General features: G+C 51.3%; 59 protein-coding genes and 1 tRNA gene (2 of these 60 only partly in view). 20 read left to right on the forward strand and 40 right to left on the reverse strand.

The annotated features are described in order from the left end of the window. Positions 1 to 757 carry the end of an L-aspartate oxidase gene (nadB, locus tag CWE23_RS01165; protein WP_105306181.1) on the forward strand. The gene continues 842 nt to the left of window position 1, outside the view, so only the last 757 of its 1,599 coding nucleotides appear in the window; its start codon lies beyond the left edge, outside the window; its stop codon occupies positions 755 to 757. Here nadB and CWE23_RS01170 read toward each other — a convergent pair. Both CWE23_RS01170 and CWE23_RS01175 read right to left on the reverse strand, forming a co-directional pair. Further along, positions 754 to 1,005: a hypothetical protein gene (locus CWE23_RS01170; RefSeq protein WP_126819172.1), complete on the reverse strand. Its 252-nt coding sequence runs from the start codon at positions 1,003 to 1,005 to the stop codon at positions 754 to 756. The genes nadB and CWE23_RS01170 overlap by 4 nt on opposite strands. A 2-nt stretch (positions 1,006 to 1,007) precedes the next feature. After that, positions 1,008 to 1,280 carry an FAD assembly factor SdhE gene (locus CWE23_RS01175; RefSeq protein WP_105306179.1) on the reverse strand — a complete coding sequence of 91 codons (273 nt, stop codon included), beginning with the start codon at positions 1,278 to 1,280 and terminating at the stop codon, positions 1,008 to 1,010. 76 nt (positions 1,281 to 1,356) lie between these two features. Here CWE23_RS01175 and ygfZ point away from each other — a divergent pair, with 76 nt between their 5' ends. Beyond that, the gene (ygfZ, locus tag CWE23_RS01180; RefSeq protein WP_126819173.1) at positions 1,357 to 2,247 is read left to right on the forward strand and encodes a CAF17-like 4Fe-4S cluster assembly/insertion protein YgfZ; all 891 of its coding nucleotides are present in this window, start codon (positions 1,357 to 1,359) and stop codon (positions 2,245 to 2,247) included. Between the two features lie 6 nt (positions 2,248 to 2,253). After that, positions 2,254 to 2,736: an FKBP-type peptidyl-prolyl cis-trans isomerase gene (locus CWE23_RS01185; protein ID WP_105306177.1), complete on the forward strand. Its 483-nt coding sequence runs from the start codon at positions 2,254 to 2,256 to the stop codon at positions 2,734 to 2,736. A 50-nt stretch (positions 2,737 to 2,786) separates the two neighbouring features. Here the strand turns inward: CWE23_RS01185 and CWE23_RS01190 are convergent, their stop codons facing one another. Beyond that, positions 2,787 to 3,266 carry a methylated-DNA--[protein]-cysteine S-methyltransferase gene (locus tag CWE23_RS01190; protein WP_105306176.1) on the reverse strand — a complete coding sequence of 160 codons (480 nt, stop codon included), beginning with the start codon at positions 3,264 to 3,266 and terminating at the stop codon, positions 2,787 to 2,789. 175 nt (positions 3,267 to 3,441) lie between these two features. Between CWE23_RS01190 and CWE23_RS01195 the strand changes: the two genes are divergently transcribed. Then, positions 3,442 to 4,608 (forward strand): APC family permease, encoded by a 1,167-nt coding sequence (locus CWE23_RS01195; RefSeq protein ID WP_126819174.1) that lies wholly within the window; start codon positions 3,442 to 3,444, stop codon positions 4,606 to 4,608. Between the two features lie 84 nt (positions 4,609 to 4,692). On the opposite strand, the gene lysS is transcribed toward CWE23_RS01195, so the two are convergent. The 6 genes from lysS to CWE23_RS01225 form a co-directional block, all read right to left on the reverse strand. Further along, a complete protein-coding gene (gene lysS / locus CWE23_RS01200; protein ID WP_105306174.1) occupies positions 4,693 to 6,204 on the reverse strand; it encodes a lysine--tRNA ligase in 1,512 nt (503 codons plus the stop codon). 24 nt (positions 6,205 to 6,228) lie between these two features. After that, positions 6,229 to 7,327, reverse strand: a protein-coding gene (gene prfB, locus CWE23_RS01205) for a peptide chain release factor 2 (protein ID WP_105306173.1) whose coding sequence is annotated in 2 segments (ribosomal slippage) — positions 6,229 to 7,251 and positions 7,253 to 7,327 — 1,098 coding nt in all. Because the reading frame shifts where the segments join, the coding sequence is not laid out codon by codon here. A 42-nt stretch (positions 7,328 to 7,369) separates the two neighbouring features. Beyond that, positions 7,370 to 9,079, reverse strand: a complete 1,710-nt coding sequence (recJ, locus tag CWE23_RS01210; RefSeq protein WP_126819175.1) for a single-stranded-DNA-specific exonuclease RecJ — start codon at positions 9,077 to 9,079, stop codon at positions 7,370 to 7,372. A gap of 6 nt (positions 9,080 to 9,085) precedes the next feature. Next, positions 9,086 to 9,787, reverse strand: coding sequence for a bifunctional protein-disulfide isomerase/oxidoreductase DsbC (dsbC, locus tag CWE23_RS01215; RefSeq protein WP_105306171.1), 702 nt, complete (start codon positions 9,785 to 9,787; stop codon positions 9,086 to 9,088). A gap of 12 nt (positions 9,788 to 9,799) precedes the next feature. Continuing rightward, the gene (gene xerD, locus CWE23_RS01220) at positions 9,800 to 10,702 is read right to left on the reverse strand and encodes a site-specific tyrosine recombinase XerD (RefSeq protein ID WP_105306170.1); all 903 of its coding nucleotides are present in this window, start codon (positions 10,700 to 10,702) and stop codon (positions 9,800 to 9,802) included. A gap of 46 nt (positions 10,703 to 10,748) precedes the next feature. Then, positions 10,749 to 11,228: a VC2046/SO_2500 family protein gene (locus CWE23_RS01225; RefSeq protein ID WP_126819176.1), complete on the reverse strand. Its 480-nt coding sequence runs from the start codon at positions 11,226 to 11,228 to the stop codon at positions 10,749 to 10,751. Between the two features lie 117 nt (positions 11,229 to 11,345). Between CWE23_RS01225 and CWE23_RS01230 the strand changes: the two genes are divergently transcribed. Beyond that, positions 11,346 to 11,430: transfer RNA gene (locus CWE23_RS01230), tRNA-Tyr, on the forward strand. A gap of 11 nt (positions 11,431 to 11,441) precedes the next feature. Here the strand turns inward: CWE23_RS01230 and CWE23_RS01235 are convergent. Then, positions 11,442 to 12,419, reverse strand: a complete 978-nt coding sequence (locus tag CWE23_RS01235) for an NAD(P)H-quinone oxidoreductase (protein WP_126819177.1) — start codon at positions 12,417 to 12,419, stop codon at positions 11,442 to 11,444. 116 nt (positions 12,420 to 12,535) lie between these two features. Here CWE23_RS01235 and CWE23_RS01240 point away from each other — a divergent pair, with 116 nt between their 5' ends. Beyond that, positions 12,536 to 14,179, forward strand: coding sequence for a tetratricopeptide repeat-containing response regulator (locus CWE23_RS01240; RefSeq protein WP_126819178.1), 1,644 nt, complete (start codon positions 12,536 to 12,538; stop codon positions 14,177 to 14,179). Here CWE23_RS01240 and CWE23_RS01245 read toward each other — a convergent pair. The 16 genes from CWE23_RS01245 to rpsB all read right to left on the reverse strand — a co-directional run bounded on the left by CWE23_RS01245 (position 14,171) and on the right by rpsB (position 29,876). After that, positions 14,171 to 15,013 (reverse strand): pirin family protein, encoded by an 843-nt coding sequence (locus tag CWE23_RS01245; protein ID WP_198678791.1) that lies wholly within the window; start codon positions 15,011 to 15,013, stop codon positions 14,171 to 14,173. The genes CWE23_RS01240 and CWE23_RS01245 overlap by 9 nt on opposite strands. 7 nt (positions 15,014 to 15,020) lie before the next feature. After that, positions 15,021 to 15,956: a glutathione S-transferase family protein gene (locus CWE23_RS01250; RefSeq protein WP_126819179.1), complete on the reverse strand. Its 936-nt coding sequence runs from the start codon at positions 15,954 to 15,956 to the stop codon at positions 15,021 to 15,023. A 79-nt stretch (positions 15,957 to 16,035) separates the two neighbouring features. Continuing rightward, positions 16,036 to 17,190 (reverse strand): lipid-A-disaccharide synthase, encoded by a 1,155-nt coding sequence (gene lpxB / locus CWE23_RS01255; protein WP_105306164.1) that lies wholly within the window; start codon positions 17,188 to 17,190, stop codon positions 16,036 to 16,038. Between the two features lie 6 nt (positions 17,191 to 17,196). After that, a complete protein-coding gene (gene lpxA, locus CWE23_RS01260) occupies positions 17,197 to 17,964 on the reverse strand; it encodes an acyl-ACP--UDP-N-acetylglucosamine O-acyltransferase (RefSeq protein ID WP_126819180.1) in 768 nt (255 codons plus the stop codon). After that, on the reverse strand, positions 17,964 to 18,419 hold the full coding sequence (fabZ, locus tag CWE23_RS01265; RefSeq protein ID WP_105306162.1) for a 3-hydroxyacyl-ACP dehydratase FabZ: 456 nt from the start codon (positions 18,417 to 18,419) through the stop codon (positions 17,964 to 17,966). Before fabZ ends, lpxA begins: the two co-directional genes overlap by 1 nt. A 12-nt stretch (positions 18,420 to 18,431) precedes the next feature. Next, positions 18,432 to 19,463 carry a UDP-3-O-(3-hydroxymyristoyl)glucosamine N-acyltransferase gene (gene lpxD, locus CWE23_RS01270; protein ID WP_105306161.1) on the reverse strand — a complete coding sequence of 344 codons (1,032 nt, stop codon included), beginning with the start codon at positions 19,461 to 19,463 and terminating at the stop codon, positions 18,432 to 18,434. 3 nt (positions 19,464 to 19,466) lie between these two features. Continuing rightward, positions 19,467 to 19,982: an OmpH/Skp family outer membrane protein gene (locus CWE23_RS01275; RefSeq protein WP_105306160.1), complete on the reverse strand. Its 516-nt coding sequence runs from the start codon at positions 19,980 to 19,982 to the stop codon at positions 19,467 to 19,469. 52 nt (positions 19,983 to 20,034) lie between these two features. Continuing rightward, positions 20,035 to 22,518: an outer membrane protein assembly factor BamA gene (gene bamA / locus CWE23_RS01280; RefSeq protein ID WP_126819181.1), complete on the reverse strand. Its 2,484-nt coding sequence runs from the start codon at positions 22,516 to 22,518 to the stop codon at positions 20,035 to 20,037. A gap of 30 nt (positions 22,519 to 22,548) precedes the next feature. Further along, positions 22,549 to 23,904: a sigma E protease regulator RseP gene (rseP, locus tag CWE23_RS01285; protein WP_126819182.1), complete on the reverse strand. Its 1,356-nt coding sequence runs from the start codon at positions 23,902 to 23,904 to the stop codon at positions 22,549 to 22,551. Next, positions 23,897 to 25,090, reverse strand: coding sequence for a 1-deoxy-D-xylulose-5-phosphate reductoisomerase (gene ispC / locus CWE23_RS01290; RefSeq protein WP_126819183.1), 1,194 nt, complete (start codon positions 25,088 to 25,090; stop codon positions 23,897 to 23,899). The genes rseP and ispC overlap by 8 nt, the downstream gene beginning before the upstream one ends. A gap of 3 nt (positions 25,091 to 25,093) precedes the next feature. Continuing rightward, on the reverse strand, positions 25,094 to 25,957 hold the full coding sequence (locus tag CWE23_RS01295) for a phosphatidate cytidylyltransferase (RefSeq protein ID WP_105306156.1): 864 nt from the start codon (positions 25,955 to 25,957) through the stop codon (positions 25,094 to 25,096). Positions 25,958 to 25,960: 3 nt separating this feature from the next. Beyond that, complete coding sequence (uppS, locus tag CWE23_RS01300; RefSeq protein WP_105306155.1) at positions 25,961 to 26,734, reverse strand: polyprenyl diphosphate synthase; 774 nt, start codon at positions 26,732 to 26,734, stop codon at positions 25,961 to 25,963. Positions 26,735 to 26,813: 79 nt separating this feature from the next. Next, positions 26,814 to 27,371 carry a ribosome recycling factor gene (frr, locus tag CWE23_RS01305; RefSeq protein WP_105306154.1) on the reverse strand — a complete coding sequence of 186 codons (558 nt, stop codon included), beginning with the start codon at positions 27,369 to 27,371 and terminating at the stop codon, positions 26,814 to 26,816. Positions 27,372 to 27,382: 11 nt separating this feature from the next. Beyond that, positions 27,383 to 28,135, reverse strand: a complete 753-nt coding sequence (pyrH, locus tag CWE23_RS01310; protein WP_105306153.1) for a UMP kinase — start codon at positions 28,133 to 28,135, stop codon at positions 27,383 to 27,385. Between the two features lie 116 nt (positions 28,136 to 28,251). After that, positions 28,252 to 29,130 carry a translation elongation factor Ts gene (tsf, locus tag CWE23_RS01315; RefSeq protein ID WP_105306152.1) on the reverse strand — a complete coding sequence of 293 codons (879 nt, stop codon included), beginning with the start codon at positions 29,128 to 29,130 and terminating at the stop codon, positions 28,252 to 28,254. 14 nt (positions 29,131 to 29,144) lie between these two features. Then, positions 29,145 to 29,876, reverse strand: a complete 732-nt coding sequence (rpsB, locus tag CWE23_RS01320) for a 30S ribosomal protein S2 (protein WP_105306151.1) — start codon at positions 29,874 to 29,876, stop codon at positions 29,145 to 29,147. A gap of 274 nt (positions 29,877 to 30,150) precedes the next feature. On the opposite strand from rpsB, the gene map reads away from it, so the two are divergent. From map to CWE23_RS01340, 4 genes are all read left to right on the forward strand, one after another. Then, a complete protein-coding gene (map, locus tag CWE23_RS01325) occupies positions 30,151 to 30,945 on the forward strand; it encodes a type I methionyl aminopeptidase (protein ID WP_105306150.1) in 795 nt (264 codons plus the stop codon). A 21-nt stretch (positions 30,946 to 30,966) separates the two neighbouring features. Continuing rightward, on the forward strand, positions 30,967 to 33,609 hold the full coding sequence (gene glnD / locus CWE23_RS01330) for a [protein-PII] uridylyltransferase (protein WP_105306149.1): 2,643 nt from the start codon (positions 30,967 to 30,969) through the stop codon (positions 33,607 to 33,609). Between the two features lie 8 nt (positions 33,610 to 33,617). Next, positions 33,618 to 34,448, forward strand: a complete 831-nt coding sequence (gene dapD / locus CWE23_RS01335) for a 2,3,4,5-tetrahydropyridine-2,6-dicarboxylate N-succinyltransferase (protein ID WP_105306148.1) — start codon at positions 33,618 to 33,620, stop codon at positions 34,446 to 34,448. 146 nt (positions 34,449 to 34,594) lie between these two features. After that, complete coding sequence (locus tag CWE23_RS01340) at positions 34,595 to 35,938, forward strand: serine hydrolase domain-containing protein (protein ID WP_126819184.1); 1,344 nt, start codon at positions 34,595 to 34,597, stop codon at positions 35,936 to 35,938. Here CWE23_RS01340 and CWE23_RS01345 read toward each other — a convergent pair. Further along, positions 35,919 to 36,419 (reverse strand): cytochrome b, encoded by a 501-nt coding sequence (locus CWE23_RS01345; RefSeq protein ID WP_126819185.1) that lies wholly within the window; start codon positions 36,417 to 36,419, stop codon positions 35,919 to 35,921. The genes CWE23_RS01340 and CWE23_RS01345 overlap by 20 nt on opposite strands. Further along, the gene (locus CWE23_RS01350) at positions 36,412 to 37,401 is read right to left on the reverse strand and encodes a catalase family peroxidase (protein ID WP_126819186.1); all 990 of its coding nucleotides are present in this window, start codon (positions 37,399 to 37,401) and stop codon (positions 36,412 to 36,414) included. The genes CWE23_RS01345 and CWE23_RS01350 overlap by 8 nt, the downstream gene beginning before the upstream one ends. Positions 37,402 to 37,493: 92 nt before the next feature. Between CWE23_RS01350 and CWE23_RS01355 the strand changes: the two genes are divergently transcribed. Continuing rightward, positions 37,494 to 38,009 carry a MarR family winged helix-turn-helix transcriptional regulator gene (locus CWE23_RS01355; RefSeq protein WP_105306144.1) on the forward strand — a complete coding sequence of 172 codons (516 nt, stop codon included), beginning with the start codon at positions 37,494 to 37,496 and terminating at the stop codon, positions 38,007 to 38,009. Here the strand turns inward: CWE23_RS01355 and CWE23_RS01360 are convergent. Beyond that, on the reverse strand, positions 37,984 to 38,682 hold the full coding sequence (locus CWE23_RS01360; RefSeq protein WP_105306143.1) for a GOLPH3/VPS74 family protein: 699 nt from the start codon (positions 38,680 to 38,682) through the stop codon (positions 37,984 to 37,986). The two genes, CWE23_RS01355 and CWE23_RS01360, sit on opposite strands and share 26 nt — an antisense overlap. Positions 38,683 to 38,816: 134 nt before the next feature. Between CWE23_RS01360 and CWE23_RS01365 the strand changes: the two genes are divergently transcribed. After that, positions 38,817 to 38,990 carry a DUF6435 family protein gene (locus CWE23_RS01365; protein WP_105306142.1) on the forward strand — a complete coding sequence of 58 codons (174 nt, stop codon included), beginning with the start codon at positions 38,817 to 38,819 and terminating at the stop codon, positions 38,988 to 38,990. A gap of 41 nt (positions 38,991 to 39,031) precedes the next feature. On the opposite strand, the gene CWE23_RS01370 is transcribed toward CWE23_RS01365, so the two are convergent. The 3 genes from CWE23_RS01370 to CWE23_RS01380 all read right to left on the reverse strand — a co-directional run bounded on the left by CWE23_RS01370 (position 39,032) and on the right by CWE23_RS01380 (position 41,473). Continuing rightward, positions 39,032 to 40,264 (reverse strand): hypothetical protein, encoded by a 1,233-nt coding sequence (locus CWE23_RS01370; protein WP_126819187.1) that lies wholly within the window; start codon positions 40,262 to 40,264, stop codon positions 39,032 to 39,034. 151 nt (positions 40,265 to 40,415) lie between these two features. Next, positions 40,416 to 41,129 carry a tRNA pseudouridine(65) synthase TruC gene (truC, locus tag CWE23_RS01375; RefSeq protein WP_126819188.1) on the reverse strand — a complete coding sequence of 238 codons (714 nt, stop codon included), beginning with the start codon at positions 41,127 to 41,129 and terminating at the stop codon, positions 40,416 to 40,418. Continuing rightward, entirely contained in the window at positions 41,129 to 41,473 is a 345-nt protein-coding gene (locus tag CWE23_RS01380) for a YqcC family protein (RefSeq protein WP_105306137.1), read from the reverse strand. Before CWE23_RS01380 ends, truC begins: the two co-directional genes overlap by 1 nt. Positions 41,474 to 41,565: 92 nt before the next feature. Here CWE23_RS01380 and CWE23_RS01385 point away from each other — a divergent pair, with 92 nt between their 5' ends. Next, positions 41,566 to 42,600, forward strand: a complete 1,035-nt coding sequence (locus CWE23_RS01385) for a DUF3549 family protein (protein ID WP_126819189.1) — start codon at positions 41,566 to 41,568, stop codon at positions 42,598 to 42,600. A 3-nt stretch (positions 42,601 to 42,603) separates the two neighbouring features. After that, positions 42,604 to 42,927 carry a DUF3301 domain-containing protein gene (locus tag CWE23_RS01390; protein WP_105306135.1) on the forward strand — a complete coding sequence of 108 codons (324 nt, stop codon included), beginning with the start codon at positions 42,604 to 42,606 and terminating at the stop codon, positions 42,925 to 42,927. Between the two features lie 18 nt (positions 42,928 to 42,945). Here the strand turns inward: CWE23_RS01390 and CWE23_RS01395 are convergent, their stop codons facing one another. The 3 genes from CWE23_RS01395 to syd form a co-directional block, all read right to left on the reverse strand. Next, entirely contained in the window at positions 42,946 to 43,614 is a 669-nt protein-coding gene (locus CWE23_RS01395; RefSeq protein ID WP_105306134.1) for a GNAT family N-acetyltransferase, read from the reverse strand. A gap of 34 nt (positions 43,615 to 43,648) precedes the next feature. Continuing rightward, the gene (locus CWE23_RS01400) at positions 43,649 to 44,029 is read right to left on the reverse strand and encodes a DUF3192 domain-containing protein (protein ID WP_126819190.1); all 381 of its coding nucleotides are present in this window, start codon (positions 44,027 to 44,029) and stop codon (positions 43,649 to 43,651) included. A 182-nt stretch (positions 44,030 to 44,211) separates the two neighbouring features. Then, a complete protein-coding gene (gene syd / locus CWE23_RS01405; RefSeq protein ID WP_126819191.1) occupies positions 44,212 to 44,748 on the reverse strand; it encodes a SecY-interacting protein in 537 nt (178 codons plus the stop codon). 58 nt (positions 44,749 to 44,806) lie between these two features. Here syd and queF point away from each other — a divergent pair, with 58 nt between their 5' ends. Beyond that, the gene (gene queF / locus CWE23_RS01410; RefSeq protein WP_105306131.1) at positions 44,807 to 45,637 is read left to right on the forward strand and encodes an NADPH-dependent 7-cyano-7-deazaguanine reductase QueF; all 831 of its coding nucleotides are present in this window, start codon (positions 44,807 to 44,809) and stop codon (positions 45,635 to 45,637) included. Between the two features lie 2 nt (positions 45,638 to 45,639). Here the strand turns inward: queF and CWE23_RS01415 are convergent, their stop codons facing one another. Beyond that, positions 45,640 to 47,445: a M61 family metallopeptidase gene (locus CWE23_RS01415; protein ID WP_126819192.1), complete on the reverse strand. Its 1,806-nt coding sequence runs from the start codon at positions 47,443 to 47,445 to the stop codon at positions 45,640 to 45,642. 253 nt (positions 47,446 to 47,698) lie between these two features. Here CWE23_RS01415 and CWE23_RS01420 point away from each other — a divergent pair, with 253 nt between their 5' ends. From CWE23_RS01420 to CWE23_RS01440, 5 genes are all read left to right on the forward strand, one after another. After that, entirely contained in the window at positions 47,699 to 49,249 is a 1,551-nt protein-coding gene (locus CWE23_RS01420; protein WP_105306129.1) for a sensor domain-containing diguanylate cyclase, read from the forward strand. Positions 49,250 to 49,301: 52 nt separating this feature from the next. Continuing rightward, complete coding sequence (ppnN, locus tag CWE23_RS01425; RefSeq protein WP_105306128.1) at positions 49,302 to 50,657, forward strand: nucleotide 5'-monophosphate nucleosidase PpnN; 1,356 nt, start codon at positions 49,302 to 49,304, stop codon at positions 50,655 to 50,657. A 20-nt stretch (positions 50,658 to 50,677) separates the two neighbouring features. Continuing rightward, positions 50,678 to 51,052, forward strand: a complete 375-nt coding sequence (locus tag CWE23_RS01430; RefSeq protein ID WP_105306127.1) for a DUF3192 domain-containing protein — start codon at positions 50,678 to 50,680, stop codon at positions 51,050 to 51,052. Then, positions 51,049 to 52,581, forward strand: coding sequence for a hypothetical protein (locus CWE23_RS01435; RefSeq protein WP_126819193.1), 1,533 nt, complete (start codon positions 51,049 to 51,051; stop codon positions 52,579 to 52,581). Before CWE23_RS01430 ends, CWE23_RS01435 begins: the two co-directional genes overlap by 4 nt. A gap of 123 nt (positions 52,582 to 52,704) precedes the next feature. Further along, entirely contained in the window at positions 52,705 to 53,709 is a 1,005-nt protein-coding gene (locus CWE23_RS01440; protein WP_105306125.1) for an isocitrate dehydrogenase, read from the forward strand. Positions 53,710 to 53,895: 186 nt separating this feature from the next. Here the strand turns inward: CWE23_RS01440 and rlmM are convergent, their stop codons facing one another. The 4 genes in view from rlmM to CWE23_RS01460 are tightly spaced (each overlapping or abutting the next) and all read right to left on the reverse strand, a layout consistent with a single transcriptional unit that may run on beyond the window. Continuing rightward, entirely contained in the window at positions 53,896 to 54,984 is a 1,089-nt protein-coding gene (rlmM, locus tag CWE23_RS01445; RefSeq protein ID WP_105306124.1) for a 23S rRNA (cytidine(2498)-2'-O)-methyltransferase RlmM, read from the reverse strand. Further along, positions 54,984 to 55,364: a DUF423 domain-containing protein gene (locus CWE23_RS01450; RefSeq protein WP_126819194.1), complete on the reverse strand. Its 381-nt coding sequence runs from the start codon at positions 55,362 to 55,364 to the stop codon at positions 54,984 to 54,986. Before CWE23_RS01450 ends, rlmM begins: the two co-directional genes overlap by 1 nt. Next, entirely contained in the window at positions 55,361 to 55,969 is a 609-nt protein-coding gene (locus CWE23_RS01455; protein ID WP_241970505.1) for an alpha/beta fold hydrolase, read from the reverse strand. Before CWE23_RS01455 ends, CWE23_RS01450 begins: the two co-directional genes overlap by 4 nt. Then, positions 55,966 to 56,789, reverse strand: the 3' portion of a protein-coding gene (locus tag CWE23_RS01460; protein WP_105306122.1) for a transcriptional regulator GcvA. Its footprint extends 76 nt past the window's final position; only the last 824 of its 900 coding nucleotides appear in the window; its start codon lies off the right edge, out of view; the stop codon is at positions 55,966 to 55,968. The genes CWE23_RS01455 and CWE23_RS01460 overlap by 4 nt, the downstream gene beginning before the upstream one ends.

Here is a 56,789-nt window from a genome sequence, read left to right on the forward strand (position 1 = left end):
GCTCGCCGAACTGGCGCCGCGCGACGTGGTCGCCCGAGCCATCGACTACGAAATGAAACGACTCGGTGCAGATTGCATGTACCTGGACATCTCGCACAAATCAGCCGAGTTTCTGCAACAGCATTTTCCGACCATCTACGAAAAATGTCTGTCACTTGGCATCGACATCAGTAAACAACCCATGCCGGTTGTCCCTGCGGCTCATTACACCTGTGGCGGTGTTACCACGAATCTTAATGCCGAGACCGATATTCCCGGATTGTACGCGGTGGGTGAAGTCGCTTATACCGGCTTGCATGGTGCCAACCGCATGGCCAGTAACTCGTTGCTCGAATGTCTGGTGTTTGCCCGCGCGGCGGCCAAGCATATCCTTGCGCAACCACCGACCGCCAAACCACTCAGTCATTTACCGGCATGGGACGAGAGTAAAGTCAGCAATTCCGATGAAGAGGTAGTGATTCAGCACAACTGGCATGAATTACGTTTGTTTATGTGGGATTACGTCGGTATTGTGCGCACCACGAAACGACTGGAACGTGCGTTACACCGGATCCAGTTGCTGCAACAGGAAATTCACGACTATTACGCCAACTTCCGCGTCAGCAATAATCTACTGGAATTACGTAATCTGGTGCAGGTTGCCGAGTTGATTGTACACAGTGCGATGGCACGTAAAGAAAGCCGCGGCCTGCATTACACGCTGGATTATCCGCAGCAGCTACCGGAAGCTAAGCCTACCCGCTTAACGCCCGCTTAAACCAGCCGCTGCGCAGCCAGCAACGACAGACACCGCAACTGCGCCAATTGCTCCCGGCGCAGTTGAAACCACCACAACCACAGCCAGTAACGCTGGCTGTCGCGCTGCAAGGGGACAATCAACAACCAGCGCCAGACCACCAGCGGTTGACCCGCTAAACCATACGACTGTTGTTGCAATAACCAGTGTTGTCCACTGTCATCAACCGACAGCAACCGCTGTGGACGGCACAGTCGAATCCGCAACACGCTTATACTTTTACTCGCGCCAGCATAAACTCGACCATTTTCTGCAGTTCCGCATCCGGACAGGTTTTTTGCCCCATAAACCAAGAAAACAAATCCGGATCGTCACAAGTGACTAAGCGGCGAAAAATCGCTTTATCTTCCTCACTCAGCTCGTCATACGCTTGATCCACAAAAGGTTCAAACAATACGTCAAGCTCAAGCATGCCGCGGCGGCACGCCCACTTTAACCGGCGTTTATCTTTTAACGCATCTTCTGATTGCTTTAATGGCAGCATGACAACTCCACATTTCGCCTTGAAAAATTTTTAGTTGCCCTAATATTAGCATGAAGTGCAAAAATAAGGAGTGCTTGTGATTGCGTTAGACACTGATTTTACCCAGCAAATACCCAGCGCGGTTTCGGTAAAACTCGATGACTATGGTATCATTCAAGTAGCTGGTGAAGATGCTAACCGTTTTTTGCAGGGTCAGTTAACCTGCGATATTGAACAGCTGTCAGACAAGCCGTTTTTGTACGGAGCGCATTGTGACCCAACCGGCAAAGCCTTCAGTGTGTTTTGGCTGGTGCCGTGGCAACAACGTCTGTTGCTGATTATGCACAAAAGCGCGATCACAGGTTCGATGGCGCAATTGCAGAAATATGGCGTGTTTAATAAAGTAGAGATTGCCGATGTGACCGAACAATGGCACATCAGTGGTCACTTTGGCGAACAACCGACATTGCCGCAACGCGATGACGACACGCTACTGTTACAGGTCGGCTCAGCACCTCAGCAATATTTGCTGTTAAGCCGGCAACCAATTTCTACGGATTATCCGCAGCCCTACTGGGATGCGTTGGAAATTGAACGGGTTCGTCCGCAATTAACCGCTGACAACAGTCAGCAGTTTGTGCCGCAGATGTTAAATATTCAGGCACTGGACGGGATCAGTTTTAACAAAGGATGTTATATCGGCCAGGAGACCATTGCCCGGATGAAGTATCTGGGCAAACAGAAGCGAGCTTTGTTTCGGCTCAGTGGTAACGCAAACGGCGTTTTGCCAGCCACCGAGTTAGAACGTAAAGTTGGCGATAACTGGCGTCGTGCAGGAACGGTCATTATGGCAGTGAACCGCTCCGAACACCTTACCGATGTATTGGCGGTACTGCCGAGCGATATTGAGCAGGACACGCCGATTCGGGTGAAAGGTGACGATGCAAGTCTCTTGGAAATACACTCACTGCCGTATCAATTAGGTTAATTATTTATGAGCGAAGCTATTGCCCCTAACAAAGTCGTGGCCATTCACTACACGGTTAAAACAGCGGAAGGTCAGACGTTAGATCAATCTAAGGAAGGCAATCCCCTGACATTTATCCACGGCCGTGGCATGTTGATCCCAGGCTTGGAAAATGCTTTAGAAGGCAAGAACGTCGGTGACCAGTTTACCGCTGAAATCAAGCCAGAAGAAGCCTACGGTGAGCGCCACGACGGTTTGATCCAAACGGTACCACGCAACCTGTTCGGCGACAACGACGTGCAACCGGGCATGCAGTTCCGTGCCAGCACCGATCAAGGCGACCAGTCAGTTGTTATCGTTGAAGTCAACGACGACGAAGTGACCGTTGACGGTAACCACCCGCTGGCGGGCATCGATCTGAACTTTGACGTAGAAGTTGTTGAAGTACGTGATGCGACCGAGCAAGAGTTAGAGCACGGTCACGTACACGCTGATGGCGAAGATCATTAATTGAGCGTCTGAACCCAATAAATGCCGCCCCCAGGGGCGGTATTTTTTTGCTAAACGACTTTGCAGCCTTCTTGTTCCAACAACGCCTTCTTGCGTTCAATACCTGCCGCAAAACCGCGTAATTCACCTTTGATACCAATCACCCGATGGCACGGAATCACAATAATTAACGGGTTGCGGGCAATCGCGTTAGCGACCGCGCGGACGCTTTTGGGCTTACCAATACGTTCGGCGATATCCTTATAGGATAAGGTTGTGCCCGGCCCCACCTGCTGCAGATGGTCCAATACCTGTGACTGAAACGCCGTCGCTTGCACTCGCAACGGCAAACTAAAACGCTGCCGCTGACCGGCGAAATATTGCGCCAGTTGCTCTTGTGTCTGCAGTAATACCGGATGATCCTTAGCCGGTTTTGACACCGTTAGATCCGGTAAATTCTTCTGATCGCGATAATATAGCCCGGTCAAGTGGCGTTCATCCGCTATCGCCACCATATGACCTAATGGTGTATCGAATTCAATGTGATGCATATTGACCTGTATCCTACTGAGTGAATGTTCAACTATACATAAATTTGAACGATTATCAGCTTTTTTGCCAATAATTTTTCGATTTTTTTTGTTCACGAGTCCTTTAGCAAGCTATTATCGATCTTTCTACCTCGACTTCGTTATACTGAACCAAACCATCGATTTGAGGGCAACGATGACTGATCGACTCATCAGAAACACCGGCCTAAGCGGCGCATTAGTGATTGGTTTAGGGTCAATTCTTGGTACCGGCGCGTATGTCAGTGTCGGCCTGAGTGCCAGCATTGCTGGAAGCTGGCTCGTTTGGGCGATTGTCATCGCCGCCGTTACCGCACTCTGTAACGGCCTTTCATCGGCCCAACTGGCTGCGGCTCATCCGGTCAGTGGCGGAACCTACGAGTACGGCTACCAGTTTTTAAATCCACTCAGCGGGATTGTCGCCGGCTGGCTATTTATTGTCGCCAAAAGTGCCTCGGCGGCAACGGCGGCGCTTGCGGTAGCCTGGTCAATCAGCGTATTACTGACTATCTCCGCGACATCGGTAACCGTTATCGCCATCGGGCTACTGTTCCTGTTCACCCTTTTTGTGCTGTCCGGTGTGCGCCGCACCAATTGGCTAAATGCCCTGTTGGTGGCCGTTAGCCTCATTGGACTGGGCGTTTTTGTCGCGGCGGCATTTGCCCAGCCAAGCGCTTTGCCGGAGACGCCGCCAACGCCTTCATCGCTATCGCTGTTTCACGCGGCGGCGCTGATGTTCGTCGCCTTTACCGGTTATGGCCGCATCGCGACGATGGGCGAAGAAATCAGTGAACCACGTCGTAATATCCCCAAAGCGGTGGTATTGACACTGGCCGTTGTCAGCGCTATCTACATCGCCGTCGGTCTGGCGATTCTGCATGTAGGCGGGATTTCGTCGTTTGATGAAAGCCGCTTTACCATTGCCAGTCTGCTGGCCAATCCCGATTGGCGACTGCTGGTGGTGATCGGTGGCGTTGTCGCGATGAGTGGTGTGGTGCTGAATCTGGTGCTGGGGGTATCGCGGGTAGTCCTGGCGATGGGCCGACGCGGTGATTTGCCGCGCTCTGTCGCCAAACTCAGCAGCAACGGCCATGCCGCTCCGGCCGCAACCTGGGTGACCTTTGCCATCATGGCATTGATTGCGCTGTTTGGCGGCGTCCAGTCGGCGTGGACCTTAAGTGCCTTTACGGTATTGGTGTATTACGGGATTACCAATATTGCCGCGTTGCGGGTATCCGCAGAACAACGATTCATCCCCAAGTGGGTTTCTGTGCTCGGCTTAATCAGTTGTTTCGGGTTAGTGATACTTGCGGCGCTTGCGTAACACCCGTTAGCCATAGCCAGCAGCGTTTGTGACCGCGGTTAACACGTGTGAAAGGCTCGCGCCAACGGCGCGAGCCACGGTTTGCTAATCGGCCTTCGGGCGCATGTGCGGGAACAGAAGTACGTCACGAATCGATGGCGAATCGGTCAGTAGCATCACCAATCGGTCGATACCGATACCTTCACCGGCGGTTGGCGGCATGCCGTGCTCCAGTGCGGTCACGTAGTCTTCGTCGTAGAACATGGCTTCATCATCACCGGCTTCTTTCGCTTCCACTTGTTCACGGAAACGCTGCGCCTGGTCTTCAGCATCGTTAAGCTCTGAGAACCCATTGGCCAGCTCACGGCCACCGGCGAAGAACTCAAACCGATCCGTCACAAACGGGTCGTCGTCGTTACGGCGCGCCAGCGGCGACACTTCAGCCGGGTAAGCGGTGATAAAGGTCGGCTGGATCAGCTTGTGTTCGGCCACCTCTTCGAAAATTTCGATCTGGATCTTACCCAAACCCCAGCCTGGCTGTACCTCGATACCAACTTCCTCGGCAACCTGCACTGCCGATTCACGGCTTTGCAACTGCTCCAGGGTCAGCTCCGGCATATACTTGAGAATGGCTTCCAGTACCGTCATCCGTTCGAACGGCTGGCCAAAGTCATACTCAACACCCTGACTGGTGAAAGTGGTCGAGCCCAGCACTGACTCGGCTACGCCGCGTAACATTTGCTCCGTCAGATCCATCAGGTCGTGGTAATCGGCATAACCCCAGTAGAATTCCAGCATGGTGAATTCTGGATTATGGCGAGTCGACAACCCTTCGTTACGGAAGTTGCGGTTAATTTCGAACACTTTTTCAAAACCGCCGACAACCAAACGCTTCAGATACAATTCCGGTGCGATACGCAGGAACAGTTCCATATCCAGCGCGTTGTGATGGGTGCTGAACGGACGCGCCGAAGCGCCACCGGGAATGGTTTGCATCATCGGTGTTTCAACTTCTAAAAACGCCCGCTCGGTTAAAAAGCGACGGATGTATTCGATCACTTTCGAGCGAACCAGGAACGTCTTACGAGACTCGTCGTTGGTGATTAAATCCAGATAACGCTGACGGTAACGCGTTTCCTGATCGGCCAAGCCATGGAATTTATCCGGCAATGGACGCAGCGCTTTGGTCAATAGACGAACGTCGTCAACCTGTACACTCAGCTCACCGGTGTTGGTTTTAAACAAGACGCCGCTGGCACCGACGATGTCGCCCAGATCCCATTTTTTAAATTCGCTGTTATAAAAACCTTCGGGCAGGTTGTCACGAGCCACATACAGCTGAATACGGCCACTCATGTCCTGAATCGTGGCAAAGCTGGCTTTACCCATAATACGGCGGGTCATCATACGACCGGCAACTTTTACCCGAATACCCTGCGCTTCGAGTTCTTCTTTCGTCGCCTCACCATATTCCTGCTGTAAATCGCTGGCCAGAGAGTCGCGACGGAAATCATTAGGAAACGCAATGCCCTTATCACGAAGCGCCGCCAGTTTAGCTTTTCGCTGTGCTATTTGCTCATTCACGTCGACGTCGGGTGATTGCGATTTATCTGTCATACTGTCTTTCCTCTGTTCAGTCGCTTATAAGCCGCTTTTTAAACTGGCTTCGATAAATGGATCAAGGGCGCCATCCAGCACCGCTTGGGTATTACGGTTTTCTACGCCGGTCCGCAAATCTTTAATACGTGCATCATCCAGCACGTAGGAACGAATCTGACTGCCCCAGCCAATGTCTGACTTGGTGTCTTCCAGCGCTTGTTTGTCTTCGTTTTGCTTCTGCAGCTCCATTTCATACAATTTGGCTTTTAGCTGCTTCATCGCCGAGTCACGGTTTTTATGTTGCGAACGGTCACTTTGACACTGCACCACGATACCCGAAGGTTCGTGCGTTATCCGTACCGCTGAATCCGTTCGGTTAACGTGCTGACCACCGGCACCGGAGGCGCGATAGGTATCGACCCGCAAATCCGCCGGATTAATTTCGATTTCAATGTCGTCGTCCACTTCCGGATAGACGAAAACCGATGCAAATGACGTATGCCGACGATTACCGGAGTCAAACGGTGATTTCCGTACCAGTCGGTGAACACCGGTTTCGGTGCGTAACCAACCATAAGCGTACTCACCGGCAACACGGATGGTTGCGGATTTTATGCCAGCCACTTCGCCTTCGGACAATTCGGTGATTTCAGTGCTAAAACCATGGGCTTCGGCCCAACGCAGATACATCCGCAATAGCATATTGGCCCAGTCCTGAGCTTCGGTGCCACCGGAGCCCGACTGAATATCGACATAACAGTCTGAATCGTCGTTATCGCGTGAGAACATACGCCGAAATTCAAGCTTTTCCAATTGCTCCAGCAATTGCGCCAACTCGCTCTCAGCTTCCGTAAAGGTCTGCTCGTCGTCAGCTTCTACCGCCAGCTCCACCAAACCTTCGACGTCATCAAGCCCCTGTCCCAAATTATCCAGGGTTTCAATCACCTGCTCCAGCGCTGCGCGTTCTTTGCCCAGTGCCTGTGCCTTCGGTGGATCGTCCCATACCGATGGCTGTTCCAGCTCGCGGGTAACCTCTTCTAGGCGTTCTTTCTTGGTATCGTAGTCAAAGATACCCCCTAAGCGCTTCACTGCGCTCGCGCATATCTTTTATCTGATTATAGGTCGCGTTGGTTTCGAACATGATCACTCAGTTTCATTCTGCTAAATTTTGAAAGCGCACAGTTTACCGTAATTGACGGATTTGCTCCACCAGCAACTGCACACTGGTGCGTCCGCGGAAGTGATTTAATTGTGGCTTGTATAAGATTTCAACCCGCGCAACTGAATTGTCCGGCCAGATTTGTGCATCAACGTTAAAAGCGATCGCGTCATAAATGCCGCCGGCGGCGGAACGTAACACCAATTTCAGGTGCTGCGAACCGACGATACGTTGTTGTAACACCTCAAATTGGCCATCAAAACTCGGTTCAGCAAAGCCCTGCCCCCAGGGACCCGCCTGTTGCAACTGGGCGACCATGTCCAGACTCAGTTGGTCATCACTGAGTTCGCCGTCAGACCAGTACACCGCCGCTTTCTGCTCAGCCGTCAGCCACTGCCCGGCAATGCGCTGCGCAGCCCGACTGAATTCGGCCAGGTTTGCCCGCGGTAAGGTCAGCCCTGCGGCCATCGCATGGCCTCCAAACCGATGCATCAGGCCCGGCTGTTGGGTCTCGATACGTTCCAGTAAATCACGGATATGCAGGCCGTTAACTGACCGTGCCGAGCCTTTTAGCGTGTCATCATCGTCATTCGCAAACACGATCACGGGCCGGTTAACCGCATCTTTAACCCGTCCCGCCACGATGCCGATAACACCGGCGTGCCAGTCGGGCTCATACAGCGTCAACAAATCCAGGACCTCGCCCTGATTATCCAGTTGCAACTGCGCGACCACCCGCTCGGCATGCTCGCGCATGTCGGCTTCGATACTGCGTCGTTCGCGGTTCAACTGATCCAGTTGTTGAGCCAGTTCATAAGCTCGCTCCGTATCGGCCAACAGACACTCGATGCCGAGGCTGATGTCGTCGAGTCGACCAGCGGCATTAATTCGTGGTGCCAGCGCAAAGCCTAAGTCTGTTGCCTGCAGTCGCGAACGGTCACGTCCGGCAACCTCAAGCAATGCCGCAATACCGGGGCGGCAATGACCATGTCGAATTCGCGCCAGCCCCTGTTGCACCAGAATACGGTTGTTGTAGTCCAGCGGAACCACATCGGCAACGGTTCCAAGTGCCACCAAATCCAGCCAGTTGGCGAGACTGGGTAACGGCGCTATGCCTTGCTCACGCAACTGCGCTCGAAGTCCCAGCAACAAATAAAAGGCCACGCCGACACCAGCCAGGTGTTTACTCGGAAACGAGCAGCCGGGCTGGTTGGGATTGATAATGGCATCCGCCACTGGCAGCTCATCAGCCGCCAGATGGTGATCGGTAACAATCACATCCAGCCCTAATGCTTTTGCCCGGGCGACCGCGTCATTAGCGGCAATGCCGTTATCAACGGTGATGATCAGCTCAGTGCCGCGTGCGGCCAGTTGCTCAACCATGCTCACTGACAAGCCGTAACCTTCGGTCATGCGATTGGGAACGCGATAGTCTACTCGTTCAAACTGCAGTTCGTTCAGCGCCGTCACTAACAGCGCGGTACTGGTTGCGCCGTCAGCATCAAAATCGCCACAAATGGTAATGTGTCGCTGTTGCGAGCGACTTAACAGCGCAACGGCCTGGTCGATTCCTTTTAAACTGCGAAAATGCGTTAATCCCTGCGCCGATAATTGCAGTTCATCGGCCGAGCTGACGCCACGCCGCGCATAAATTTGCCGCAGCAAGGGTGGCAGCGAGGCCGGTAAATGAGAGTCGTCAACGTGATCGTAGCGGCGTATGCTAAAGTCTGTCATACGCGCTTATTGCATTGCCTCGAGCAGTGCATCGGCGGTTCGCAGACCGGGCAACATACGACCGTCCGGCAGGACGATAGCCGGGGTTCCGGTTACGCCAAAGGCCTGCCCCATGCGGTAATGTTTTTCGACTGGATTATCACAGGCCGGACTGTCAACCGCATCGCCGTTTTTATAGGCCGTGAGTGCTTTTTTCGGGTCGTCTGCACACCATACCGACTGCAGCTGTTGACCACCTTTGCTGTTAAGACCACCACGCGGGAAGGCCAGATAGCGCACGGTAATCCCTTTGTCCAGATACTGACCAAGGTTTTCATGTAAACGCTGACAATAGCCACAGGTGGTATCGGTAAACACGGTGATCTGATATTTTTCTTTCGACGATGGATAAACCACCATTTCGTCTTCAATTTTTTGCAGTTCCTGCTGACGCAGACTTGCCATAGCCTGTTCAGTAAGGTTGGTCGGTTGTTCGTTGGTCAGATCAAACAGGTTGCCGGCGATCAGCCGTGTGCCGTCCTCTGAAACATAGAAAATCCCCTGATTTGAGGTGATCTGATAAAGTCCCGCTATCGACGTTTTGGACACTTCACCAACCTGGATACCTAACGCTTCAAGGCGACTGGTATCCGGTTGCTGTGCAACACTTGCCGCACTTACTGACAGTGATGCCAGTAATAACAGGGAATGAACTAAACTGCGTTTCATATAAACCTCTTGTTAGCCGCGCGGGTGGTGCTGAGCATGCAGAGACTGCAGCCGCTCTCGCGCAACTTGTGTGTAAATTTGTGTCGTAGACAGGTCACTGTGACCCAACAACATTTGTAATACTCGTAAATCCGCACCATGGTTTAACAGGTGCGTAGCAAATGCATGCCGCAGTGTATGGGGCGACAGATGCGCGCGAATACCCGCTTGCGCCGCATAATGTTTGATGCGGTACCAGAATGCCTGGCGCGTTAATAAGGTACCGCGTTGGGTAATAAAAATCCACGGGCTGTTTTTGTCCGAAAGCGCCGGACGGCCATGGCGCAAATACTGCTGCAGCCAATCGAGCGCTTCCTCACCGAGGGGTACCAGGCGTTCCTTGTCACCTTTACCGATAATACGCACTAAGCCCTGTTGTAATGACACCTGTTCCAATTGCAGTCGGATCAGCTCACTGACCCGCAAGCCACTGGCGTAAAGCACTTCCAGCATCGTGCGATCGCGCAACCCCAGTTCGGTGTCGGTCGCCGGCGCATGCAACAACGCGTCGACATCTGCTTCACTGAGGGAATGGGGGATTGATTGTGGGAGTTTCGGTCGTTTTAAGCGAGCGCTGGGGTCGGTATTCAGCCACCCCTGCTTTACCGCAAACTGAGCAAACTTTTTCATCGCACTTAAAAATCGTGAGGTGCTGCGCGGTGAGAGCCCCTGACTGCGGCGCCAAAGCAAATAATCCTGCAGAATGGTCGACGTGGTATCTAACAAGCCAAGTTTTTGCGTCATCAGGTAATCGCAATAACGGCGTAGGTCAGAACGGTAGGCGGCTTGAGTGTTATTGCTGACACCATGGTGCAACCATAAATACTCAACAAAGGCATCAATACGTTCATCGTCTTGCGGGTGAACTTGGGTCATGGCAGCCGTTACCACACATCAGGATAGCTTAGTACATGGTGCTAGCTTACATGAGCTGTTGCTTTGGTTCTATCCCCAACTGCTGTAACACGTCGTATAACTGCGCGGGGTCGCGACGACGTTTCGGGAGTTTTTCCGGTGCCGCCGCACGCTTGCGGCGCTGCAGCGTTTGCCAATCCAGATTAGCGATTAACTCCAGCGGTAGTCGCTGTGGATCGCTGTTTGGGATAAGCGGTTGCGGGTGCACTGCGTCCTGTAATTTAAAATCACTCAATTGCGAAGCGCTCTGGTAGACGCCGCTGGCGATAACCCGCGCGTCGTTATAGCCTAATGGCCGTGGCCGCGCCGCACCAATGGTACGTTGCCAGTCGACGCTTGCCGGGGCGTCATCGGCAAGCGGTTGTTCGCCCAGCGCTGCCAGCCACAGGGCAAACTCGGCCCCATGCCCCTGCCCAATCGCATTGGCGGCCTGTCGATCAAAATATTCCTGTGCTCCGGATACCGTTCCGGGGGTCAGCTCTGCCATACATCCTGCCGATAACGTTGACGCTTGATGTCGTTATCGGCGGCTGGCAAAAATCTTTAATTTTTATGCTTTTTCCTTTACAGCGTGATTAAGCCTGTTATTATACGCGCCTCGTTTGGAGGGGTTCCCGAGTGGCCAAAGGGATCAGACTGTAAATCTGACGGCTCAGCCTTCGCAGGTTCGAATCCTGCCCCCTCCACCACGATTTCCCGCTTAATCAAGTTCCGCTAGTTTCAGCACCACCTTACCTTGCGTTCGATTTTCCTGCAGGTAATTTAAGGCCTCGTTGACCTTTTCTGCCGGAACAACGCGATCGATCATCGGCCGCACCCTTGCCGCAGTGAACGCTTCACCAAAGTGTTGCCAAAGTCCGCTTAAAATAGCGCCTTTACGTTCGCTGGATAAACTTCGCAGCGTGGAGCCCATAAGCCGTTGCCGCTTCATCAGCAGACGACCGAAGTCCACCTGACCATTACGGCCGCCCATCAGCCCGATGAGAACCAGTCGACCGTCCTGTTTCAGTACTTGCTGATCACGCTCCACCGAGTCCCCGCCGACCGGATTAAGAATAACATCAACGCCGCCGACCTCTTTTAGCACCTCGACATAATCCTGACGGTGCCGATTTATCGCTTCAGTTGCGCCCAGTTCGCGGCAAAATGCACATTTTTCATCACTACCGGCGGTGACATAAATGGGCGTCCCCTGCTCTTTGCATAATTGCAGTAACGCACTACCGACCCCACTGGCACCGGCATGGGCAAAAACCCGGTCGCCGGGCTTTAAATCGGCCAGCATAAACACATTCAAATAAGCGGTCGCAAAAGTTTCTAACCATCCCGCGCCGCGTTCCAGGGTCCAACTGGACGGTAATGGCAGTACCTGCGCCGCATTCACCGTAACCGATTCGGCATAGCCGCCAGCGGCTAACAGCGCACACACTTTGTCGCCAACGGCGAGATGGGTTACCTTGTCACCAATCGCAGTGACTACCCCGCTGCACTCCAGCCCCGGGATTGCCGACGCCCCCGGCGGCGGTGGATAGGCACCGGCAACTTGCATGACGTCGGCGCGATTTACACCGGCATACGCTATCCGAATGGTCACCTCATCAGCGGCTGGCGTTGTTTGGTTGAGATCATGATCGGGCTGCCAAACCACCCGCCCTTCTTCAATACGCGCTGCTAACATAAAATTTCCTTCGAGTTTTTAAACAAAAAGTCGATAACATCAGTAGTAAAGACGCATAATAATCTTTAACCTAACACGTTGTCGTGACAAAAAACCAAAGGATGGCAAAACACACAATGAGTGAGTTTGTCGAACTCGCCGACAAACGCGTACTGATCATCGAAGATCAAAAAGCGTTTCAGGTGATGCTAAAAGGATTACTGCTCAATCTTGGTGCCAAAGAGGTTGAGGCGAAGCGAACCGGTGAAGCCGGTATTGCTGCGTATGTGCGCAAACCCTTTGACGTAATGCTGGTCGATTACAACCTTGGCCGCGGTAAAAATGGCCGGCAGGTGCTGGAAGAGTTGAAACACCGTGGCGTCCTCAAAGAGGATACCATTTTCTTTATCATCACCGGCGACAATACCCGGCCGATGGTGTTGAGCGCGCTTGAACTACAGCCCGATGACTATCTCACCAAACCCTTTTCACATCGCGTTCTGCGCTCACGAATTGCCCGCGCTTACAAACGCCGGATGTGGCTTAAAGATGTGTTCAAGTCGTTATACAACGGCGATTACACAGCTTGTATTGACGCCTGCCAGCGTCATATCGATTCACAAAGCCGTTACGCCACCTATTGCCAAAAGTTGCAGATTGAACTGTTTAATAAAACGCAGCAACTTGAGCAAGCTGAAGCCGCCATAAAGCGTGTACTTGAAGACGGTGTGCAACCCTGGATTCAGTTAAAACTTGCCGAAACTCGATTGTTGCAACAACGTCCCAAAGATGCTCTGGAGATTGCTGAAGCGGTACTCAAAAAGATGCCAAACGCGATTGAGGCACAGGACATCAAAACGCGCTGCTATTTGCTGCTGGATAATCCTGAAGAGGCGCTGGAAAGCGCGCGGCAGAGCATCAACATGGCCCCGTTTTCCATCTCCAGGCAAACCCAGTTAGCCCATATAGCCCGTGACAATGGCGACTATGAGATTGCCAAACAAGCGATGAACAATGTGCTGCAAATCGCCCGTACCTCAGTGTTTCGTAATGTCCAGCACCTGTGCAATTACTTAAGGGCAATTTTGGACGCTGCCGAACACGCCGATACGCGTCAGAAGGTCGCCAAGTACCAGACGGAAGCGACCATGGAACTGCAACGCTCCCGCTACGACGAGAACATTGTTTATTCCGAGTTGCCGTTTGAAACGCTGGAGTCGATTCTGGTCTCACGTATCGATGCGTTTAATGGACGGCTGCGCGAAGCACAACAATTGCTCAATAAGGCGGTTGGTGATGAACTGTCGCAGAAAAAACCGGTGCCAACCGAGTTACTTGCCGACGTCATCATTGTGTTGCTGGATCTGGGCGAGTTTGAAAAAGCCAATGAGCTGGCAATTGCGGCCGATGACGGACACAACATCGATAGTTACACTAAAAAGTTATTGACTGAACGTCGTGAACTGGCACGCAAGACCGAAAATGCGTTCCGTGACGTGCACCAAAAAGGTATTCGTCTGTACGAGCAGCACAATTATAAAGAGGCCTTAAGTGTGTTCCGGGAGGCGTTGCAACTGGCTCCGCTGAACAGCGGCGCGGCACTCAACTACATACAAACGGCGGTCAGCTACTGTCAGAATACCGGTAAGGTAGAACTGGAGTATCTGCGCAAAGAATGCGCCAATTGCTTCAAAACGCTGCAGGGGTTGCCACTGTCCGACACCCACAAGCAGCGTTACGAATATTTATTAGAACAAACCGCGACGCTGGGATTACGTTAACTTTTGATTAGCGGCCAGCGTGCCATTCTGATAGTCGCGTATCGCCTGTTCGATTTCCACTGAGTTGTTCATGACAAAGGGACCGTACTGCGCAATCGGCTCATTGATCGGTTGTGCCGCCAACAGCAATAGCCCACTGTCGGCACTGCCCTCGATAATAAGCTCCGCATCGGTATCGAGGCGGACCAGTTCACCTCGAGCAACAGCTTCGCCATTGACGCTGACATTGCCTTTGTACACGTAACCCAGCCGTTGACGTTGCCCTTGGGCCGCCACCGTCAAGGTTTCAGCGGCATTAAACACCAGATCCAACATCAAAAAGTCACGACCCGGCGCATCAACCGGCCCCGTTTTGCCGCCATGTTCTCCCGCAACAACCCGAATAACCGCGTTGCCGCGATCGATTTCCGGGATCACATCGGCGGGATAATCATACCAGGCTGGCTCGGACATTTTTTCCGCCGCCGGAAGGTTTACCCATAATTGAAAACCCCACATCAAGCCTGCTTCTTGCTTAGGCATCTCCGCATGAATGATGCCCCGCGCCGCTTTCATCCATTGCACGCCACCGGCTTCGACTACGCCGGTATTGCCGACCGAATCCTTGTGCTCCATCTGCCCCGCCAGCATGTAGGTCAGGGTACAAAAACCACGATGCGGATGCGGTGGAAAACCGGCAATATAATCGTCGGGGTTATCGGAACGGAATTCATCCAGCATCAGAAACGGATCCTGATGCTTTAAACCCGGCTGATTAATGATTCGTGTGAGCTTAACACCGGCACCGTCTTGCGCCGGCATACCACGAAAACGCCCTAAAATGACACTCGACATAGGTTTCTCACTCCAGCGGCTGGTTGAAATCAATGTCCGGACCTGCCGGCACAATTTGCGTTGGGTTAATGGTTTTGTGACTGCCGTAATAATGCTGTTTGATATGATCCATCACCACGGTTTCGGCAACACCCGGGTGTTGATATAAGCCTCGCACATAACGCCACATATTCGGGTAATCAACAATGCGCTGGCGGTTGGTCTTAAAGTGACCAAAATAAACCGCGTCAAAGCGCACCAGAGTGGTGAATAATCGCCAGTCTGCCTCGGTCAATTGCGCGCCTGCCAAATAGGGCTGTTTGGCCAAAATCGCTTCGACCCTGTCCAGCGCCGCAAATAAATCGGTGAAAGCCTCTTCGTAGGCTTGCTGACGAGTCGCAAAACCGCACTTGTAGACACCGTTATTAATGTCGTTGTAGACCCATTCATTGACCTCGTCAATCTCCTCACGCAACGATGGCGGATAATAGTCATCGTGGTTACCGGTGAGCTCATTGAACGCCAAGTTGAAAATTCGAATGATATCCGCAGACTCATTATTAACGATGGTTTGCTCCTGTTTATCCCATAACACAGGCACGGTAACGCGACCAGAATAATTCGGATCTGCTTTTAAATAGAGCTGGTACAGGTAATCGTTGTTGTACAGCGGGTCGTGCAATGGTGTATCTGCAAATTCCCAGCCATTTTCTAACATCAGCGGATGCACGACGGAAACGTCGATGTGTTGCTCGAGCCCTTTCAGACGTCGGAAAATCAGCGCCCGATGCGCCCAGGGACACGCATAAGAAACGTACAGATGATAGCGGCCGGATTCAGGTTTAAACCGCCCTGTCGGAGATATGTCATTGCGAAACTGTGACTCACTGCGGACAAAGCGGCCACCGTGCTTTTCGGTGTCGTACCATTTATCGTGCCACTGACCGTCAACTAATAATCCCATAAGACCTCCTTGATTGAGTTAACCTAAGGATAGCCTCTATTTTTTAGAATTATTAGCCCATAATTTCTGGTTAATCTTTCTATTTATTAGAACTTATTAGATTCAGTACAACTTCCGCAGCCCGTTCACTGGCGTTAACCTTCAATTGCTTGTGTAAGTTTTCGAAACGCTGTAGCAGCGCATCATTGTCACTGTCAATGAGTGTGCTCATGGCATCAACCAACGCGTCACAGGACGCTTCGTGCTGCGCCAACTCAGGCACAATACGTTCATCGGCCAGCAGGTTCGGCAGCGAAAAAAACGGCGCATGAAACAGCCATTTTATCAGTCGGTAGGTGAGTGCATTAAATTTGTAGGCAACCACCATCGGTCGCTTGATCAGCATGGCTTCTAACGCGACCGTACCCGACGTCAGCAACAAGTAGTCCGCCGCAGCCATGGTGGCACGACTGTTACCAACCGTAATGTCGATAGCCAATTGTGGCGCGTGTTGCTGCCATAATGCCTTAAATTGTTCTGCCCGCGTTGCACTGATCATCGGCGCCACAAATTTTAATGACGGATATCGTTGCTGTAACTGCAGAGCTGCTTGCAAAAACAGCGGCGCCATGCGCTTTACTTCACCGCCCCGACTGCCCGGCATCAACGCCAAATACTGGCCATCCTGCGCCAAATTAAGCTCGCTACGCGCTTGCGACCGCGGCCATTGCATGGGAATGTCATCCGCCAGCGGATGGCCGACAAAGGTCGCCGGCAGTTGATGTTTGTCGTAAAACTGCTGTTCAAATGGCAACAGGCAAAGCATATGGTCTACGGCTTTCTTAATACCCTTGATACGACCTTCCCGCCACGCCCAGACCGACGGGCTGACGTAATGTACGGTACGGATGCCGCGATCACGTAAACGTCGTTCGACGGTCAAATTGAAGTCAGGGGCATCGATGCCAATCATGACCTGTGGCTGACGCTCGAGCAGATACTGCACCAGCTTACGACGGTGTCGCAGCAACTTTGGCAGATCTTTCAGCACTTCGGCAATGCCCATCACCGCCAGATCTTCCATCGGGAAAAAAGACTGCAACCCTTCTGCCGCCATAAGCGGGCCGCCGACGCCAATGAATTCAATCGGCTGGCGCGAGCGCTGTTTGAGTGCGCGCATTAAACCAGCGCCAAGTAAATCGCCGGAATGTTCTCCGGCGACAATCGCAATAACACGGGGGGACATTGTGGTCATTAGTTACTAGGGACGAATAATGCCGCGTTGACTGTTCTCAACGAACGCACAGAAGTCGTCAAGCTGCGGTTCGTTCAGCTCTTTAATCGCTTGTAACGCCTCTTCGGTTGTCATACCGGAGCGATACAGCAACTTATAAGCACGGCGAATATTGGTGATTTGTTCAGCGCTGAAATTGCGCCGCTTTAAGCCTTCACTGTTGATGGTACGAGGACGGGCATTGTGTCCCTGCGCCATCACAAACGGCGGTAAGTCCTGCACTAAGATTGAATTCACCGCGCAAAAGCTGTGCGAGCCGATATGGCAGAACTGGTGCACACCCGTCATACCACCAAGAATAACGAAATCGCCCACGTGAACGTGGCCGGCCAGGGTTACCTGATTGGCCAGTATGTTGTTATCACCGACCATGCAGTCATGAGCAACATGCACGTAGGCCATCAGCAAATTATGACTGCCGATTTGGGTTAAGCTGTTGTCTTGCACGGTGCCACGGTGGATAGTTACTGACTCACGAATAACATTATGATCACCGATAACCAACCGCGTCGGCTCGCCCGCATACTTCTTGTCCTGGCAATCTTCACCGACCGACGCAAATTGATAAATGGTATTGTTGCGGCCGATTTCTGTCGGACCTTTAATAACAACGTGCGAGCGAATATCACAGTTATCGCCAATCACAACATCGGGACCGATAACGGTCCAGGGGCCGATACTGACGTTTTCACCAATTTTAGCACTGGCGTCGATTATCGCCGTTTCGTGGATCACTAGACTTCCCTTCTTGCACAGATTATCTCAGCACTGGCTGCCAATTCGCCATCCACCTCAGCCTTACCACTGAATTTCCAGATGCCACGACGTTCTTTTTCGAAGGTCACGTGAAAATGGATGGTATCTCCGGGTACCACCTGGCGTTTAAAACGCGCGTTGTCGATACCGGCAAACAGGTACAAATCGTTTGCTTCAGATTTCTGCTGGGTAATTTTAAAACCTAACAGACCGGCAGCCTGCGCCAGACCTTCCAACAACAATACCCCAGGGAAAATCGGCTTACCCGGGAAGTGCCCGTTGAACATGGGTTCATTAAAGCTGACGTTTTTGATGGCGTGGATCGAGCGCTCGCAATCGCACTCAATCACGCGATCGATCAATAAAAATGGATAACGGTGTGGCAATAAGTCGAGCACACCTTGAATATCAAATCCAGACTCCGTGGCTTTCACAGTAGCTCCCAATTATTCGTTGTTATCTTGCAGTTGTTGCTCAACTGACTTTACGCGCTTAAACAGGTCATCAAGCTGACGGAATCTCGCTCCGTTACGACGCCATTCGCGATGGCTTGACGCAGGAATGCCAGACGCATAAACGCCCGGTTCGGTGATTTCTTTGATCACCATGGCAAAGCCCATGATCTGCACATCGTCACAAATACTGATATGACCGTTGATCGCCGAAGCACCACCAATCATGCAACGCTTACCAATACGGCAACTGCCTGCTAATACGGTACACCCGGCTATCGCCGTGTCTTCATCAATAAACACGTTATGGGCAATCTGGCACTGGTTATCGATGATACAACCATCACTGATGATGGTGTCATCTAGCGCGCCCCGGTCAACCGTTGTCGACGCACCGATTTCAACACGGTTACCAATTACGACACGGCCAATTTGCGGGATTTTTAACCATTTACCATTTTCCGGCGCCCAGCCAAAGCCGTCTGCGCCAATAACCGCTCCTGAGTGAATGATGCAGTCAGCACCAATCTGACAGTTATGGTAAAGGTGTACCCCGGACCAAATTTTACTGTTGTTACCGATGCTGACACCGGGCCCAACGTGCGTGTGCGCACCAATACTGACGTTATCACCGATCGTTGCGCCGGCCTCGATAACGACGTATTCTCCGAGCGAAACGTTACTCCCCAGAGTTACCCCTTCGGCCACCCGCGCGGTATCCGCAATGCCGGTCGCCGGCAATGGTGTGGTATCTAAAAGTTGTGCCACTTTGGCAAACGCCGCATAGGGATTAGCAATGACAATAGCATTTTGCACATCGCTGTTTTCAGCATCTTTCGGTGACAGTAATACCGCGCCCGCTGCCGATTCCGCTAATTGACTTTTGTAGCGACTGTTTGCCAAAAAGGCCACTTGTTGAGCATTCGCTGACTGCAGGGTACCAACCCCTGTAATGACAAGGTTCGCGTCACCGCGAACCTCACCACCAACATGCTCGGCAAGTTGTTGCAGAGTATACTCAGTCATTCATTAATTACCTGAAGACATCTCAGTAACCACTTCGTCAGACAAATCGTTGTCTGCTTTCATGAACGCGACTGCACTGCTTTCCAGCACAAGGTCATAACCTTGCTCAGCGGCTACGGCGTTGATGGCCTGCTGTACTTTACCGAGCAGCTCGTTACGTTCTTCCTGCTGGCGACGGCGAGTGTCTTCCTGCAGCGCTTTGCTCTTCAGCTGTGCCTCAGAAATCAACTGCTCCAGTTCACGGTTCAGTTGCGTCTTCTCGTCATTTGACATGATCGACGCATCACGCTCTTGCTTTTGACGCAGTTCCTGGATTTTAGTCTCCAGTTGACGCATCTCTTCAAAGCGATCCTGGAACTCGGCCTGCAGATCTTGTGAGATTTGTTCACGCTGCGGTAATTGTTGGAAAATCGACATCATATCGACCACACCAATCTTCTGCTGCGCTTCGGCTGCACCGGCAAACAGAGCGGTAGAGAGTGCTACAGCGGCTGCCGTTGTTTTAATTAAAGTTTTCAATGTTAACTCCTCAATAGACTGTTGTTCGTTTTAAACGATTCTTTATAGTTTATCAGAATGTGGTACCGATATTGAACGAGAACACCTGCGTTTCATCGCCCTCAACCTCTTTCAATGCCCGACCCAATGAGAACGTCAATGGCCCCATCGGTGATATCCACTGCACCGACACACCGGCCGATACACGGAAGTCACCCGGATCACTGTAATCGGATAATGGTTGACTGTTGGGCACCAAATCCAGGTCTTTGTATTGATCGTAATCGAATTCAGTATCCCACACTGTTCCCACATCCACAAATACACTGGTGCGAACACTGTTACGCATACCTTCATCGATGAACGGTGTTGGTACAATTAACTCAAGACCACCGACGACCTTAGCGTTACCGCCAACCGCATAGCGTCTAACTTGAACACTTTCGGCACCTGTGCCCTCCGGGTAGCCGGATGGCAGACCGGTCGAGTCTGGAGGTCCTGTTACCTGTTCGGCAAAACTGTAAATTGCCCGAGGTCCAACGGTATTAGGTTCGAAACCACGCAAGTCGCCCTGACCACCGACGCGGAAGGACTCCCAGAACGGCAACAAGAACTCATTACCGACATCGTCTTCACCGTAGCCGTTACCATAGCCAATGTTAAAGCGCGTCAGGAACGACCACTGGTGATCGTCCGACAGCGGTATGTAATATTTAAAGTCGTAGTTGGCTTTAAAGTATTGAATATCACTAAACGGCGCAGAAACTTCTACCGAGGCGCGTTGTGATGAGCCTGAAGTCGGGAACGTGCCGCGGTTGAGCGTGATGCGTTGCCAACCCGCATTAAACTCATAGATATCAAAGGCAACACCTTCGTCTGGGTTTTCACGATCCAAAAATGCCGAGTAGAATTTTCGGATCTGCTCGTAGCCATCAACGTTGCTGACTTCCTGCTGCTTATAACCAATACCAAAGTTAAAGCTGTTGATTTCATCGACCGGGAACCCGATGTTCGATGAAATACCATAGGTTTTTTGATTATAGCGAATTAAGTTTTCAGCTTTTCCGGCATCAAACTCATTCATATACAGTTGCCCTGACAAACTGACACCGTTGATGGTGAAGTAAGGGTCTGCGTAGGAAATGCTGAAGTTTTTATTAAACCGACTGGTGGAGACGTTAATGCCCGCCCGATTACCGGTACCCAGGAAGTTATTTTGTTGTACGCCCGCATTTAATTGCAGACCCGAGTAGTCGCCGTAGCCGATACCGGCGTTAAAGGAGCCCGACGGCTGCTCTTTCACTTTATAAGTGATATCAACTTGATCATCACGACCGTCAACTTTTTGGGTTGAGCTTTCGACAGTTTCGAAAAAGCCCAGCCGTTCCAGTCGGACTTTGCCCTGCTCGACTTTGTCGTCCGACAACCAGGCACCTTCGAGCTGACGCATTTCACGGCGCAGCACGCGATCCTGAGTAAGGCTGTTGCCTTCAAAATTAATGCGACGGACGTAGACACGGTTACCCGGGTCAATCGAGAACGTCAGTTTGACCGTTTTGTCGTCGTCATTCCGTTCAGGAATGGCACGAACTTCCGGGTAGGCATAACCAAAGCGACCAAAGAACCGTGAGATCATGTCTTCGATGTAGGTGACCTGCGCGGCGTTGTACAGCGTGCCTTCCTCGATGGTGGCAATGCGCTCAACCAAATCATCGTGACCTTTAAGATCACCGATGACATCGGTACCGCTGACGCGGTATTTTTCACCTTCGTCAACGTTAATGGTGATGTAAATGCCTTCACGATCCGGTGTCATCGATACTTGTACCGACGTTACCGTAAATTGCAAGTAGCCACGATCGCGGTAGAACGACTCCAGCGTTTCTAAGTCACCGCTCAGTTGTTCTTTCTGATAGCGCTTCTCACCAATGACGTTCCACCAGGGTAAATCGTCTTTTAGCTCAAACGCATCCAACAGCAACTCATCCGGGAAGGCCTTGTTGCCAACAATGTTGATTTGTGCAATTTCAGCCGCATCGCCTTCATCGAAGGTCATCAGCAGTTCAACCCGGTTACGCGGTAGCTCGACCACTTCGATGGTAACTTCAGCGTTGTATTTACCAACACTGTGGAAGAAATCTTCCAGACCCTTTTCAATACCCGAAATGGTGGTGCGGTCAAGTGGCTCACCAACAACAATATTGTTGTCCTGCAGGCTTTGTTCAAGCTGTTCGTCTTTAATGTCTTTATTGCCTTCGAACGTAATCTCAGCAATGGTAGGACGCTCGCTCACCTGAAATATCAGCGTGCTGCCGTCGCGTTTTACTTCGATGTAGTCAAAGTGCGTAGACGAATACAACGACTTAATCGCGCTGCGAATTTGCATCTCGCTGACATCATCGCCAACCCGGACGGGAATATAGGTTAACGCGGCCCCCAGGGCAACGCGTTGCAAGCCTTTGACTTCAATATCTTCAACTACAAATTCTTCTTGTGCGTGCACCGGCGAAACCGCCGCTGCCACCATGGCACTCACTAACAGCTTTTTAAACGTCATTATGAATAGCTACTTATTGTTGATTCTAAATCAGAATGCGTACCGAACAATATCATTACTGATGGCCAGCACCATTAGCGCAAAAACCAGTGCTGCCCCAATTCGATAGCAAACATCTTGTACTTTTTCTGAAACAGGCTTTCCGCGTACCCATTCGACCATAAAAAAGGCCAGGTGCCCGCCATCTAAGACCGGCAATGGCAACAAATTAATGATACCCAGGTTAACGCTCAGTAGTGCCAGAAAACTGAGAAAATAAACAAATCCGTTGCCGGCACTGACTCCTGCCCCTTCAGCAATACTTAGCGGTCCTGCCAAGTTTTTAACCGATACGTCGCCGGTTAATAATTTTCCAATCATTTGTACGCTGATGACCATCAAGTCCCAAGTCTGTTGCGCACCTTTTACTAAACCGCCGACAATACCATATTGATGGTTAAATACATAACCCTCAGGTAGTGCCTCGGTCTTTGGCATAATGCCAAGATAACCTATGACACCGCTGGCTCCTTCCTGTTCCCCAACAAGGGCGGAAATTTGTTGGCGATTGCCATTTCGGGAAATGCCTAACGCCAACATTTGCCCCGGTGACTGCCGAATCACTTCGGTCAACTGCTGCCAGTTTGTTACCGCTTCGCCGTTGACGGTTTCGATCACATCGCCTTGTTGCAGGCCCGCTTCGGCTGCCGGCGAATCATCCATCACTTCGGCCAACTCGGTATAAACGTGCGGCTGATAAACGTCGATACCAAGACTACCGAAGGTCGACTCGGTTTCTGGATCAAACTGCCAGTCACTGAGGTCCAGTGTCTGCATACGTTCATTACCATTGCGGCTGCGCACCACCAGCGTAACGTCTTCATTGCCAATCGCTGACATCAGACCCAATTGCACCTGTTGCCAGTCATAAGCCTCGATATTACCCACTTGCACAATCTCGTCACCGCGTTGCAAGTTGGCGCGGCTGGCGATGGAGTCTGCGGCAACCTCACCGATGATTGGCTTCACCGTTGGTACCCCAATGCCAAACATCAGCCACAATACGGCAACCGCAAGCACAAAGTTAGCGATAGGTCCGGCTGCCACGATCGCAAAACGTTTATACACCGACTGAGCATTAAACGACAAATGCCGCTCGTGCTCAGCGACCGCGTCAACCCGTTCGTCGAGCATCCGCACGTAACCGCCTAACGGAATAACACCCAGTTGATATTCGGTACCGTCTTTGCCGGTACGCGACCAAATGGCCTTACCAAACCCCACCGAGTAGGTGATAACCTTTACCCCACACCGACGCGCGACCCAGAAGTGACCAAACTCATGAAACGCCACTAAGATGCCCAGCGTGACCGCAAACGCCGCGGCGTACCCTATAAAATCAAACATAAGCCACCTGCTTAACGCGTTCGCGCGCCCGCTCTCTGACTTGCTGATCCAACTGCAGCAATTCGTCTATCGAGGCACAATGGAACATTGGCTGGTGTTGTAGCACCCAGTCACACACTTCGGCAATTTGTGTAAAACCAATCTGCTCCTTTAAAAAAGCATCCACAGCAATCTCATTCGCCGCATTCAGGCTGGTGGTTGCGCTTTGTCCTTCCCAGCAACTATCAATGGCTAATTGCAGGCATGGGTAGCGCGCCGGTTCAGGCTGTTTAAAGGTCAGCTCGCCGAGCCGGGTGAAGTCAAGGCCACCCACACCGCTGTTAATACGGTCGGGAAAACCCAATGTGTGCGCAATCGGAGTGCGCATATCCGGCTGGCCGAGTTGCGCTAACACCGAGCCATCAACGTACTGAACCATTGAGTGAATCACACTTTGTGGGTGGATCACGATCTGCAGTTGTTGCCGTTGACAATTAAACAACCAGCGCGCTTCGATGTATTCCAGGCCTTTGTTCAACATGGTCGCCGAATCAACGGAGATTTTCCGGCCCATCGACCAGTTGGGATGATTGCAGGCCGCTTCCGGCGATTGTTGCGCCAACTGAGGCAGCGGCAAATCCCGAAATGGGCCGCCGGAGCCGGTCAATAAGATATGATCAATACCGGCTGCAGCGAGATCCATGTGCCCAACCTGCTGCTGTTGCTGCTCTGGCAAACACTGAAAAATCGCATTGTGTTCACTATCAACCGGTAATATGCGGGCGCCACTTTGTTTGGCGTGTTCAATAAACAACTGACCACTGACCACCAAGGCTTCTTTGTTGGCCAACAATACCGTTTTACCGGCATCAATGGCGGCCAGCGTTGGACGCAACCCGGCCGCACCGACGATAGCGGCCATCACAACGTCTACGTCGGCGGCTGCACTGACATCGGCTAGGCCTTGCTGGCCATACAGAACGGTCGTTTGCTGGGGTGCCAAGGCGCGCTCAAGTTTGACCGCGTCGTCAGCACAACCAATAACCGCATACTGAGGTTTAAATTCACGGCAAAGCTCGGCCAGTGCATCCACTTGCGTCATTGCCGTTAACGCAAACACACTAAAATCGTCGCGATGACGACGCACCACGTCGAGTGTGTTTTTGCCGATAGAGCCTGTTGCTCCCAGAACCGTAATACTGCGCATGGTTTAGTGTAGGAACTCCAGATAAGCAAGGGTGAAAATCGGTACCGCAGCCGTCAAGCTGTCAATTCGATCGAGAATACCGCCGTGGCCAGGCAATATCGACCCACTGTCTTTTACCCCGGCAGCGCGTTTAAACATACTCTCGTTCAAATCACCAAACACTGAGGCTACCACCGTGAATAATCCCGTTAAATAATACCCGGTAAACTGATCCGCCGGAATCTTAGTCCAGTGCGACACCACCATCATCACCACAAATGCCAGACTGATACCGCCGCATAACCCTTCCATGGTTTTACCGGGACTCACGGCCGGCATCATTTTATTACGGCCATACCGCACACCGGCGAAATAAGCGCCAACATCGGCTGCCCATACCAATAATAAAATGAACAACACCACCCAGCCACCAAAATAAGGTTGCAGGTCGATATTAATCGAACGTACGGTGATTAATGCTGCCCAGGTCGGTACAAAAATTAACAGCCCAAATAAACCAACAATAGAGCGTGTGCGTGACCACAAACGCCGGCTTGACGGGTAATTTACGATCAGCGCCAGGGCGCAGACCCACCAGACACCGCCCGCAACAATGGTGTAATAGATGAGCGGGTCCAGGGTGCCGTCTGTCCACAGATGTTGGTACGGCACGAATAAGCTGAGCACACCAATGATTGCGCCCACCGCCACGGTATAGGCGATTCGACCGCTGGTTTTTGTCACCCCCATTAACGGCGACCATTCCCAGGCGCCCAGCATCAGCACGGCTTGAATGAAAAGAGAAAATCCCCAAAGCGGCAATAAAAAGACCGCATACAAAGCAACCGGTATTAACAGCAAAGCTGTGAGTATTCGTTGTTTTAACAAAAATTATTCCTCTACCCGGGTTTCCAGATCGCGCATGACGCTGTCGAGCTGCTCACTGGTTAAACCAAAGCGACGTTCGCGCTGAGCGAACTCAGTAATTGCTTTGGAAAACGTTTCGTCGTCAAAGTCAGGCCATAAAACGGGCGTAAAATACAACTCCGCATAGGCAGCCTGCCACAATAAAAAGTTACTGATGCGACACTCGCCACCGGTTCTGATTAATAAGTCCGGAGTCGGCTGGCCCGCTAATTGTAACTGCGCCGCAAAGCGTTCACTGTTGATGTCTGAGCTGCTTAAAGCCCCGCTTTCAACCTGTTTCGCCAATGCCTGCGCTGCTTGAATAATATCCCATTGACCACCATAGTTGGCCGCAATGTTTAAGGTCAATGCGTTATTATTCGCGGTCTTTTCCTCGGCTTCGCTGATTTGCCGCTGCAGACGAGTGGAAAAACGCGACTTATCGCCAATGATATTCAATTTAATGTTGTTCTGGTGCAGCTTTTTCACTTCGCGTTTCAGCACCGTCATAAACAAGTCCATTAACACCGAAACTTCTTTTTCCGGACGTTGCCAGTTCTCGCTACTGAAAGCGAATAAGGTTAACGACTGAATACCATTACGACGGGCGAAGGCGACCGCACGCCGAACAGCCTCGGCGCCAGCTTTGTGACCAAAGGTGCGCAGTTTACCACGCTGTTTTGCCCACCGGCCATTACCGTCCATGATAATTGCTACGTGCTTAGGCACTAACTGCTGTAGCGATGGGAGTTCTGTCATGCTTCTGCCATAGATAATAAAAACGCCGCGCGAGAAGATCTTACACGGCGTTTAACACCAAAATTGAGCGCTAATCGAATCAGACTTCCATTAAGTCTTGTTCTTTTGCCTTCAGCGCTTCATCGATCTGCTTAACATATTTGTCCGTGATCTTTTGGATTTGTTCCTCAGCAGCGCGTTCTTCGTCTTCTGTAATTTCCTTTTCCTTCAGCAATTCTTTCACATCGCTGTTGGCATCACGACGAATATTACGAACCGCGACACGGCCTTGTTCCGCTTCGTTACGAACGATCTTAACCAGGTCACGACGACGCTCTTCGGTTAACGGAGGCAGAGGAATGCGGATGACTGAGCCGGCCGATGCAGGGTTTAAGCCCAGATCAGAGCTCATGATGGCTTTCTCAACGGCCTGAGTCGATGACTTATCAAACACCGTCAATGCCAGGGTGCGAGAATCTTCTGTAGTAATGTTTGCCAGCTGTTTTAGCGGCGTGTCGCTACCGTAGTAATTCACCATCACGCCATCGAGCAGGCTTGGGTGAGCACGACCGGTACGAACTTTACTCATTTGACTGCGCAGAGACTCTACGCTTTTTTGCATGCGCTGTTCAGCGTCTTTTATAATTTCATCAATCACGTTGCTACCTTTTACTTGATTCTTTGATCATTATTGGCGTCTTTACTGATCAGTGTACCTTCTTCTTCACCAAGAATCACTGACCTTAGCGCACCAGGCTTGTTCATATTAAATACACGGATCGGTAAACCATGGTCACGAGCCAGGGTAAATGCGGCCAAATCCATCACTTTTAATTGTTGCTGCAACACATCATCGTAATTAATGTGGCGATACAACGTCGCGTCAGGGTTTTGCACGGGGTCAGCAGAATAAACGCCATCGACCTTAGTACCCTTCAGAACCACATCCGCTTCGATCTCGATGCCGCGCAAACACGCCGCAGAGTCGGTGGTAAAAAACGGGTTGCCAGTACCGGCTGAGAATATCACCACTCGGCCTGACTTGAGTAAACTGATGGCTTCCGCCCAGTTATAGCTGTCACACACACCGGTCAATTCAATCGCGGACATTAAACGCGCGTTAACAAAAGCACGGTGCAGTGCGTCACGCATGGCAAGACCGTTCATTACGGTCGCCAGCATCCCCATATGGTCGCCAACGACCCGATTCATTCCGGCCTTAGCCAGGCCTTCACCGCGAAATAAATTACCGCCGCCGATAACTAAGCCCACTTGCACACCAAGTTCGACCAATTCTTTAATTTCTTGTGCCATTCTGTCCAGCACTTTTGCGTCTATACCGAAAGGCTCATCGCCCATCAGTGCTTCGCCACTGAGTTTTAATAAAATTCGTCGATAGCTGGGTTTCGGGTGGGTGCTCATCATAGCCTCGCTTTAGCCTTTTATTCGATAAGAAGTATATTCAAAAAAAACCGCGTCCTGAACCTTCAAGACGCGGTTTTTGTTCATTACTTAGGGGACGACCCGGTCACAAAGAATTAACCTTTGCTCGCAGCCGCCACTTGAGCTTGAACTTCAGACGCAAAGTCTTCTTCTTTACGCTCAATACCTTCACCAACTTCGAAACGTACAAACGTAACGACGTCTGCACCTTCTTTCTTCAGCAATTCGCCGACAGTCATTGAAGGATCTTTAACGAAAGGCTGACCTGTCAGGCTGATTTCGCCGGTAAACTTACGCATACGGCCTTCAACCATCTTCTCAGCGATTTCTTTCGGCTTACCGCTTTGCATAGCGATATCAACCTGAATAGCACGCTCTTTTTCAACCACTTCAGCGTTAACATCTTCAGGCTTAACGAATTGTGGGCTGCTTGCGGCAACGTGCATGCAGATATCACGAGCCAAATCTTCGTTACCGCCGTTCAATGCTACCGCTACACCGATGCGAGCACCGTGCGTATAGGTTGCAACAACATTGCCTTCTTCGATGGTTGCAACACGACGTACAGCCATGTTTTCACCGATCTTAGCAACCAGGTCTTCACGTTTCTTCTCAACGGTTTCACCGTCGATTTCTGTTGCGCGAAGTTTTTCAATGTCGTTTTCTTTGTTAGCGAACGCGGCGTTGATGACTTGGTCACCGAATGCCAGGAAGCTGTCGTCACGAGCAACGAAGTCGGTTTCACAGTTCAGTTCAACCAATGTTGCCTGGTTACCTTCAGATTTCACCAAGATAACGCCTTCAGCCGCAGTACGACCCGCTTTTTTCGCTGCTTTTGCCTGACCGCTTTTACGCATCAGTTCAATCGCTGCTTCCATATCACCGTCGACTTCCTGCAACGCTTTTTTGCAGTCCATCATGCCAGCGCCAGTGCGCTCGCGCAGTTCTTTTACCAGAGCTGCAGTAATTGCCATGGTTTTATCCTCGATTATTCTTCAGTTGCTTCAACAAATTCGTCAGCGTCTTTTACATCGCCTTGCGCAGCGCCAGCTTCTTTAACAGCAGTAGCGGCAGCGTTTAAGTACAACTGTACCGCACGAATGGCGTCGTCGTTACCTGGGATGATGTAGTCGATGCCGTCTGGGTCAGAGTTGGTATCTACAACAGAAACCACTGGGATACCCAGGTTGTTCGCTTCTTTCACTGCGATGTGCTCGTGATCCGCGTCGATTACGAATAAAACGTCAGGCAAACCGCCCATGTTTTTGATACCACCCAGGCTCTTCTCAAGCTTTTCCATTTCGCGGGTGTTAACCAGCGCTTCTTTCTTGGTTAGCTTTTCGAAGGTACCGTCCTGGCTCATGGTTTCGAGGTCTTTCAGGCGCTTGATCGATTGACGAACGGTTTTCCAGTTAGTCAACATACCGCCTAACCAACGATGGTTTACGTAGTACTGACCGCACGCTTGTGCTGCTTCTTTTACTGACTCAGCAGCGGCACGCTTAGTACCAACGAACAGGATTTTACCTTTGTTAGAAGCCACGTGCTGCAGGTAGCTCAACGCGTCGTTGAACATAGGCACGGTTTTTTCTAAGTTGATGATATGAATCTTGTTGCGAGCACCAAAAATGTACGGCTTCATTTTTGGGTTCCAGAAACGAGTTTGGTGACCGAAGTGGACACCCGCTTTCAGCATGTCACGCATTGACACGTTTGCCATAATCTTTTTCCTTTTGTAGGGGTTAAGCCTCCATACACCCCATAACACGACCCAAGCTATTGACTATAGCGCCTTGGGCACCCCGTATTATGTGACGGTATATGTGTGGTTTAAAGTTAGTTTAAGTTGCCTTCAAAACGGCGCGCATTTTATACCATATCCGCACTGGCAACACAATAGAAAGAAGATAGCGAAAAGCGCCTCTGGCTGATAAACTAGCGCCACAATGAACGACTAAATGACAGTACAATTTCGATAACAGAGAGCCGTACGAATGGATATATCGATAAAGACCCCGGAAGAAATAGAGAAAATGCGCGCGGCCGGCCGACTGGCGGCCAGCGTACTTGAGATGATTGGCGACTACGTCAAACCAGGTGTCACCACCGAAGAGCTGGATGAAATTTGCCATAAATACATCGTCGATCACGGTGCCTATCCGGCACCTTTAAACTATCACGGGTTTCCTAAGTCGATTTGTACCTCCGTCAATCACTGCGTCTGTCACGGTATTCCCGGTCCGAAAAAATTAAAAGACGGCGACATCATGAACATCGACGTGACCGTCAAGCTCGATGGCTATCATGGCGACACCTCAAAAATGTTTGTGGTGGGCAAACCGTCCATTTTAGCCGAGCGCTTAATCCGCGTTACTCAGGAATCACTCTACAAAGCGATCAAGATGGTTAAGCCCGGTGTTCGCCTCGGCGATTTCGCCGAAGTGATCCAGCAACACGCTGAAGGACACGGTTATTCCATCGTGCGCGAATACTGTGGTCATGGCATCGGCGCCGTATTTCATGAAGACCCGCAGGTGGTTCATTACGGTAAAGCGGGTACCGGTGAAGAACTCAAGGCCGGTATGTGCTTTACCATCGAACCCATGGTAAATGCCGGCAAACGCCACACCAAACTGATGAAAGACGGCTGGACCGTATTAACCAAAGACCGCAGTTTGAGCGCACAGTGGGAACACACCTTGCTGGTGACGGAAGACGGCGTGGAAGTATTAACCCTACGTGCTGAAGAAGAAGATACGCTACCGCGCGTCATCAAGCACGATGATTAGCCCAGTAAGGGAAACACAACGATGATCGACCCCGTCGCCTCAGAACACTTAGCTTGTGAAGATTTTTACAGCCAGTGGCCGGCGGCGGACGCCGCGCCGTCACGTGAGGCGTACCAACAACTGCTTGAGCGCTATCGGCAATGGTCAGAGCAACAGTTTATCACCGCCGATATTGACGCGCTGGTACACCACCGCTCGACGTTTTTTGATCAGTTATTGCAACGCTTATGGCAACAGTTTCAGTTGAACGAAGAAACCGTTTCACTGGTTGCAGTGGGCGGTTTTGGGCGTCAGACCTTACACCCGGGCTCCGACATCGACCTACTGATTCTGGACGATACCCAGTCGGCCTCGGCCGCCAGTAAGTTAACCGCTTTTCTCACCTTTCTCTGGGATCTGCACCTCGATATTGGTCATGCGGTACGCAGCGTCGCCGATTGCTTTGTGCAAGCTGCGGACGATATCACTGTCGCCACCAACTTGATCGAAGCTCGCTATCTGTGTGGCAACGAAACGCTGTTTCAGCGTTTTCAGCAACAACTGGTCAGCGAATTTCCATGGTCCAGTCGCGATTTCTATCAGGCCAAATTGGAAGAGCAGGAACAACGCCATCAACAATATCATGGCACGTCCTACAATCTGGAACCGAACATCAAATCCAGTCCCGGCGGTCTGCGCGACATCCAAACCATTGGCTGGATCGCCAAACGTCACTTTCAGACTCACTCTGACGAGAGCCTGGTCGAATACGGCTACATGACCGCCGATGAATTTGTTGAGTTGCGGGATTGCATGAACTGGCTCTGGCGCATTCGCTTTGCACTGCACCTGGAGGTCGGCAAACGCGAAGACCGGCTGCTGTTTGACTTCCAGCCCGGTGTTGCCGTGCGCTTAGGCTACGGTAATGAAGGTAAACAGTCGGTAGAGCTGATGATGAAGGACTACTTTAAAGTGGTGCTACGGGTCAGCGAGTTAAACCAGATGCTCTTGCAATTTTTCCAGCAGGCCATTCTCGGCGCACAGGATCTGATGGACTCTACGCACTTGGATGCCGATTTTGCCGTTACCGGTCATATGCTCAGTGCACGTCATGATCAGGTATTTGCAAACCGCAGTAATCTGATCAAAGCGTTTTTACTGATTGCTCAGCATCCTGAAATAAACGGTATCCAGTCCCACACGATTCGCCTGCTGCGCAACGCCAGAGCACAACTGCATGAGCCGCTGAGCTACGATGCCGACTGCCGCAAACTGTTCTGTCAGTTGATTGAACACCCGAATGGTTGCGGCCGAGCCTTTGCGCTGATGCATCACCACAGTGTGATGGCCAGTTATTTGCCACAATGGCAGCAAATTGTCGGGCAAATGCAGTTTGACTTATTCCACGCTTACACCGTCGACGAACATACCTATCGACTGGTGCGCAATTTGTACCGCTACAGCGATGCAGCGTACGCCGGCAATTTCCCGTTGTGCGAACAACTGGTTAAGCAGATGAAGCGACGCTATTGCCTTTATTTGGCTGGCATTTTTCACGATATTGCCAAGGGCCGCGGCGGCGATCATTCAGAATTGGGGGCAATGGACGCGCGCAATTTCTGCCATCAGCATGGCTACAGCGACGATGATGCAGAGCTGGTCGCGTGGCTGGTCGAGCATCACTTGACCATGTCGGTGACGGCTCAAAAACGTGACATTCACGATCCTGATGTGGTGCAGAATTTCGCCAATAAAATGCAGACTAAGGAGCGTCTCGACTTCTTATATTGTCTTACCGTTGCCGATATTCGAGCCACTAACCGTTCGCTCTGGAACAACTGGAAAGCCACCCTGCTGGAAGAGTTGTATAACGCCACACGTTACTTACTGGAGCAGAACAGCAGCAGCCCAACGCTGGATGTTCGTAAAAAAATTCAGCAGAATAAAGCCAACGCCATGGCGCTGTTGCTCAGCGCTGGCTTTAACGAGAACGACATTCAAAGTCTGTGGGGTCGTTTTACCGCCGATTATTTTTTCCGTCATACCGCCGAACAAATCAGCTGGCATTCGCAACATATCCTGAAGTTGTCTGCCGAGCAATTACCGCTTATCCTTATCGGCGATGAGAACAATTACGGCACCACTGAACTGTTCATTTACCACCATGAACAGAGCCATTTGTTCGCCTCGGTCGCCGGTGTTCTCGACGCTCAGCAGTTGAGTATTCTGGATGCGCAAATACTGGCAACCCGTGACGGTTTTGTGATGGACACCTTTGTGCTGCTGCAACGTGATGGTAAGCCGCTGACCGACCCGCAACGCATTGAGGAAGTCAAACAGCAGTTACTGGACGTGCTGCATCGGCGCCAGTCGGTACCCGAAAATCACCGGCCATTATCACGCCGGATGAAAAACTTTGAGGTGAAAACCCGGGTGAAGTTTTTACCCAGCAAGCATCAGCGCCGCACGACGTTTGAGTTAACCACACTCGATCGGCCGGGTTTGGTTGCTAAGCTTGCGGCCATATTGCAACGTCTCAATGTCAGTGTATTGGCAGCCAAAATCACCACCATCGGCGAACAGGCCGAGGATTTATTCATTGTTGCTTCCGCTGACAACGAGGCGTTATCAGAGCAGCAACGAGAACAACTTAAACAACAAATCGTAACAGAATTGGATTACTAGGAGCACGAATGCCAATTGACTATTACAAGCAGAAGATAACCGAAGCCTTTGACAACCGTGATGCCATCAACGTCAATACCGATGACGATGATCTCCGTGAAGCGGTGCGATACATCATCGATAAAATTGACCGCGGAGAACTGCGCGTTGCTGAGAAAGTATCCGGTGAATGGGTTGTTCATCAGTGGCTGAAAAAAGCCGTTCTGTTGTCGTTCCGTTTAAACGACAACTACCTGATGGAAGGCGGCGAAACCCGTTTCTGGGACAAAGTTCCGGCCAAATTTGCCGATTACGACAGCGCCCGTTTCCGCGCCGAAGGTATGCGCGTGGTACCGCCGGCGATGGTTCGTAAAGGTGCCTACATTGGCCGTAACGTGGTGGTGATGCCATCGTATGTAAATATTGGCGCTTATGTTGGTGAAGGCTCAATGGTCGACACCTGGGCTACGGTTGGCTCTTGTGCACAAATTGGCAAGAACGTGCATTTGTCCGGCGGCGTCGGCATCGGTGGTGTACTCGAGCCGTTGCAGGCTAACCCAACCATCATTGAAGACAACTGCTTTATCGGCGCGCGTTCAGAAATCGTTGAAGGGGTTATCGTTGAAGAAGGTGCGGTCATTTCAATGGGCGTTTACATCGGTCAAAGCACCCGTATTTATGATCGTGAAAACAATAAAATCCTATACGGTCGTGTGCCTGCAGGCGCCGTTGTAGTGCCAGGTTCACTGCCCTCAGCGGATGGTTCTCACAGCCTTTACGCGGCCATTATTGTTAAGCGCGTTGATGCCAAAACACGCGCTAAAGTGGGCATCAACGCCCTCCTTCGCAGCGCGGAGTAATCCCCCGGCGGCGAAACCGAGTGAAAGAGGCTCCCGCCTCTTTCCTCTTCTTTGCTTGTCCCCACAAAATGGCATAGGTTACTTTTCTATTTTTCGTTAAGGTCTATAGTTAACGAAACCGTTACCAAACCATTCGGGGTCGTGCTATGTTTTCACGTCTGTTTTTCCTCATTGTTTTTGTGATGCTATCGTTTAGCGTAACAGCAACAGCTCAGCAACAACGTTTCGATAGTGCCGAAGCCACCGACCCGAATAAGTTAAAATGGATGCAAGGCTTTCCGCCTCCTGCTGATAAAATTATTACTCACCCGGAATCTGATTTCTTTAGTTTTCCCAAACTCCGTTGGACCGTCTGCCATATTCGTGAATTACTTCCGACAACCCTCGTTAGCCGAGGGCTTTCAGCTCCTGCCCCATTACCTGAAAAGCTGGACTCAGAAATTGACAATATCACTTTCAAACGCCTCGATAATCATCGTGAACTGACCTGGAAGCAATCGTTAACGGAGAACTATACCGATGGTATTCTCATTCTGCACAAGGGCGTGATTGTTTACGAGGAATACGCCGGTTGCCTTAACGAGGAACGTAAACATGCCGCTATGTCCATGACCAAATCGTTAACCGGACTATTGGCCGAAATATTAGTCGCGGAGGGCACCCTCAACGCGCAGGCGACCGTTGCTTCCATTGTCCCGGAGCTCGCTGAATCGGCTTTTGCTGACGCAACGGTACGGCAAGTCATGGATATGACAACCGGACTGGATTACAGCGAAAATTACGAGGATCCCAATGCCGACATTTGGATCTACTCCGCGGCATCCAACCCGTTACCCAAACCCGATACTTATACAGGGCCAGTGGGCTACTACGAATATTTGCAAACCGTCAAAAAGGCGGGCGAACATGGCAAGGCATTTGGCTACAAGACCATTAACAGCGATGTGTTGGGGTGGATCATTGCACGTGTTTCCGGTTCTTCTGTCGCGCAATTGCTGTCAGCAAAAATTTGGAAGAATATCGGAGCAGAACAAGATGCCTACATGACCATCGACAGCAAGGGCACACCCTTTGCCGGTGGTGGGCTGAGTGCCGGTTTACGGGATATGGCTCGAGTCGGCCAATTGATGCTAAATGAAGGGACGTTGAATAACGAAAGGCTTTTTCCACAATCCGTTGTTGAACAAATCCGTAAAGGTGGTGATAAAACCGCATTCAGTCAAGCCAATTACCGTTATTTAGAGGGCGCAAGCTACCGCAGTATGTGGTGGGTTTTACACAATAAACACCAGGCATTCGCTGCTCGTGGGGTTCATGGACAAACCATTTATGTTGACCCCACGGCAGATATGGTGATTGTGCGTTTTGCTTCCCACCCGCTGGCAAAGAATACGCATACAGACCCAACCTCACTGCCAGCTTACCAAGCCGTAGCAGAGTATTTGTTGAGTTGTTGTGGGAAACATCAAGCTAACGTCGACGCGCACTAAGGTAGTGGTGACAGGCTCCGGCAATATGCAAGGCTATGATGCCCATAAACACAACCGCCAGTAGGCCATGAAGCTCGCGAAAAACGGCAAACTGTTGAATATCCGTCAGCTCCGCTGCCGGCAACCGGAATGCCCCGAACACGTCAACCGGACGTGCCGCCGCATATTGCATCAACAGGCCCGTTAGCGGCATCAGAAACATCAACGCATAGAGCAACCTATGTACCGTGTTAGCAACAGCTGATTGATAGCGGTTTTGCGGTTCGCTTGGCGTTGGAAGTTTCAGCCTCAACCGGTTAACGGTTCGCACCACAATCAGCAACGCCGCTACCAGACCAAAACTTTTATGCATATTCAGCAGCGTCAGTTGCCACGGCTCCAGCGACCGAACCATAAGCAGACCAGCACACAACATTGACACCATTAAGGCAGCCATTGACCAATGTAATAAACGCATAGAATATGGGTAACGACTAATCATTTTTTGCGCCCTCCCCACCGGCCGTTAACCGTTCCCATGCGCGACGCCGATAGGATTCCGCATAAGCCGCTGAGCGCGCCCGCAGGATAGGATCTCGTGTGGGCTCAATGCCATCGGGCAACACCAACGGGTCAAAGTTGATGACATGACAATGACCACTCGATTGCGGTTGCCAAGCGCTAATCTCCAACTCACCAACGACCACCCGTTGACGGTTATCCGGCCATTGTTTGGCCGGATTATTTTCATCGTCACCCGCGCCGGCAAAGGTGAACACCCAGTCAAACACCACCGTTTGCTGCGCTAACCGTTGTTGCAGCTCATCGTGCAGTGCGTCCTTATGCTGAGCCTGGGTTACCGGCTTGTTAGCACGAGGCTCGAATGACCAGCGAACCGCCCGCCGTTGACCGCTCTCATCAACCAGATAAAACGCATTGATGCTGTGATATTGCTCAGTCGCAAAGCTTGCGGTTGGCTGATAGCGAGCTTTCCAGGCCAAAAAGTCAGCACTCTCAGGATGCGCTCTGAAAAACGCCGTTATGGCCTCGGGTCCAGCTTTTAGCGCCTGTAACTGTTGATAAAAGCTGTGTGGATCCGATACTGCGGTTACCGGTGGTGTGTTCATGGCAAGTCGCCATTGCTGACTCGCACTGCTGACAAAACTTAATGCCAGACTTCGTACCGGTGCTTTCAGATCCGGTGCCGTCGGATTGTTACCGGCAATCGAAAAGCGCCCCGTAAAGGGAGTGGCGCCCGGTTTAAAAATGGTGGCTCGGCTGAATGCCGCCAAGCGGCCATTTGACACGAACTCACCTGTGACACAGATTCCCTTTGCATGCGCTCGACGAAATCCAGCGTAAACCCGTTCGCCCTGTTGTAAATCAACGAACTGCTGTGCAGTCACCTTATCAACCTTCTGCGCAAGCGCTGTCAGCGACACCGTCAGCGGCACTATCAACATCGCAATTAACCGTTTTTTCATTGCAGCCTGTTTTCCTTGAGTTTTTCGTTTCAGTTAATTATCTTGAATTAAAGATAATACCTTGTTTATTGACATAATGGTTCACCTAAACGATGCAAAATTTAGAAAAAATAAAACAACAGTGGGCGAAAGAGTGGCCTGAGCTAGATACTTCAACCATGATGTTGATTGGCCGGCTGCAACTGGTCCACAAACAAATGACAACGCGAATGAACCAGACTTTTCGACGTTTCGGACTCACCGATGCGGGTTTTGATGTCATCGCGACATTACGGCGGTCAGGTCCGCCGTATAAACTAACCGCAGGTCAGTTACTGGAGCAAATGCTGGTTACCTCAGGCAGTATGACCAGTCGTTTGGGCAGGCTTGAGAAACAGGGCTGGGTTTGTCGCTTAACGGATGAACACGACAAACGCGTGGTTTGGGTTCAATTAACACCATCGGCGCTGGCGATGAGCGACGACATCATCCTCGCTCACGTGGAAACGCAAAAGCAATTATTAGCCCACGTTCATTGCGACGACAGACGGCAACTGACCGAGCTTTTAGCGCGATACTTCGACGCGCCTCCGGAAGACGGTGCTAACACGACCCCGGACTTGACGTGACAGCTGCCGCGGAGATGGCCGGCATGATGGCGGCCATCATTACCGCAGCCTCGATGGCAGCAACCGCTTGCTTCGCCGCTTTTGAAACCACTTCGCCATTTTCTAATTGTTTGAGACGCTTTTTACGCTGCTTCAGCTCATCTTTTGTGAACACTTGTGGCAGTAATTTCGCGCTGTTTGCCAGTGCCACCAGAATTGCAATGTTGGGTTCGACATCGTCATGATCGGCCAGCACGGCGGCCCGCATTTGTTGACGTAACTGCTGTTCCGGTTGCGGATTCAGTTCAGGATAGACCTGACGCTCAAACAGCCACAATACTTTTTCTTTTTCCGCTGCCACGATACCGTCAGCCGCCAGCTTCTGTGCGACTTTATGTTTAAGGTGTTTAATTCTGCCCAGTTTTTGCACCCAATGCTTTAGGTTCAGTGGCCGCTTTGCCTGCGCTATCATCGTTAACGCTTCGTCCAGTAACGCGTCACCGGTGGTACTATCATCAACCACCGCCACTTTTTCCTTATTATCGACATCAACCTTAATGCGCTCGAGCATCAGCAGCTCTGCGGTCAGTGCGCCGGCCGTTGCGTATTCGACAAAGACACCGTTCATTGTGCCTCGCTCCTCACACAGAGCGAGTAACATAATGGCTTCGTATAATGTTAACTGGTCAGGCATACTCAACTCCTTAATGCAGCTATTGCTCTAGCGAGAGTCTTACTTTATCCACAATGTTAACGCTAGCCTACCGATAAAAACTATTTTCTTAAACACTACGTATCATCAATAACTTCAAACAGTAGGAAAATAGTATGTTTGGCTTGTTTAAATCCAACCCCACCAAAAAAATGCGTAAAGAACTTCAACAGCTCCAACAAAAAGCAATGGAAATGCAACGCAATGGCAATATTCGTGACAGTTCTCACATCAGCCAACAAGCGGATGAGCTATGGCAAAAAATTCAACGTATCGAAAATAAACGCTGACACCTTGCCGAGCGAAAATTTCGGCAAGCTACTATTGTTGTTTATTTCAAGACTTCTGTGTGAATAACGTCACCCTGTGCATTGCTGACTTGAATCAGACCACTGTCATCGGAAATAAAAATAGCGGTCTCTTTACTCTGCTTTGAAACAATAACCCGGTCGGCTGGAATTTCATTATCCCGTCCAACCCTGAAAACTTCGACAGTGCAAGGGAAGTGTCCCTTGCACCACTGCTTATCAACAATCCGCTGTTGCCGATCCAAGCGCGCCCATTCAGGCCGATTCGACTGATAGCTCGTCCTCGGCCAAACCACATTGACGTCATAGGTATCAGGCTTCAGCGACCACAGTTCGCCGTCACTATCGGTTAGTACAAAGGGGTGTTCAAATGAATGGTTTTCCGCCAGCCAGGTGTAGGTCTCGGACTCAAATTGGGCTTCACTCTTTTGCGCAATATCCGTTTGGTTGATTGTTAACGGATCGCTATTTAAGCTTGCTTTTATATAGTGTGCCAGCCACGCACTTTCATCAATATGACTGTAGCCAACATGAATAACCACTTTGGCTTCTGGTTCTTGGTTAAACACTTTGTCACGAAGGTTATTAACAGCCGCTTTTTCACGGGCTTCTGTGTCGCCTGAAACGTCAGAGCCATAATCGTACGAGACAAGTTGAAAACCAAGCCGCTTCGCGTGTAAAACTAAATTGGCAAAAATGGGTTCCGCTGTGTAAAAACCGGTTTTTTCTGAAACGTAACCTTTATCTAACTCATGCTCCGCATTTTCTGATAACGCTTCCAACGCTAAATAGCGATACCCTCGTTGCCAAAGGTCGTCTAATAAACGATGGGTAAAGACTCGATGTTGAGGAACGTGGTGAGCTTCATTAATCATCACGATCTGATACTTCTCTGCCTCATTCGCTAATGCAGAGCGGGCATTGTCAGGCACAAGCGTTTTAACATCCTGCGGTATCGTTTTAGCCGCAAGTCCGCGTTTATCAAATGATGCCAGCGCTTTGTTATACTCCCCCATGAACGAGTACGTCGTGCCAATCTCCTGAAGCAAAGCGTCGTGAACAATTTCATTATCCGAAAATTCATTTAACAGTCGATTTAACACAGAAATCTTTTCAGTGAGCGTTTTATTTTTGGTTTCTTCAGCAACCGTGCGAAAGGCTTTATTCACTTCCTCAAGATAGTCTTTTTCGGATGACTCAACCGCTGTGCTGGTGATACTGATAACGAGCGTAATCGGATAAATCCATTTTTTCATTGTCATTCTCCATGAAATTCAGCGTCGCTTAATAAAGCCCATTGATTCGTAGCCGTTGTTATTAAACTATCAAAATAACTGCGAAATGAAACAAAAGTATCTGAAATAGAAAATGCATCGCTGAACAGCAAGGTGTTGGGGAAGGATTTATTTACGAAAAGGCCCGCAACAATTCATCGGGTATGTCGATGGATAGATCCAGTGCCTCATTGCTGTGTGGATGCTGAAAACGGATGTGCGTCGCAGCCAGCAACAGTCGGTTACAACCAAACTGGTCGCGGAAAAAGCGATTGTGTCGTCCTTCACCATGACGGCTATCGCCAATGATGGGATGGCGAATGTGCGACATGTGGCGACGTAACTGATGTTTACGCCCTGTTTTGGGTTTCAGTTCGACCAGTGAATAGCGGCTGGTATCGTGTTTTTTGCTCACTTTAAAAGGCAGTTCGATACGCTTGAGACAACGGTATTCTGTGATCGCCTGTTGGGCTTCTTTATCCTCGCGGGCATCTTTGTCCGCAATTTTATCGAGCTCTTCTTTTAACGGATAATCGATGACCCCGGCGTCATCAACATAGCCCCGCACCACCGCGTGGTAGGTCTTCTCGACCGCACGTTCAGTCCACTGCTCGTTCACTAACCGTGCCGTGTCACTGTCCAACGCAAACACCAGTAACCCGGACGTCGGGCGATCCAATCGGTGCAGCGGAAATACATGCTGACCGAGTTGATCACGCAGTAATTGCATGGCAAAGACTTTCGCATCAGAGGCAAGGCGGCTTCGATGAACCAATAACCCGGAGGGTTTATCAATCACTACCAGGGACTCGTCCTGGTAGACAATAGGTAACGGCGATGAGTCCACTAGACGTCGTCCTGTAACGGATCGGTACCGCTCAACAAAACATCAAACTCTCGGATCAGTTCGATCAGTTGCTCGTGTTGTTCCAGCTCATTGCGGAAGGTATGTGCGGCCATCGGGCTTACTGCAATTGACGACGGCAATGGTTGCTGACCATCAATTAATGCCCACATTCTTGGAATAAGTACAAACTGCAACCATTGATGGAACTCTAACGTGTCCATAGCAAAGGGCTGTTGGCTTTCGAGTGCTTGTACCGGCGGTTGGTGTGACTGCCACAAACCCAGGCTGTTCAGTTCGCGTTCAATTCGATCGAGCAATCGTGCGGCTCGTTGATACTGCTCCATCGGAGACTCCGTTACCACTTCGTTCAGTAAAACCGATATAATGAGGGCAATAGTGAGTTAAACCTACATAAAATTCAAGTTTTGGAGTTGTTGTGACGCAATCTATCAGTACGCTCGGCGAATTTTTACAAGCGGGAAAAGCGGATTATCAGGTCTTTGATTTAGGACGTTGCCTGCACGAAATTGACCAAACCACCTTTGACCGTATCGAACGTCAGCAACAACCCTACCCTTTTCCGATTCGTCAACAGGCGCAACTGGCGGTGCTGTTTCGACACCGACAACAACCGGATAACGACTACTTGTGGTTTATTCAATTGCCGCTGGATGAGCGAGGCTTATTAAGCAGCGCCGCCCGGGATCATTATCTGGAGTTTGTGCTCAACGCTCTGGGTCACGAAATCACCGGCAGTTTAACCGATGAGCAAGAGCAGCAGCTTAAGCAAAACCCCTATTTGTTCACGCCGAGTGACGTTCAGCGCGCGGCCTTACATGCCCGTATCGCGGTTCAGCGCCGGGCGGCTCCTAGCCTCTATTTTGATGACGCCGAAACCTATTTAGCATCGCAACAGGGGGACTGGCAAAACCTTGGTATGCAGGGTTTACACGATTGTGCAGCACGCCTGGCACAGCTTCCGCAACTCTGCGCCGCCATTGCGTCGCACTTCACCGATTATCCAGCGGCCGTTCGTCAGCAGCTAGCCGCCGCACTGGAGCACCAACCGTTACCGGCTAAGCTCCGTGATGCATTGGTCACGGTTGCCGCTACCAGTACCGCGGAAACACGCTGTGACGCGATGCGAGCTTTAGCCTCTTGTGCCGAACAAGGGCCGGTGATTCAATTGATTCGCAACCAGCTGACGACAACCGCAAGCGAATCGCTGGACGCGGACAGGCTGACCGTAATGGCCGCCCGACTGTGGCTGGCATTAGCTGACCCAACACGGTTAACACGTTATATTCATGCCATCGCCCAATTGCAACCGGTAATGTTCGATGCCTTGTTTCAGGATATTATCAGCTTACCGCAATTACGCCCGTTACTGCTTAGCCTGCTGGCACAGGGACAGCTTAGTAACGACAGTTTGCAGGCACTGAACCGACTAAAACAAAACGTACAGGGATAAGGCATGAGCTTATTGGATGTTCTGCTACTGCTCGGGCTGCTGTTACTCGGCTGGATATTCTGGCAGCACCGACAGCAATCGGAAAGCGCCTACCGACACGCGGCGCACTATTGCAAACAGCAGGGGCTACAATTGTTGGATGTCCGACGTGATCGCACACGCTGGTCCTTTAAGGGCCGTCAGCCGGGGTGGCGGGCGACCTTTAAAATGGGGTTTAGCAGTGACGGTGAAACCCGCTATGAAGGTGATTTGGAGTTACATAATCAACAACTTATCGGCGTCGAATTACCACCGTTTCGTGTGCCCAATCGCGAACCACTGCACTAGTAACGTCATCACGCGAGCTTACGTGGCGTCGCTATCCGTGCTGTTGCGGGCATGAAACAACAAGTCGCCGTTTAACTCGGCGACGTTAATGTTTGCCCGCCGTTGATAACCTCGTTTGAGGAAAAAATCGCGATAGTCGTCGCGCGTTACGTATACGCCAACGCCCTGTGATTCGGGATCTTCCTGCAACAGAGTATCAACCGCTTGCACCAGTAACTGGCCTAATCCGTGTTGTTGATACTGTGGCGCCACCGCAATAAAAGCCAGCATATGATAAGGCACATCCGGCATCGCCTGCTGAATACGACGCTCTTTTTCCAATACCTGCTTGGTACTTAAGAAACCCGCCGTTAACAGCATCGAAATACGCCAGTGCCAGAAACGGTTAGGGCCAAAACTGGCACCCGGCCGGGTCAGACAGGCAACACCGAGCAACGTGTCGCCGTCTCGCACACCAATAATGGGTTGGTCACTTTCCCAAAACGCCGTCAGATCTTCGCGAATCGCCGCCCGCAGGCGCTTATCGTAATCGGCTTTCTCGGCCCGAAAGATGCGCTGAAACAGCGCATCATCGTGATAGGTTTTGAATAACAGCGACGCCGCCGCTTTTAAGTCTTCGGCGGTTAAATACACCAACTCACCAGCGATTGTGTGCGTGTCGACTTGCTCAGTTGTTGCCTGCACCATTGCATCTCTCTTTGGTTGTTATTATTTCACCAACCTAGCGAGATTTTTTGATGCTGTCGAGTGCCAAATCACCCGTTCCGGTTAATTCACCGTTAACAAAAACCAGCGGCGTGCATTCATCACGAGTGGTCATGCCATCAGCATGCGTTCGGTGGGTGCGGTAGTACAACACCTGGTAGTCACTGTCATCGGCTTGCCAGCGATCACTAAAATCCGGAGTACCCAAGCGCTGTTTAACTTCATTCACCGACAGTTGCATCGGCAGCGCCGCAATACGGTTTCGATTTTCGCGCTCATCGACCTGCCCGTCGTACTCTGCACGACCTTCTTTCCAGTCCGATTCGGTTACAATAACGCAACCCTGCAATAATAAAGACCCTGCCAAAACGGTCGCAAGAACGGGTAATGCTTTCATCGAGTAATTCTCCCAAATTGTTATTTTTGCATTCCAGGGGCGGTTGCAGCGGGTCTGCAACCCTGATTCCCTAAGGTTAATGCAAATGCTGTTCCAAATTTTAATAGCCTGTTTTTAAAGCATTTTTTATTGTCAGCATGAGGCGTTTGTCAAACAATTTGGCGAGTTCCGCGACTTATTGGTCAACGCTGCGGTTGGCACTGTTCAAGAAACTCATCTAGCGTCTGTGCGATAACTTCATGTTGCGCTTTACCTATCCACTCAAGCCCAACGACTCCGCTTTGGTTATCAATACTGACCAGTAAGTCATCGGCCTCGTGCGCCAAGCCGATAAATACGGTTTCGGGTTGCTTCAACTTGCGCTTCATCAGAATGTGGCCGGTAATGTTTTGCAACAGCCGTTCCGCATCCTCTGGCCCTTGGGTTTGCAGCAATGACAGACCATGCTGTTGCTGCTGATGAGTAACGATGACATTCAGGTCGCCGGCAAACCAACGCCCGTAATAGTCTTTCACATGCTTGTGAAAGGTCAGTTCCAGGGCTGTTTCCAGAGCGCTGAAGTCGAGTTCGGGTTGTTGTCGCACCGGTTGCCAGGCGACCTGGTCTTCATCCAGGGGTTGTCGATAGATGGGACTGTTCCATTCGGCAACGTATTCGGTAATCAGGGGATCAACCTGGGTCCGGTAACGTTCGATTAATCTGTCCAGGGCTTCGCTCATCTGGTACTCGCTGTTAAATGGCTTTAAACTACGCGCATTGTATGCGTGGAGTGAACAAATGCCAAACGACAACCCGTTAAAGCACCTTAATCTGGGTCAGACAACCGCTTACCCAACCGAATACGATGCCGGCCAACTTAAAGCCGTGCCCCGTGCGCTGAACCGTGAGCCGATCGGCATCAGGGATGCACAATTGCCTTTTGACGGCGTGGATTATTGGACCGGTTACGAAATTTCCTGGCTTAACGAGCAGGGTCTGCCGCAGGTTGCCGTGGGCTACTTTAGTGTGCCGGCAAGCACGCCCAACCTGATTGAATCTAAGTCCTTTAAGTTGTATTTGAACAGCTTTAACGAATCACGCTTTAGTCATTGGCAACAGGTACAACGTTTGATGCAGCGCGACTTATCGAACTGTGCCGGCGGTGCCGTTGAGGTTGAGCTGCGCGCATTGACCGATGTTACCGGCGAAACCGTCGATGATTTACCCGGTCAGCTCATCGATCATCAGGATATTCGTATCACCCACTACGATTACGATCCCGGCTTATTGCAGGTGGTGTCGACGACGCCGGTGCAACAGCAGTACAAAAGTCATTTATTAAAGTCTAACTGCTTGATCACCAATCAGCCGGATTGGGGCTCGGTTTATATTCACGGCACCGGTCCACAACTGGATACCGCCTCATTGCTCCGCTACCTGGTCAGTTTTCGGCGTCATAATGAGTTTCATGAGCAGTGTGTTGAACGCATTTATCAGGATCTGTTTGCGCTGGGATTTGCACAATTGAGTGTGTACGCTCGTTATACGCGCCGCGGTGGGTTAGACATCAACCCGTTCCGCTCCAACTTCGAGCAGGCGCCAGCCGTTAAACGACTGGCGCGACAGTAGTTTTAGTCCGCTGGTGAAGCATTCGGGTGCGGTACACCCAGCCATTGCAGGAACCGCGCCTTTTGTTTTGCCGTTGGTTCTGCAACCGGCGTAATTGAGGCGCCGGTGTGTTGCTGTTCACCGATCACTAAGGTGGTGGTGTGCAATTGATCACGGCGGAAATAAGTGACTTCCACTTCGTCACCCACCTCGTACTCTTTCAGCGCTTCGTCGAAACGTCCGCCGGCGGCACGGAAGCCATCATAGGCGACAATCACATCGCCGGGCGTGAAACCGGCATTCCAGGCGGGACCATTACGCTCAACCCGGGTCAGCTCAATACCCGCGGGTGCGGCGTTACCACTCCAGCCAACCCAAGGGGTTTGTTTATCCGCGGAAGCAAAGCTCAACTCGAGTCCGGCGCTCGCCAGCATATCGGCAAACGGAATTTCTCCGACCGGGCTGTTGATGTTTTGTTGCCACCAGTTCTGCCACGACTGGCCGGTCAAATCTTGCAAAATCGTCAGTACATCCGCTGCCGTAAAACCGACCTCGTCAGCGTCGAAACGCTGATATAACTCGTTGTGCACGTCGCGATAGCTCACCTCGCCATCGGTTGCTTCAAGCAGCGCCATATCCAACTGCCAGGAGACCATCGCGCCCTCTGAATAGATATTGACCGAGAAGTTTTGCGCCCGATCGCCGTATTGATCACTCCAGGCTTCAAACGATGCTTCAGCAACCGACATAACCTCGGTACCTGGCTTACGGTAATGGCTCTCAATATCATCCGCCAGGCGTTCGAAGTACTCATCCGGGGCCATGATATCAGCCACCATCAACAGATGATCCTGAAAGTAACTGGTCGAACCTTCCGCTAACCAAAACAGATCGGTGTAATTTTCTTTTTGATAGTCATAAGGTACCAGTGGTGACGGTCGATACGCCTTCACGTTCCAGGTATGGACAAACTCATGGGAGGCGGTCGACATAAACGACAAGTAATCATCGCGTGAGCCATAACGGTAGCGAGGCCGCTGAATGATGGTCGAGTTGCGGTGTTCTGTCGCACCACCGGCATCGGTCGTCAGGTGTACCATAAACACGTAGCGCTCATAGGGGTAACCGTCCCAAATTTCAGGGCCGGTGGTTACCAGCTTTTTCAAATCTTCCACGGTTTGCTGATGGTCAAGGTTACCCTCTCCCCAAATCACCAACTCGTACTCGCGGCCGTCAACTTCAAATTGGTACAGATCATTAATACCCGTCTCGATTGGGCTATCAACCAGAATGTCCCAGTTATCGGCGACAAAACGATGCTCCGCGGTTTTCTCCATGCCCGACACACTGCGCCAGTCATCGCGAACGTTCAACTCCACCGACACCGGTTGCTGACGATATTCATCGGCATACATAAACACCGCTGACGCATCTAAATACGCATGCGAGTCATCAATATGGCGCGCGCGACGACCCAGTAGGTCAGCGTAGATTTGGTAATCAACGACAACCTCATCGCCTTTTGCTGTCTCCGGGATTTGAATCCGCCAGGTGCTTTTGTCCACTTTATGCCACTGCAACGGTTCACCATCGTCGGTCTGCGCCGAAAACTCCCGCACGCCGTTGGCTAAATTGAGAATGCGGTAATAGCCGGTACGCCAGGCCGGCATTTTCACCTCAAGATAGTCTTTATCGGTGGCCGGGAAGGTAATGGATACATCACCGGTATGGTGCGTCGGTTCGGTCAGATCGATGTAGTAATCAACGTCTGCCGCCGCTGGAAAGGTCAGTGCTGCTAATGCACTTGCAATAAGAGTCCGTTTTAACACAAGGGTTCCTCTGGTATTTTTATCATTCCTGTGACAAGGTGCTTATTAGGCTATCACAAAATGGAACGATTCCTGAGTTGATAAGACTAACGCAACAAATCAATAGGTTAACGACATTTCATCATTCTGTTATGGCGTTAGTTCAGCAGAGTCCGTACAATGGTGACCGGTTTTTACCGTTATTACGTTTAACTTTACTACGATGTATTTACTGCTTTAGACAGTACCGCCCAGTAAAAAGTAAGGTCGCATTTTGAATAACCCGAACACAGCCGAAGCGAAAATTGAGCAGCTGAGCAAGCGGTTACAGCAAAGCATTCAGTCCCGCAAGCAGCTCGAAGATAGTTTTCAGCACGACTACAACGTGCTTGCCGAGCTCATTATAAAGCTCACCTACGCCTGTGCCGGCATGGACCACGGTCTTGATAATAAACTGGTTAAGTTACGCGGTTTGTTACAGCGTAATGCCGGTATGGCGGAACTCGAACAAGCCATCAATGACACCCAAACGGTCATCGAAAAACACACCTTAAACGTGCAGCGGCTGCTCAAACAAACCAGCGAGCAAACTCAGGAAACCGTCGCATTTTTACGCCAACAATCCTTGCAAAAAGCAGGACGGGATAGACTCGCCACCATTGAAAATATGCTCGAGTCGCCCAGCATTGCGGTCACTCATTACATTCCGGTTATGCTGGAACTGCTGCAGTTGTTCACTGCATCGGCACATTCGCTTGCTGATTCGCACACTAAACCGCAACAAAATTCGGCGGAGGTGCCATCAAGGCAGTTGCTTGAGCTGCTCAACCAGGTCGACTTTGACGGTGCAACAGGACAATTGATCCAGCGCACCAAGCTGCAACTGAATCAGGCGTTGGATCAACAACAGTTTATCGAGTTGATGTTGCAGTTAATTCGTCAGATTGTGAAAACCATCAATGATGAGCGTCAATCGGCACAAAGCTTCCTGCTGGAACTGAACCAAACGCTGACGCTGGTGCAGGGAGCGCTGCAAAATACGCTGGCGAGCCGCACCGAATTTCATGACAAAAGCGGCGTCTTGAATCAGCAGTTGCAAGCGGACATGAAGCAGCTCAATGACTCGGTCGAAACCGCAACCCAGTTGGCTGAGCTGAAAGCTCAGGTCAGCGACCATATGCAGTCGATCAATGCGGCGCTGCAACAAAAATTTAGCCTTGAGCGCGACGAGCGCCGTAACTTTGAACGTCAGTACGAAAAGGCCTCATCACGGATTAAAAATTTGGAACGTCAGGTGGAGCAATATAAGCGCCAGTTGGCGGAACAGAAGTTTAAAAGTCTGCAGGATCCGTTAACAAAACTGCCCAATCGCGCCGCCTTTGAAGAACGATTTCAGCTGGAATTCGAGCGCTGGACGCGCTATAAAGAACCACTGTGTATCGCGGTGGCAGATATCGATTTCTTTAAACGTATTAACGACAGTTTTGGCCATGTTGCCGGTGATAAAACCCTGCAGGTGTTGGCCAGTATGCTGCGTAAATCGGTAAAAGCGTCGGATTTCGTCTGTCGTTATGGCGGCGAAGAATTCGTGATTATCTTTCCACAAACCCAGCTTGAGCAGGCCATCGAACGGCTCGAACTGGCGCGCGAGAAAATCAGTAATATTCCGTTTAAATTTAAGAGCGAGGATATTCGCATCACGGTTTCCGTTGGTGTCGCACAATTTAGCCAGGACAGTGACACGGTGGTGACTGTCTTTGAAGCTGCCGATAAGGCACTATATGAAGCCAAGCGGCGTGGTCGAGATCAAATCGTTACAGCGTAATCCAAAACAACGCTGCGACGACGCCCTGGTACAACAGGAGTAAGTCACAAGAATGAGAGCAAGTATTTCTCCGCAGGGCAGTATGTCCCTGCTATCACAATTAGAAATCGAACGACTAAAAGAATCATCCAACAGCCAACTGTACAAGCTATTCCGTAACTGCTGTCTGGCGGTATTAAACGCCGGTAGCCACACCGATAGCAGCGCCGATATTTACGACGCCTACAAAGATTTTCAGGTCAATATTATCCGTAAAGAACGCGGTATTAAGCTGGAACTGATTGAGCCGCCGGAAGAAGCGTTCGTTGATGGCGAAGTGATTGCCGGTATCCGCGAGCTATTAGAGTCGGTGCTGCGTGATATTCTGTTCACCGGTGAACGCTATTCGGAAGCCGAGTTGCAAGCCGCTGACAGCGCCACACTGACACACGTGGTGTTCGATATTCTCCGTAACGCGCGGACGCTAAAACCCATGCAGGAACCCAACATGGTGGTCTGCTGGGGCGGACATTCGATCAACGAAATCGAGTACAAGTACACCAAGCAAGTGGGTTATCACCTCGGTCTGCGTGGCTTAAATATTTGTACCGGCTGTGGTCCGGGCGCGATGAAAGGGCCAATGAAAGGCGCAACCATTGGTCACGCCAAACAGCGTATCACCAACGGCCGTTACCTGGGCTTAACCGAACCCGGTATTATTGCCGCCGAGCCGCCTAACCCGATTGTCAACGAGCTGGTGATTTTGCCGGACATCGAAAAACGTCTGGAAGCCTTTGTACGATCTGCGCATGGCATCGTTATTTTCCCGGGTGGTGCCGGTACTGCAGAAGAACTGCTGTATCTGCTGGGCATTTTGATGCACCCGGACAATAAGCGCCAAAGCCTGCCGGTTATCCTGACCGGACCGGAATCGTCGCGTGCCTATTTCGATGCGCTCGATGATTTCATTGGTGCCACCATCGGTGACGAAGCCAGAGAACTGTACCGCATCATCATTGATGATCCAGCTGCGGTTGCCCAGCATATGCATGCCGGAATGGCCGCCGTGAAACAGTACCGCCGTGATTCCGGTGATGCGTACTACTTTAACTGGACGCTGAAAATTAACGAAGAGTTCCAGCGTCCATTCTCGCCGACGCACGAGAACGTTGCGTCGCTTAATCTGCATCCGGATCAGCCGAAAGAACGCCTGGCTGCCGACTTGCGTCGCGCCTTCTCAGCCATTGTTGCCGGAAATGTGAAAGATGAAGGCATTCGCCAAATCCGTAAGCACGGTGTGTTCACCATCAATGGCGAACGTTCATTGATGAAACGTCTGGACGAGTTACTTCGTGCATTCGTCGAACAAGGCCGTATGAAATTGCCCGGTTCGGTGTATCATCCGTGTTATAAAGTGATTACGGAATAACACGAGGTTGTAATACCAGCATGCGCAAGATCGTCCTTTTATTGGTCGGCGGTACGCTATCGTATTTGGCCGTGGTCGCTCTCGTACACGTTTTGTACGAGGCCGATCCGGCGGATATGAAATGGCAGGAACGCGAAACCTACAATGCCAAACAAATCGGTCAGCTTGAGTTTGGCATGAGCAAAGACGACGTCATTCGTATGCTGGGTTCGCCCGATATTAACGAAGCAAAAGAGACATCAGCCGGTGCCCATCAAGTGTTGTTTTATCGCACTCACCATGTCACCTCCGACGGTATCACCACGAAAGATGAATGCACGCCGCTGCTGTTTCGGGATAACCAGTTGATCGCCTGGGGTGGTGACGCCTATCAGGATTATCAGGAACTGCAATGAGCCGTTGTGAAGAGCTCATTCGCTCGGCAACAGACGCCCTGCAACATCGGGATCCGGCGAGACTTTATGAGTGGGTTCAACACCTTGACAGTGAATACGGCCGCCACCGTTATCCTGAGTTGCTGGTTCATGCACTGCGCACCGAAAAGCTTGAAAACAACCTCGCCATCGCCATTATCAGCGCCGTTGAAGCGCTAAAACTGGCTATCCGCTTACAGTTTCATACCCACTCTCGCCGAGTGTTGGCAGCCGCCTGTCTGTCACGGGCGTTGGCCGATGACCTTGAATACTGGCAGCAGTGCGGGTTAAAACAACCGTTATGGTCAGCGGCTTTTTGCCAACCACCGCTAACGGATGCGTTTTATTTTACGCAGTGGTGTCTGGCACTGGCACAATGCCAATGGCAACAACAACGCCAACCGCTGACTGAGCTGTTGTGCGGCTCCGCACGGGCTCGTTACTGGTTGTTTGCGGAGCAGCTCCCGCACAGCCCGACGATCACCACCGGCAGCGTACTGCAACACCAACCAACGCAAGCGCAGGTGGTTATGGTCAGTGCCGATGCCAGTCACTGGTTGGTATTGGACAGTAAACGCCAAACGTTGCGCAAATTACCGCTCAGTCAGCTTTCTCACTGGCAACCGATTGACACTAAAGCAACGCCGCAAAAGTTGCTGGCGCAGCTTGAATATTTACGCGCGCTGAGCCAGCACCTGCCGTCGGTAACCTTTAAAGCACCCAAGCCACTACTTACCGCCATCAAGCGCTATACGTCCGGCACCGGCGCACTGGAACCGGTCATTAATCACATCGCCCAGCGACCGATACTGGCACAAAGTCTGCGCCAGGCGGTCGAGCAACAGCAGTTGCCGGCCAATGATCCGCATCGCATGCAGCTTAAGCACATTTATTTGTGGCTGGGCGGCACCCGCGCTGCCATCATCCTGGCAACGGCCTCGTTGCAACAGCAATTTCTGCAACAGCGGGTGCCCTTGCAGCAATCACTCATGCAACGGTTAAATCTGCTGACCGAACTGCTTACGCATTTAAGTGACCTAACCGGCCATGCTCTGCCTACGCCGCCGTCGCTGTTAACCTTGTTGACCGCGGCCGACTTGTTCCGCGATCCACGCCTATTGCGCTCGGCACGCTGGCCACGACTGCACCAACTGGACTCAGCGGATAAAGAAGCCTGGCTGGGTCCTCAGTCGGCGTCAATGCCGAACAATAAGCAACGCTTATCGCGTCAGTTAATCGCCCGGTGGCAATTGGACAAGCCGCTGGCACCGTTATTACAGCCCGAACAACACACCGCACATCCGCTACCGGCAATGATGACCGTGAGCAACGTGCTGGTGGCACAGACCTTTCACTACCGTCTGCGTCTGTCTGAACCCGCGCAAGAACAGTTTGAAAATGCATTGACCTCACTCAAACTCAGTAGCGATGATGCGCGTCGCGTATTGAGTAAAGCCATCAGCCGTTGTCACCCCTACTCTCCGCTGACCGAGTTTTCGCATTCACAGTAAAAATACCTGCAATTCACTAGTCTAATAGTGCGTTACTGGCCTGTGATTCGCTTCGGTGCTAGACTTTGCGGCACGTTTACCTCCCCCTGTTTTAAAGCTGTAACATGGAATAAGGAACCTATTATGAGCACCAAGATAACGGTTATTCCCGGCGACGGTATTGGCCCGGATATTGTTGAATCTGCCATTCAAATCATGAACAAAGCGGGCTGCGATTTTGAATACGAATACGTTGAAGCCGGCCTAACCGCTCTGGAAAAAACCGGTGAACTGCTGCCGCAAGCAACCTTGGATGCCATTGAGCGCAACGGTATAACGCTTAAAGGTCCACTCACCACTCCAGTCGGTGAAGGCTTCACTTCAATTAACGTCAGCCTGCGCAAGCACTTCGGTTTGTATGCGAACCTGCGTCCGGTTAAGTCCTTCAAAGGCACCCAAGCTCGCTACGACAACATTGACATCATTACCGTCCGTGAAAACACCGAGGGCATGTACTCAGGTCTGGGGCAAAAAGTATCAGACGACGGTTCAGAAGCCGAAGCCATGAGCAAAATCACCCGTGCCGGCGCTGAACGCATCGTCCGTTTTGCCTACGAACTGGCTGAACGTGAAGGCCGTAAGAAAGTCACTGCGGTACACAAAGCCAATATCCTGAAATCAACCTCGGGCTTATTCCTCAAAGTTGCCCGTGAAATCGGCGAAGAGTATCCAAACATCGAGTCGGCCGAGATGATCGTTGATGCCGCGTGCATGCGCCTGGTGATGAACCCGGAAGACTTCGACGTTATCGTTACCACCAACCTGTTCGGTGACATTGTCTCCGACCTGTGTGCCGGTCTGGTCGGCGGTTTGGGCATGGCGCCGGGGGCTAACATCGGTGAAAACTGTGCCATCTTTGAAGCCGTGCACGGCTCGGCACCCGACATCGCCGGCAAAAACCTGGCAAACCCAAGCTCTGTGATCCTGGCGTCTGTACAAATGCTGGAATATTTAGGCATGTCAGACAAAGCCGACAAGATCGTTAAAGCACTGGCTGACGTCATCGAAAGCGGTGACCGCACCACTCGCGATCTGGGCGGTAGCCACGGTACCACCGACTTCACCCAAGCCGTTATCGAACGCTTATAGGGATTATGTGAAAGGCGTATCCTGCGCGGCCCTGACGTTCTTGTGAGGCCGTCGTGGGGATTGCTCAGTGAGGGTGTCTGCAGCCATGGATGATTGCAGACAAGCCCCCAGGGATGGGTTTACAGCGTCCCTCACTGAGTAAGCCCACGACGGCCTCGTAAAAGGGCGTCCGAGCCGCGCATAGCGCTAGCGCGTTCTTGGCACCCAGCGCAAATGTACGGTAATTTCTTCGCGGTCGTGATAAAGATGCTTGGCCTGGATTTCGAAGGGTTTGGTACCTTCGGTTTGCAGCTGTTCGGTAATTTGCTGTAAGTATTCTTTGACCGCGGCATAGCGTTGTCGCATTGGCAGTTTTAAATTGAAAATGGCTTCCTGGCAGTATTCATCTAACAACCAGCGGGTCATTAACTCTCCCACCCGAGCCGGTTTTTCCACCATATCGCAGACCAACCAGTTGATGTTGCGCCGTTTTGGACGAAACTTAAAGCCGTCTTCCTTGATGTGCTGAACCTGACCGGTTTCCATCAACGAATCGGCCATCGGACCATTGTCCACCGCCTGCACCATCATCCCGCGACGGACCAACTGATAGGTCCAGCCACCTGGCGCGGCGCCCAAATCCACGGCTCGCATGCCGGCTTGAATGCGTTTGTCGCGTTCTTCTTCCGGCACGAACACCTGAAAGGCTTCATCCAACTTTAGCGTCGAGCGGCTGGGACCGTCCTTAGGCATTCTTAAGCGCAGAATACCACCGGCATAAGGGGTCTGGTTATAGCTGTAGGAGTAGCCGGTCAGTGCGTGCGCTGAATTGACGAACATGACGTGCAGCAACGGCCGTTTGGCCAGCGGTTTGTTACTCAGTAATTCGGCTTTGCGCAGGCTCTGACGCAGCGGTACCGCAAACTTGCGGCAGAACTTCGACAATTGATTGGCTTCGTTGGTGTCGGGGGTTTCTACCCGCAGTTCGCCGGCCAGCCCGAAGCTTTCCTGATGCGGTAACAACGCCTCAAGTACGGCACTGGCGCGGTCTTCGACACCCGCCATTTTTATGGCACTGAGTAGCACAAACATTTCACGCGCAAACACCAGTTCTTTAAGCGCCAGCTTACGGGCAATATGATCGGCCTCTTCGGCCTGACAATGATAGGTGACATAGGCTTGATCCGGCTGCGTCTGGCAATATCCGTAAATACCCAGTTCGGTTGCCTTATCCTGAATTTCCGCCGCACAGTCCCCTTCAAAGCCTGCCCGACACAACAGTATGATGCCACTCATTAACTCACCGCTCCTAATTTAACGGCGCCGATAAGCAACGACACCCATCCGAGAATAAACAACACACCGCCAATTGGGGTGATAGGACCAAACCACTTAACGCCGGTCAACGCCAGCGCGTACAAACTGCCGGAAAATAAAAGCACTCCGGCAATCCACAAATAACCACTCGCCAACAACCAGGGCGAACTGCTTTGCTTAATCCACAACGCCAGCGCCAGTAGCGCCAGCGCGTGGTAAAACTGATAGGTAACGCCGGTTTCAAAGGCGCTAAATAGGTTATCGGCGAGTTTACCTCGCAGTCCGTGCGCGGCGAACGCGCCTAACATCACAGCGACGCCGCCAAACAGCGCCGCAATGATCAAAAATAACTGACTCATGCTAAAAATCCTCCTATTGCATCCGCCGCATGTTGCCACAGTTTGGGCGTGTCGGCGGCCTTGGCTTTGGTTGCCTGGAAGCCATGATCAGCACCCTGCAACCAGGTCATTTGCCAATTGTCCGGTAATTCAACCGACGCTGACAACGGCTTACTGAAGGGATCACGAGTGCCTTGCAGAATTAATCCGGGCACCGGACTCAGACTGAGTTCTTCAAGCCGGGAATTTTGCGGCTTTGACGGTGGATGAAACGGAAAGCCTAACGCCACCAGCCGCGTGGCATTAAAGGGTGCTGCCAAACGCAGCATCACCCGACTGCCGAGTGATTTGCCCATCAACACCAAAGGTTTGTGGTCCTGCTGCAGGTGATTCAGTAACTCCGTTACCGCCTCCACCAGCACCGGCATACGATTGGGCGGCCGCGGTTTTCCGCTTACCCGAACCTGTTGCCAATACGGAAAATCAGGACGCACCACTTCGGCGCCCAGGTGTACACAGTAGTCGGCAAAAAAATCCATAAAAGGTGTTTCCGGGCCGCCGCCGGAGCCGTGTAAAAACACCACCCGGAAATCACCCTGAGGGTTTTGCTGTTGGTAATGAATCATTCGCTGAATTCTTGTTCTTCCCGTTCGACCAGCGCCAGTATCCACTGGCGAAAGGTCGCGATTTTACCCACTTCCGCCTGATTGTCACGACAAACCAGGTAAAAGGCTTTATTACGTTGCAATGCCTGCGGAAAAACCCGCACCAGGTGACCGCTGTCAATTTCCGGCTTCGCCAGCACATTATTGGCGAGGGCAACCCCCTGCCCGTGCACCGCAGCCTGTAATGCCAGACTGGAGTGGCTGAACACCGGCCCGTTATCGTTGCGATAACCATTAATACCGACCATCTCAAACCAGTCTTTCCAGGCGTTACGCGTTTCGTCATGCAGCAGCGTTTGCTTTAACAAATCTTCCGGTTCGCGAATACCGGCTTTATCCACCAAGAGCGGCGAGCACACCGGCCACAGGTATTCCTTGTGCAAACGATAACTTTTCACATGTGGCCAACGGCCGTCACCATAATAAATGGCGACGTCAACGTCATCGGTCAGCGAGCCACTGATCTCGTCCACCGCCTTGATGCGAATATCCATGTCGGGATGTTCTTCACGAAAACTGCTGAGCCGCGGTACGAACCATAAAATGGCAAAGCTGGGCGGCACCGACACGGTTAACGCCCCCCGCTCTGACACCAGCCGCAATTTATCGGTGGCTTGTGCCAGTTGCTCAAAGATATCGCGCAGTTGCAGGTAATAGGCCTGCCCCTCTTCGGTCAGTAACAACGACCGGTTGCGGCGGATGAACAGCTTTAGCTGCAAAAAATCTTCCAACGCTTTCACCTGATGGCTGACCGCCGCCTGAGTGACAAACAACTCTTCCG

Source organism: Idiomarina aquatica (assembly GCF_003987185.1).
GTDB lineage: Bacteria > Pseudomonadota > Gammaproteobacteria > Enterobacterales > Alteromonadaceae > Idiomarina > Idiomarina aquatica.

Excerpts from the sequence above, each read along its gene's own strand:
- CWE23_RS01175 (WP_105306179.1), bottom strand. The coding sequence starts at position 1,280 with ATGCTGCCATTAAAGCAATCAGAAGATGCGTTAAAAGATAAACGCCGG.
- CWE23_RS01185 (WP_105306177.1), top strand. The coding sequence starts at position 2,254 with ATGAGCGAAGCTATTGCCCCTAACAAAGTCGTGGCCATTCACTACACG.
- CWE23_RS01190 (WP_105306176.1), bottom strand. The coding sequence starts at position 3,266 with ATGCATCACATTGAATTCGATACACCATTAGGTCATATGGTGGCGATA.
- CWE23_RS01195 (WP_126819174.1), top strand. The coding sequence starts at position 3,442 with ATGACTGATCGACTCATCAGAAACACCGGCCTAAGCGGCGCATTAGTG.
- lysS (WP_105306174.1), bottom strand. The coding sequence starts at position 6,204 with ATGACAGATAAATCGCAATCACCCGACGTCGACGTGAATGAGCAAATA.
- recJ (WP_126819175.1), bottom strand. The coding sequence starts at position 9,079 with ATGACAGACTTTAGCATACGCCGCTACGATCACGTTGACGACTCTCAT.
- dsbC (WP_105306171.1), bottom strand. The coding sequence starts at position 9,787 with ATGAAACGCAGTTTAGTTCATTCCCTGTTATTACTGGCATCACTGTCA.
- xerD (WP_105306170.1), bottom strand. The coding sequence starts at position 10,702 with ATGACCCAAGTTCACCCGCAAGACGATGAACGTATTGATGCCTTTGTT.
- CWE23_RS01225 (WP_126819176.1), bottom strand. The coding sequence starts at position 11,228 with ATGGCAGAGCTGACCCCCGGAACGGTATCCGGAGCACAGGAATATTTT.
- CWE23_RS01235 (WP_126819177.1), bottom strand. The coding sequence starts at position 12,419 with ATGTTAGCAGCGCGTATTGAAGAAGGGCGGGTGGTTTGGCAGCCCGAT.
- CWE23_RS01240 (WP_126819178.1), top strand. The coding sequence starts at position 12,536 with ATGAGTGAGTTTGTCGAACTCGCCGACAAACGCGTACTGATCATCGAA.
- CWE23_RS01245 (WP_198678791.1), bottom strand. The coding sequence starts at position 15,013 with ATGTCGAGTGTCATTTTAGGGCGTTTTCGTGGTATGCCGGCGCAAGAC.
- CWE23_RS01250 (WP_126819179.1), bottom strand. The coding sequence starts at position 15,956 with ATGGGATTATTAGTTGACGGTCAGTGGCACGATAAATGGTACGACACC.
- lpxB (WP_105306164.1), bottom strand. The coding sequence starts at position 17,190 with ATGACCACAATGTCCCCCCGTGTTATTGCGATTGTCGCCGGAGAACAT.
- lpxD (WP_105306161.1), bottom strand. The coding sequence starts at position 19,463 with ATGACTGAGTATACTCTGCAACAACTTGCCGAGCATGTTGGTGGTGAG.
- bamA (WP_126819181.1), bottom strand. The coding sequence starts at position 22,518 with ATGACGTTTAAAAAGCTGTTAGTGAGTGCCATGGTGGCAGCGGCGGTT.
- rseP (WP_126819182.1), bottom strand. The coding sequence starts at position 23,904 with ATGTTTGATTTTATAGGGTACGCCGCGGCGTTTGCGGTCACGCTGGGC.
- ispC (WP_126819183.1), bottom strand. The coding sequence starts at position 25,090 with ATGCGCAGTATTACGGTTCTGGGAGCAACAGGCTCTATCGGCAAAAAC.
- uppS (WP_105306155.1), bottom strand. The coding sequence starts at position 26,734 with ATGACAGAACTCCCATCGCTACAGCAGTTAGTGCCTAAGCACGTAGCA.
- pyrH (WP_105306153.1), bottom strand. The coding sequence starts at position 28,135 with ATGAGCACCCACCCGAAACCCAGCTATCGACGAATTTTATTAAAACTC.
- tsf (WP_105306152.1), bottom strand. The coding sequence starts at position 29,130 with ATGGCAATTACTGCAGCTCTGGTAAAAGAACTGCGCGAGCGCACTGGC.
- rpsB (WP_105306151.1), bottom strand. The coding sequence starts at position 29,876 with ATGGCAAACGTGTCAATGCGTGACATGCTGAAAGCGGGTGTCCACTTC.
- map (WP_105306150.1), top strand. The coding sequence starts at position 30,151 with ATGGATATATCGATAAAGACCCCGGAAGAAATAGAGAAAATGCGCGCG.
- glnD (WP_105306149.1), top strand. The coding sequence starts at position 30,967 with ATGATCGACCCCGTCGCCTCAGAACACTTAGCTTGTGAAGATTTTTAC.
- dapD (WP_105306148.1), top strand. The coding sequence starts at position 33,618 with ATGCCAATTGACTATTACAAGCAGAAGATAACCGAAGCCTTTGACAAC.
- CWE23_RS01340 (WP_126819184.1), top strand. The coding sequence starts at position 34,595 with ATGTTTTCACGTCTGTTTTTCCTCATTGTTTTTGTGATGCTATCGTTT.
- CWE23_RS01345 (WP_126819185.1), bottom strand. The coding sequence starts at position 36,419 with ATGATTAGTCGTTACCCATATTCTATGCGTTTATTACATTGGTCAATG.
- CWE23_RS01350 (WP_126819186.1), bottom strand. The coding sequence starts at position 37,401 with ATGAAAAAACGGTTAATTGCGATGTTGATAGTGCCGCTGACGGTGTCG.
- CWE23_RS01355 (WP_105306144.1), top strand. The coding sequence starts at position 37,494 with ATGCAAAATTTAGAAAAAATAAAACAACAGTGGGCGAAAGAGTGGCCT.
- CWE23_RS01360 (WP_105306143.1), bottom strand. The coding sequence starts at position 38,682 with ATGCCTGACCAGTTAACATTATACGAAGCCATTATGTTACTCGCTCTG.
- CWE23_RS01365 (WP_105306142.1), top strand. The coding sequence starts at position 38,817 with ATGTTTGGCTTGTTTAAATCCAACCCCACCAAAAAAATGCGTAAAGAA.
- CWE23_RS01370 (WP_126819187.1), bottom strand. The coding sequence starts at position 40,264 with ATGAAAAAATGGATTTATCCGATTACGCTCGTTATCAGTATCACCAGC.
- CWE23_RS01380 (WP_105306137.1), bottom strand. The coding sequence starts at position 41,473 with ATGGAGCAGTATCAACGAGCCGCACGATTGCTCGATCGAATTGAACGC.
- CWE23_RS01390 (WP_105306135.1), top strand. The coding sequence starts at position 42,604 with ATGAGCTTATTGGATGTTCTGCTACTGCTCGGGCTGCTGTTACTCGGC.
- CWE23_RS01395 (WP_105306134.1), bottom strand. The coding sequence starts at position 43,614 with ATGGTGCAGGCAACAACTGAGCAAGTCGACACGCACACAATCGCTGGT.
- CWE23_RS01400 (WP_126819190.1), bottom strand. The coding sequence starts at position 44,029 with ATGAAAGCATTACCCGTTCTTGCGACCGTTTTGGCAGGGTCTTTATTA.
- syd (WP_126819191.1), bottom strand. The coding sequence starts at position 44,748 with ATGAGCGAAGCCCTGGACAGATTAATCGAACGTTACCGGACCCAGGTT.
- queF (WP_105306131.1), top strand. The coding sequence starts at position 44,807 with ATGCCAAACGACAACCCGTTAAAGCACCTTAATCTGGGTCAGACAACC.
- ppnN (WP_105306128.1), top strand. The coding sequence starts at position 49,302 with ATGAGAGCAAGTATTTCTCCGCAGGGCAGTATGTCCCTGCTATCACAA.
- CWE23_RS01430 (WP_105306127.1), top strand. The coding sequence starts at position 50,678 with ATGCGCAAGATCGTCCTTTTATTGGTCGGCGGTACGCTATCGTATTTG.
- CWE23_RS01435 (WP_126819193.1), top strand. The coding sequence starts at position 51,049 with ATGAGCCGTTGTGAAGAGCTCATTCGCTCGGCAACAGACGCCCTGCAA.
- CWE23_RS01440 (WP_105306125.1), top strand. The coding sequence starts at position 52,705 with ATGAGCACCAAGATAACGGTTATTCCCGGCGACGGTATTGGCCCGGAT.
- rlmM (WP_105306124.1), bottom strand. The coding sequence starts at position 54,984 with ATGAGTGGCATCATACTGTTGTGTCGGGCAGGCTTTGAAGGGGACTGT.
- CWE23_RS01450 (WP_126819194.1), bottom strand. The coding sequence starts at position 55,364 with ATGAGTCAGTTATTTTTGATCATTGCGGCGCTGTTTGGCGGCGTCGCT.
- CWE23_RS01455 (WP_241970505.1), bottom strand. The coding sequence starts at position 55,969 with ATGATTCATTACCAACAGCAAAACCCTCAGGGTGATTTCCGGGTGGTG.